Genomic DNA, 57671 nt, shown 5'->3' on the forward strand with positions numbered 1-57671 from the left:
AGAGGACATTCTACCGATTAGCCAATTCTTTATTGAAAAGTATCAAGATAGCAGCCGCTGTCACCTATCCCAAGATGCGATTAGTGCGCTGAGTCAGTATCACTGGCCGGGCAATATTCGTGAGTTGGAAAATGTCATTCAACGCGCTTTGGTCATGCGTCATGGTGATTACATAACAGCCCATGACCTGATGCTGCCTATTGAGCTTGTCGCGTCAGTTCCTACAGCAGAGCCAACTTCAAACTTTGGTCATGTAGAAGCGAAGAAGCAAGCTGAATATCAGTTTATTTTGGAAAAGTTACGTCAGTTTGGTGGAAACCGAACGAAAACCGCAAACGCGCTTGGAGTCTCTACTCGAGCGCTACGCTACAAGCTCGCAGCAATGCGAGAACATGGTATTGATTTACAGTCGGCACTAGGCTCGGCTGCCTAATAGGAGAAAAAATAGATGGCAAGTCAACCTACTCATGCGGTCTCGGCAGAGCAACTTATGTTGTCAAAAATGCAGGCGATGCAGGCACAAGTGCAGCCGCCAGAGTTTATCGTGAGTGCAAATCCTTTAGATCAACAATCACTAAACGCACCTTTATCGTTCTCACAAGCGATGACAAATGTGTTGGATACAGTGAATCAACATCAATCAGTGGCTAGTCAAAAAATGACGGCCGTAGAAACAGGAAAAAGTGATGACCTAGTTGGTGCAATGGTCGCGAGCCAAAAAGCCAGCTTGTCCTTTAATGCTTTGATGCAAGTGCGCAACAAAGTCGTGACCTCATTTGAAGATATTATGAAGATGCCGGTGTAATTCATGTCAGAACTAACCCCCCAAGTCGCCGGAAACACAGCTATGGCTACCGGCACAGCACAGACATTTTCTACTGCCAACGGCATGGACGATGTGACAACGAAGCTGAAGCAAATCTGGTCTAGCAGTCAGAGAAACTTAGTGCTATCTGCGGTGTTAGCTGCGATTGTTGCAGCGATTATTGTGGTTGCACTATGGAGTTCCTCGCAGAGCTTTCGTCCGCTATATAGCCAACAAGAGCGTTTTGATATCGGCGAAATTGTGTCGGTATTAGAAAGCGAAGGCGTAAGCTACCGCATGCAAGAGCAAAATGGACAAGTTCTTGTACCAGAAGGTGAGGTTGCGAAGGTGCGCATGTTGCTTGCATCAAAAGGTGTTAAAGCTAAGCTGCCGACAGGTTTGGATTCGCTCAAGGAAGATAGCTCTCTTGGTACGAGCCAATTTATGGAAACGGCGCGTTATCGTCATGGTTTAGAAGGTGAGTTAGTACGTACTATCATGTCTTTGAACTCAGTAGCGAACGCGCGTGTTCATTTAGCAATACCTCGTCAAACTCTATTCGTCCGCCAAAACAGTGAGAATCCTTCAGCATCTGTCATGCTTGAGCTCAAACCTGGTGAAGACTTAAAGCCTGAACAAGTTGAAGCGATCATTAACCTAGTGGTTGGCAGTGTCACGGCAATGAAGCCAGAATTTGTTTCTGTCATTGACCAGTACGGCCGTCTTCTTAGTGCGGATGTCGCTTCTGCGGAAGCCGGCAAAGTAAACGCGAAATATCTTGAATACCAGAAGAGTGTTGAAAAACAGATCATCCAACGCGCAGCAGACATGCTTACGCCGATTGTGGGGCCGAGTAACTTCCGCGTACAAGTCGCTGCCGATCTGGACTTTAGCCAAGTTGAAGAAACACAAGAAATTTTGGATAACGCGCCGGTTGTGCGTAATGAGCACACCATTCATAACAACTCGGTTGATCAAATTGCGTTGGGTGTTCCTGGTTCTCTAAGTAACCAACCGCCAGTGACAGGATCTGGTGAAGTGGAAACGAACGACAGCCAAAACACGAATGCGCGATCTGAAGTGAATCGTCAATATGCTGTAGGTAGTAGTGTTCGTCGTACTCAATACCAACAAGGCCAAATAGAAAAGCTCAGTGTCTCGGTTCTGTTGAACTCCAAAGCTTCGCCAGATGGTGTCGCGTGGAGTGAAGCCGATAAAGAGCAAATCTCAAACATGATCATGGATGCTGTTGGTATCTCTGCCACACGAGGTGACAGCTTAAGTTTAATGAGTTTCAACTTCACCCCAATTGAAATTGATGCTCCTCCTGCACTGCCGTGGTGGCAAGACCCTACAGTACAGCAGCCAATACGCTACGTTATTGGTGGCTTGTTAGGCTTGGCGATGATCTTCTTCGTACTGCGTCCATTAATCATGCACCTAACTGGCGTTGATAAACCTGTGCCTGAGCTAAATTTTGCTGAGCCTCAGGAAGAGCCTGACTACGAAAACTTGCAAACGCGTGAAGAACGCGAGCATGAAGAAGTACTTGATCGCCGCCTATCTGAAAAAGGCATCTCAGCCTCTTCAGGTTTAGATGTAAACAGCGACATGCTACCACCAGCAGGTTCGCCATTAGAAATTCAATTGAAACACCTACAGCTTATTGCTAATGAAGAGCCAGAGCGCGTAGCCGAAATACTGAAACAATGGGTAAACATCAATGAACACAGTTCTATCAAAGCAGACGCTTAGTTATGTTGAACAAACCGCGCTCGTGCTATTAGGCATGGGCGAGGATGCCGCAGCGAAGGTTTTGCAACACTTTAGCCGTGATGAAACCCAGCGTGTGACTCGTGCAATGGCGAAGTTAAATGGCATTAAGAGCGATTCTGCTCGTGGTGTTATTCAAACTTTCTTTGAAGATTTTCGTGAGCACAGCGGTATTCGAGGAGCCTCTAAGGAATACCTATCTAATACATTGCGTAAAGCATTGGGTAACGATTTGGCAAAAGGGTTATTAAATACCTTATATGGCGATGAAATTCGCAACAATATGCAGCGCTTACAGTGGGTGGAAGCAGAAACTCTCGCTCGTTTCATTGTGAACGAGCACCCACAAATGCAAGCAATTTTTCTAGCGTATTTGCCAGCAGACAGCTCTTCAGCGGTATTGAAGCACTTGCCACAAGATTACCATGACGAAATCTTGTTCCGTATTGCTCAATTGCAAGATATCGATCATCAAGTTGCTGTTGATTTGCATGAACTCGTTGAGCGTTGCATCGAAAAAGTATCCGCAAGTCAAAGCACGCCGTTATCAGGTGTTAAGCAAGCTGCAGATATCATTAACCGCTTTGAAGGTGACCGTGGTTCATTGATGGAAATGCTGAAGTTGCATGATGAAGATGTTGTTAATGCAATCGAAGAAAACATGTTCGACTTTATGGTTCTTGGCCGACAACGCGAAGAAACCATGGACATGTTGGTGCAGCAAATCCCGCTAGAGTTGTGGGCAGTCGCGCTAAAAGGTTCCGATATTACCTTACAGCAAGCTATTAAGCGTTCAATGCCGCAACGTATGGTGAAAGCGCTAGAAGATGACATGGACGCACGCGGCGCTGTTGCGTTAAGTCGAGTTCAAAAAGCACGTCAAGACATCATGCAAATGGTACGTGAGCTGGATGAATCTGGTGAAGTTCAGCTGCTTCTCTATGAAGAGCCAACGGTGGAGTAAGGTCATGCTAGAGACAAAATCAAGTACTATGCGATTGCCTCCGAGCGGGTATCGTTTACACCGTTTTCCGCCTTTAGCGCAACCTAAGACTATCGAAGACGAATTCGGGCTAGATAACCAAGGCTGGCAAGAACCTCAAATTGATATCCAACAGCAACTTGAAGAAGGTTTTCAACAAGGTTTGCAACAAGGGCATGAGGAAGGCTTACGCCAAGGTATCGAACAGGGCAAGCAACAAGGTCTGTTGGAAGGCCAAAAAGAAGGTTTCCAAAAAGGCTTTGTTTCCGGTGAGCAGTCTGGAAAGCAAGGCTTTTTGGAGGCGGCGAAGCCTGTCAATGAACTTTTTCACGCCCTTTCTCGTTGGCAGGATGAAAAAGAGCAGCAACAACGCCATATGATTTGTGAACTGGTACAAAAGGTAGCTCAGCAAGTGATTCGTGCCGAGCTCACTTTAATGCCTCAGCAGATCCTAGCTTTGGTGGACGAGACATTGTCTGCCATGCCTGGTAAAGCGGAAACAGTAACTGTGCATTTAAATCCGCAAGACTTAGAGCGCATTACTCACATCAATGCTGATTTGCCGCAATCTTGGAAACTGGTCCCTAATACGGAGCTTCCTATTGGTGGTTGCCAGCTAGTAACTGATGACGCAGAAGCGGATGCGAGCTGCGACTCTCGCTTGGAAGCCTGTATGGACAATGTAAAGCAACACCTTTTGGATGAAGTCAGTATTCCACAGGTAGAGTCTGAGCATGAGTAATACCCTAAGCCATGAACTATTAAGTGAGCGTTTGAGCGAAGCCTTGGCTTCGCTCGATTCAATCCCTGTTGCTCGCGTAACAGGGCGATTGATAAAAGTAAACGGCTTAATGTTACAAGCCGTTGGGTGTCGGTTTAAGCTTGAGCAGCGTTGTCTCGTAGAAACCGCGGAAGGCGATATGATCGAAGCGCAAGTTGTGGGCTTTGAACACACTATTGCTTACCTCATGCCTATCCGCCGTTTAGGCGGTCTGTTTGCAGGTGCAAAAGTCATCCCTCTTGATGGTGACAGTACCGTGCAGCTAAGCTCTCAGTGGTTAGGACGCGTACTGAATGGTTTAGGTGAGCCGTTAGATGATGGGGCGCCGCTTAAGGGGGGAGATCGAGTTTCACTTGAACCAAAACCGATTAACCCACTGAAGCGACGCCCAGTTGATACGCCACTCAACGTAGGCGTGCGAGCGATTAATGGACTATTGACGGTAGGCAAAGGCCAACGTATTGGTTTGATGGCTGGCAGTGGCGTCGGTAAAAGTGTGTTAATGGGGATGATCACCAAAAACACGGAGGCCGATGTAATTGTGGTCGGGCTTATCGGTGAGCGAGGCAGAGAAGTACGTGAGTTCATCGAGAGAAACTTAACCCCAGAAGCGCGCAAGAAAGCGATCATTATCGCGGCTCCTGCTGATGAATCCCCGCTAATGAGGTTAAGAGCGACACTACTTTGTCATCGCGTTTCAGAGTATTTCCGAGACCAAGGCAAAGACGTTCTACTTCTGATGGACTCTCTAACCCGATACGCCATGGCACAGCGCGAAATCGCTCTTTCGCTCGGTGAGCCTCCAGCTTCTCGTGGTTATCCGCCTTCTGTCTTCAGCGTGTTACCTCAACTCCTAGAGCGAGCGGGTAACAGTGAAAATCAACATGGTAGCTTAACGGCAATTTACACCGTATTGGCAGAAGGGGACGACCAACAAGATCCAGTCGTGGATTCCGCGCGCGCCATCTTAGATGGGCATGTCGTTTTATCGCGTCAACTGGCTGAGCAAGGGCATTATCCTGCTATAGATATCAACGCGTCTATTAGCCGTTGTATGAATACTTGTACGCAGGACGCACACAGCACGATTGCGAATAACTTCCGTCAAATGTACTCCAACTACCTTCAGGTTAAAGAGTTACTGCCATTAGGGGGTTATCAACCAGGACAAGATCCTGAGTTAGATCAATCTGTTGCTATGTATCCAAACTTGCGTGCATATCTACAACAAGCTGCCAACGAGTCTGTAGATTACTCAACCAGTTTGACCGAGCTCGCGCAGCTTTTTCAAAGTGCTTAATCAAATGGGAGTGACAAGGCTGAAATGAAATCCAAGTTAAAAGCCGTAGGCAAGTTACAGCAAATGGAAGAAAAACAGCGTGATCGTGTGGGTCAACAACTTGATGCCATGCGTCAGCGTCACTCCCATCTTTCAATGCAATTGGAACAGTTATCGGCGTTGAAAGGCCACGCTGGACAATCAACCCGAACCGGCCCGACGCTGACGAGCGCGGCTTTGATGAACTTTAATCGTGTTGACCAAATGCTACAAAGAATGCTTCGTCACCACGAGCAAGAGCAAGCCGTTATGCAAGCGGAATGTGCATCTGTACAGAAAACACTAGAACACAAGCACGCACGCGTTCAAGGGTTAGAAAAAGTGCTTGAGCGTTGGCGTACTAAGCAGAACTATGAAAAAGCGAAAAAAGAGCAAAAGATGATTGAAGACATCATTAACTCTCGCGTTAAGCGCAAGATATTATGATGTCTTGTTGACGCAACTAGGAGCGCGAATCATTTCTGCGGTGTCTTAGCCAACCAAACCAGCCTCCAAGCATGATCAACCCTGATCCGAGAGCACCGCCGCCGCCGCTGCCGTTATCGTCAAAGCCCGACGTGTTAGTATCTTCTGGTTCAAAGCCGGAATCGCCTTCACTATGATAATCTTCTGTACTTGCTAAGAGGGCGTTATAACGAGTTTTCACTCCCGAACTGGTTTGGGCTTCAATCCACGTTGTATAATTTAGAACCTCAGTAAACACACTCGGAATCGCAGCAGATTCACAAACAGAAGAACCATAGCTCACAATACCGATTTGCTGATACATGCCATTATTGTCTTGATAAGTGAGGGGACCGCCTGAGTCACCGCGGCAGATACCAGTGTAGCTTCGCTCAGGAAACCCATTCGCACACAAACTTTCCTGAGCATTAAACCCTGTTACCAGTGAAGCGCATTGGCTGTCGGTAAGAGGTTTTACTTCTGCCCAGCGTAAATAGTTTGGCCCGTTTTCATCACTAGTCGAGGTCTGACCTAAACCGAATATCTGATAAACCGTCTTGCTGCTGTAGTCTCCAAAGTCTTGCGGTAAAGTGATGGATTGAACGTTATCGGTAATAGGGCGAGTCAATTCAAGGACAGCGATGTCATTAATCCATAAATCGCTAGGCACATAATCAGGATGAATCGTGATAGAGCGAACATCTTTGAATTCTTCAACAAACACGTCATTCATCGTAGGGTTTTTGACTAGCACTCGTAGATCGTTGATTGTCCACCCGTCAGTAAAAACGCTTGGTTCTACGCAGTGAGCCGCAGTTAAAATGAAGCGGTCGTTTACAATGGTTCCCCCACAAATATTGGCAAACTGATTAGCGCCAGTTTTATGTAGAATAAGACGTGCAAAAAAAGGAAGTTGGTTTTGGGTAGCCTGCTGCCCCCCAATAATTGCCGTGGATATCTCTTGTTCTGAAAGGCGGTTATCATTTTCTGCTTCTGCGGTCGCACTCAAAGATACTGCAAAACAGAGTGCGCTTAGCCATATTTGATACTGCTTCATAAACCATCCTTGGATGAAAAGTACTCTTCTAACTTTATACTAGTTTTTCAGTGAATGTGCTTAACAAAAGTTTCTAATAGTTGAATGATTGTTGTAGCCAAGATCGCAACAGATGAAACGATTCAAGCTTTAGCTTGTGTGGCGGGCATACAAAGTAAAGCTGTTGATGAGGATTAATGACGGGTTCTCCCAGCTCGATTAGCTGACCATATTTGATGTCATCCTTCACAAACAAGCGATGAGTGACCAATAACCCCAAACGACGAGTTGTGGCCTGGACGGCTTGTATCGACATGTTAAAAGTGATTGGTTTTTTATTTTTAGGTCGCTGGATACCCGTCGCGTCCAGCCACACGTTCCAGTCATTTTTTCTTCGTTCGTTAGTAACTTCAATGATGGGATACTGCTTTAAGAGTTGAGTGATGTTTGAGTCCTTTGTCTTCGTTATCAATTCAGGACTGCACACCAAAACCAGTTCATCTTCACTGAGCTTTTCGCAGTAGTAATCCTGCCATTCTTCGGGATTTCCATGCACCAAAGCCGCGTCGATACCTTCTTGTTCTAAATTGAATCTGCCAGACAGGTTTGATAAACGAACGTCTAATTGAGGAGCAAACCCTTGTAAATCTGACATTCGAGGAATCCACCAGTGAAGAGCCAATGAATTCACCATATTGAGCGTAACACGCTGCAAGTTCTGATCTTGGATGAGTGCTTCCGTTGCATCGACAATTTGCTCTAAAGCGGGTGCCACCTTCCTGTAATACTTTTTACCGTCCGCGTTGAGTTGAACTTGTCTGCCTATGCGATCAAATAGAGGCTTGTTGACTTGACTCTCCAGCGATTTAATTGCCTGACTTACGGCTGAGTGGCTCACACTTAATATCTGTGCTGCTTCTGTCATGCTGCCAGACTCAGCTACTGCAACAAATGCGTAGATGGACTTTAAGGGGACTAGTTTCCGCATAATTTAAAAACCGTAGCTGGTGATAGATAAGTTAAACTGTAAGTTTTTCTTACATCAATGGTTAATATTACTCGCTATTTACGATAAGTGATGTCTTTTAAAATGCTCCATATATTAAGGAGTATTGAATGAATGCTGTAAATAAATCTATCCTTTTCATGTTGATGTCTACGTTAAGCTTATCTGTTACTGGACTGTTAGCAAAGCAGTTGTCAGGCGAACTTTCCGTCACACTATTTAGCTTCTTACGTTTTTTGGTGCCTGCGCTTATCTTGCTTATCTTACTTCGTGTGAAAAACCTTACCTTTCCTAAAGCGGGCACGCTAAAGCCTATTTTATTGCGTGCTCTTTGTATCGGTTTGTCACAACTTTGCTTTATCGCGTCATTACAAACGTTAACGCTCGTTGAGGGGGTCGTTTTGTTTGCTACTGGCCCATTATTTATTCCCTTGGTTGAAAAGCTGTTCATGAGGGGGCGCATTCGTGTTTCAACATTGGTGGCTTTAGCAATGGCGTTCACTGGTGTGGTTATGTTGGCGGGCGGTGGAAGTGAGATTACATGGCGAGCGGATTTATTGCTCGGCTTGGCTGGTGGACTCTTCAATTCTGGTTCTCAGCTTACGTTATATAAAGTGAGTAAAACAAATATGTCGCCGCTAGAAATCAACTTTTGGGCGTTTGGTTTTGCTGCCGTATTTCTGTTGCCGCTAACTTTGTTTAATGACTTCGACGCGTTACTTAATATGAGTGTTATGGCGCCTGAGATTTCTTCAAATACGCTGTGGATCGGTATGATGTCTCTGATGATCATTAACACCCAAGTTTTTCGCTCCAAAGCATATAAACTGGCAAGCAGTGGCTCTCAACTTGCGCCACTCATTTTTACTAACTTATTGTTCACTGCGGTTTGGCAGAGCCTGTTTTTTGAAGACCGAATGAGTCAGAGTCAAATTGTTGGGATGAGTTTAATAGTGCTCGCAATCATACTGAACACATGTTGGGTTCGCTTTAAGGCGCATCGCAGTGGCGGTTTACAAGCGAGAACTTCTTAGTCTGTCGGAAAATGAAGGGGGCAGGTAGATAAATTGGTCGTGTGGTTTGATTTTTCCTGAGTATGGGCTAGCGTCAAGAAAGGCTCAGGGAGAGAAATCATGCTTACGCTAAATTATTACGTCGAAATTTCGGCGACACCGCAACGAGTGTGGGAAGTGCTAACCGATGTTGAGTTGTATAAACGTTGGGCACAAGCCTTTTCACCGCAGTCTCAATTTGAAGGAGCTTGGGAAGAAGGAGGTGGCATCACTTTTTTTGATCCAGATATGGGCGGGACAAGGGCGATCATAGATACGGTGCTACCGCTTCAAAAACTTGAATTTCATCATGTTGCCATTTTTAATCCGGATAATCGTCAACAACTCGATGCTGACCTAGCATCTAGGTGGATCGGATCGCGAGAGATCTACCAGATCGATACCAACAACGATCGTTTACTACTCAATGTTACCATTCATACTCACAACGACTTTGTTTCCATGTTTAATCACGGATGGGAAAAAGCTTTACCCTTGATAAAAGCCATTAGTGAAGAGCAAGCTTAAGGTTCTTGCTTATCTTGGGCTGACGATGCGTTGCCTGAAGGTATACAATAGCACGCAAGATAGCGCACCTAAGAGAGTGGATGATGGAATTTAAAGTTGATACCCATACACATACGTACGCAAGTGGTCACGCGTACAGTACCTTGATTGAAAATGCAAAGTTGGCAAAAGAGAACGGGCTGGATATGTTCTGCACGACCGATCACGCAGAATCAATGCCGGGTGCGCCTCATTACTGGTTCTTCTCGAACCAGAAAATTCTGCCTCGCTTTCTTGAAGGCGTTGCGATTATTCGCGGCGTTGAATCTAACATTATGAATACCGAAGGCGACATTGATATTCCACTGAGTGTGGACCGCAACTTAGATTGGGTGATCGCGAGTTTTCATGAACCCGTTTTTCGTCCTGCAAACAAGCAAACTCACACGGAAGCACTTGTTAATGTCATTCAGAGTGGTCGTATTGATGCGCTCGGTCATCTTGGTAATCCAAATTTCGACTTTGATTTTCAGACCGTTTTAGCGTGCGCGAAAGAGCACAATGTCGCGATTGAAATTAATAACACCACGCTGAAAGGCAACAGCCGAGTAGGCAGCGTAGACCGTTGCCACGAGATTGCACAAATCGGGAAAGATCTCGGTGTTTTCTTCACCACGGGCAGTGACGCGCATTTCTGTCACGATGTTGGTAATCTGGATTTGGTTGGAGAGTTAATGGACAAAGTGGGTATTGATAGCAAGAAAGTGATTACTCACACCGCTCAGCAGTTTTTGTCTTTCTTAGCTTTGAGAGGCCGTAAACCAATTGCAGAATATGACAGCATTCTCAACGCATAAACTTGATTACATTTAAGGTATGCACCCGACGCCAGATTGCTTTACACTGCGACCGGAAATACTCAACTAAGCTAGTTTTTCGCCTCTTATGGCGTAGGTTATTTGGGTGAATAAAGCCGACACAGAATTCGGCACTATAAATGGAGAAGTGAAAAATGTTACGTCCTTTAGTCCTAGGGTGTGCGATTGCGTTTGGCTCAACATACGCAATGGCAGAAGCGGTTGATTTAAAACAAAACATGAAACAGATGAAGATGGAATTCAAACAGGCGGCAGAAGCATCTGACGTCGAAACCATGAAATCTGCGATTGATAGCTTGCAAGCGATTGTTGAACAATCTAAGCGTGGTAATTACCCACCAGAGAAGTTTGATATTTACTTAGAAGGCTTTAACAAGCTGACGGTAACGCTAGATAAGATTGAAGCGGATCTTGATGCGGGCAAGCTACAAGAAGCAAAAGACCAACTGCGTGAAATCGATAGCCTTCGTGAAGAGTACCACGACAAGCGCAATCCAAGCATTTGGAGCAAGTTGTTCGGTTAATTATCTACTGAGCGGAGCATTTGCTCGTGGCAGTGGATGACGCGTTATCTCTAAGTAATGAATGAACACATTATCAGCCTGCCATTTCGGCGGGCTTTTTTGCGCCTGTCAATCGATGCATTCAAGAAAACCTGTGAGGTAGCAAGCACTTATTGATACTGTTTTTTGAGCTATCACTCAAAATTGGTTACGCTGTGTGAAATTTGTTAAGTCACCGTTATGCGTAGATTAATTCCTTTTTACCGCTCGATGTTATTTGCTAGTGCTCTCAGTTGGGTGCTAGTGACGCTGATGCCTGTTATCAATGCTCATGGTAACAGCATGGGCGTGTGGGCGACGCTATGTACGCTTAACGGATTTGAGTTGGTCCAAATAGAAGAGGGCGACAATTCGGTCAGCCACAAAGGCAAGCCTTGTCCGTTTAGCCACTTCTCGACTTTTCATCACGATACACTTCCAACGACACCGATACTTTCAAGACAGAGCTTGGTGACTTCTGACAGCTACGCTTATTTGGCTCTAAGTGTGCGATTTGAAACACCAGTTCCTCGAGCGCCACCCGCTTCCCTTTTCTCATAACGAAAACAATAACAAGTAAAGTCACATAACACTGCCACTTCGAGCAGTAGTACTCCCGAATCTAAGTCAATTAGCGCCGCATACGAATGCGTATGTGCAGGATGCGTTTGACTGAATTTGGGTGTTCAACAATGAAAAAAGGAAAATACACATGTTGAGAAACTCGGCAAAGCCTCAACTCAAGGAAGCCTCACGCGCAAAATCCATCTACTTTATGACGTGGCGATGGCACTTCTACGCAGGGTTGTTCGTCATTCCATTTATGCTCATGCTTTCCCTCACAGGGTTGGTAATGTTGTTTGATGAAGAAATCGAACTGGCTCGATACGAAGCGACATTACAGGTTTCACCACAAGAGCAAATGGTTCCTGTCTCTGCACAATTGGAAACCGTAAAGCAGGCGTATCCCGATTTTAATGTCACTCAATTTGTACCTGCTAAAACCGCCGATATTGCCAACCGATTCTCGATTCAAAACCAAGAAGGCAGCTCACTGATTGTTGCAGTAAATCCTTATACAGGAGACGTACAAGGTACCATTAATCGTGGTGATAGCATCTATGAACTGATGAACAGCATTCACGGTACGTTGCTCATCGGAGACTTAGGCGACCGTTTAATTGAAATCGCCGCAAGTTTGGGGATTTTGCTGTTGATGTCTGGTTTGTACCTTTGGTTACCGAGAGACAACGCCAGCCGCGCCGGCTTTTTGAAAATCCGCTTTAACAATGGCCCTCGAATTTTGATGCGTGACCTGCATGCGAATTTAGGTGGTGTGCTGTCGATTGTTCTGTTGTTCTTTTTGATTTCAGGTTTATCTTGGGCAGGGATCTGGGGCGCGAAAATGGTGCAAGCTTGGAATACCTTCCCAACCTATTACACATGGGGTGAGAAACCAGAGTCGACACTGACACACAAAGACCTGAATCATGGTGCATCAGAAGAGATGCCATGGAACTTAGAGCTTGCTGCTGTGCCTGAATCGAAAGACAAACCCGCTCATGATCATGCCAATATGAAGGAAGATATGGCATACGCAGGCAACCATGATGCGCTCTCTATTGATGATATTGTCCTCAAAGCTGAAATGATGGGCTTCACTGGCTATAAGCTGTTTTTGCCACGCTCTGAGACGGGCGTTTACACCGTTGCAGCTAACTCTATGGGCGGCGATATTTCCGACCCAAGACAAGATCGCACCAGCCACTTTGACCAGTATTCCGGTCGCTTGTTGGTGGATGTAACGTGGCAAGATTACAGTTTGTTTGCCAAGTTCATGGCGGCAGGTGTGTCATTGCACCAAGGCGATGTCAGTGTGCTTAACAAAGTGCTCAACGTGGTGTTCTGTCTAGCGTTCATTTTAATCTCAATCACAGGTGTGGTGATGTGGTGGATTCGTAGACCAAGTCGCAGTGCCGCATTGGGCGCACCACCTAAGTTTCAGCAAGACGGTATTTGGAAGCTTGGCTTAGTAACGTTAGTGATATTGTGTCTCGCGTTCCCGATGGGTGGTTTGGCAATTGTTACGGTTCTCGCACTGGATTGGCTGTTGTTCAACCGCGTCGAGAAGCTGAAAACGGCGTTGAATTAGTAACAGACAAAGAATGGAATAGTAAAAGAGCCAGCGACGTGCTGGCTCTTTTTATTTCTGGTAAATCTCAAGCGGCAAGCCATCTGGGTCTTGGAAGAAGGTAAAGGCTTTGCCTGTGAATTCGTCAATACGAATTGGTTCAACTTCAACGTCATTCGATTCTAGGTAGGCTTTTACTTGCTCAACATCATCAACCAAAAACGCGAGATGTCGTAGCCCTTGTGCTTCAGGAAAGCTCGGTCTATTGGGTGCCCCCGGAAAGCTAAACAGTTCCACTTGGCTGCCGTCAGGTAAAGCGAGGTCAAGCTTGTAGGAGTCTCTGGTTTCACGATAGTTTTCAGCAATGACTTTTAATCCCAACACTTCAGTGTAAAAGCGTTTTGACCTTGGGTAATCGCTGCAAATGATCGCGACGTGATGAATGGCATTAAACATGGTTAGCCTCTTCAAACATGGCTCGTATCCTCAAGCATGGTTAGTATCGTCGGAGACTAAATGCTCCTTAACGAAGTCGATAAACACGCGCAGACGAGCGGGCATGTATTTGGTTTGCGCATACTGCATCGCGATAGCGCCATGGTAGTTACTCTTGATCATCCAATCCGGTAGTACCTCCACCACTTCACCTTGCTCTAACGCGTCTTTGATCACGAAGTCATGGAAGATCCCAATTCCCAAGCCAGACTTAACCCCGTTCAAGCGCATTTGAGAATGGTTGACGGCGTACCGTCCACTCACGGCAATGGAATGAAAGGCTTCTTCTTTAAAGAACGACCAGATGTTGTCTTTGTCGTTCTCGGCAAGGTAAATACAATCGTGCTGCTCAAGCTCGGTTGGGTGCTCAGGCATACCATGTTTGGCTAGGTAGTCTGGAGAGGCACATAAAACGAGATTGGTCTTGCTGATCTCTTTGAGTACCAGATTCTCATCGGGTTTGTCGGTGAGCTTAAAGGCGACATCAATACCTTGGCGGAAAAGATCGATCTCACCATCTGCTGCACGCAGCTTAAGCTGAATATTTGGATAACGTTCTAGGAATGGCAACACAAACGGTTGAAGCACCGAATTAAGAAATGCTTCAGGGGCTGCCACTGTGAGTGCGCCTGTTGGCTCGGCATGATCTTCCGCAGATAGCTCAACGGCTTGCTGCGCGGCATTTACCATTGCTATGCTTTGGTCGTAAACCTTTTGCCCTGCTTGAGTGATGATCAACTTACGAGTTGTGCGCTCAAACAGTTTCACCGAGAGGGCTTGTTCCAATCGTGTGATCAACTTACTTAAAGCCGATGGCGTCACGCCGAGTTGTTTGGCTGCAGCGGTAAAACTGCCTTCGTTTACCACCAAGATAAACGACGCAAGATCAGGAAGTAGGGCAATGAGTTTTGGATTAACCATAATTGTTCAGTTCTGCGCAGCGGAATAACGACATTGTCTGGTACGGTTTGACGAGGTTCAAGTGTCACCGTCTCGCTTTAACGATGTTTTGCCAAAAATGCATTGAGTGCAGGCAAGCCAGATTCACCAGTATGGTATTGTTGCCAACAGTGATAAATGGCTGTTTCGTGGTCTGCAATCAACTCGATAGCTTCTCGCTCAGCGATTGAATACTGCTGTGAAGCTTTCACTGCTTCATGCCACTCTCGATACTTGACCTCATAAGGTTCTACCCATTTCAGAAGAGTCGCCACCAACTCTTGCCATGGTAAACCAATCCATTTGGTTGCATCTGCCAAGCCTTTATCCAACATCTCTTGGTGTCGACTTTCGATATCCATACCATTTGTCAGCAGTACAGGTTTGAGCTTTTCTGCGGTGAGCTCTTCCACTTCAATCAAGGTTTGCCACAGCGTTTGTTGTTCACTTTGGGTGTAATGGCTCAAGTAGTGGTTGAAAAAAGCGATGCCGTAGATTTCGCCATAGTAGGCAGACAGAACGTTATGAATCATGCTGAGAATCGTGATTTAAACAGGGAATACCGCATTGTAGGAGGGGAAAGCGCGAAGTGTAAATACCTGATTAAGAGTAAAAAAGTGCTGCTGACAGAATTCGAACAGAACTTGTGAGAATTTTATGAGAATTCGATGAAGTTGCTGATAGATTTGCTCGTCATTCTTAGAGGCAAGAACGCAAAACGTTCGAAACGTAATGCTTAACCTACTCAAGTCACGAACAAAGAAGTAAAGCCGTACACATGGGCTTGGGTAGTTCAACCCTCATTAAAGGATGGAATCACAATGAAAAAACGTACCCAACTCGGACTCGTCATGACTTCAGTCGCTATGGCACTAGGCTCTGCATCAGTGAATGCGGCGGAATTGGAAATCACCGTGACAAACGCAACCAAAGGCATCTACTTTACGCCACTTATTGTGGCTGCACATGGCTCTGACCTTCAAATGTTCAGAACGGGTCAAGCAGCAACGCCAGAACTAGAAGCAATGGCAGAAGGCGGTGATATCTCTGGGCTTGCTAGTGTGATTGGTAATGCTGGTGGTGCGGTGGTTGAGAACCCTGCTGGTGGTATTTTGAATCCGGGTGTTGCAACCACCTTCACCTTGGACAGTGGCGACCACGGATATCTTTCTCTGAGCGCGATGTTGCTGCCAACCAATGACGGTTTTGTCGGTCTAGATAGCTGGAAGATTCCAACGGAAGCGGGTACATACCGAGCAACGCTAAGAAGTTACGATGCCGGTACAGAAGCGAACGATGAACTTGCGTCTAGCATGCCAAATCCACCTTTCATTACCTTTGGTACTGGCGGCACAGGCGTTGAAGCAACAGTAACTAACGATAAAGTTCACGTGCATCCGGGTAACCTTGGTGATAGCGATCCAACTGGCGGCATCAGTGACCTAGACAGCAGCAGCCATCGTTGGTTAAACCCAGTTGCAACCATCACAATCGTTGTGAAGTAAGGGGGATGTATGAAATACAGAATCTTACTAGTAGCAGCTTCAGTCGGCTTGCTCGCCGGTTGTCCAAGCGATGATGATAATGACGTAGTGAAATCGTACCGCTACACCGTCAACGTGGCGAACTTGACTGCGAATCAACCTATGTCTCCGCTCGCGGTACTCACTCACAATGGTGACTACCAACTGTTTGAAATTGGCCAAGCGGCATCTGTTGAACTTGAGCATCTTGCCGAAGGCGGTAGTAACGCTGAGCTGATTGAGTTGATGAACAGCAATGACAGTGTTTACCAAGGTATTTCGGGTAATGGATTGGTGTTGCCGGGTGCATCGGACGAAGTCACCATCACGGTTGACCCTAGTCGTTACGGTTACTTGTCTGTGGCGTCTATGTTTGTGAATACCAATGATGCCTTTGTTGGCGAAACGGGGTTATCGCTCAAATCGCTCGCAGTAGGTGAAAGCTACGAAATGAGCATGAACGTTTGGGATTCCGGCACAGAACTGAACGATGAACTTGCTGCAACCATTCCGGGCCCAGCAGGTGGTGGTGAGGGCTTCAATGCTGCTCGTAATGACAGCAATGACGTTGTTGCATTCCATGCGGGAGTTGTTAGCCAAGATGACGGATTAGCAAACTCAGCACTTTCTGCGAACCATCGTTTCCTTAATCCAGGTGCGAAAGTCACCATCACTCGAGTCGAGTAACACAGGCTCCGATGACGTCTCCTTCCCAAAGCGCTTGTAGCCGAGCGCTTTATCCCTCATGGCGTCATCGGAACCTTTTTTGAAAGAATTTCTAATTTGTTCCGGTCATGTGCAAAGTGAGGATACTCGAAGGCAAGGAAAGGACCATGGAACAACAGGCAATCAATTTAGTCGCGAACATCTTGTTGGTGGAAGATGACGATGATTTGGCAGAACTGGTTCAGATGCATCTCAAGTTTCAAGGACACCAAGTGTCGCGAGCCACAAATGTCGCCGATGCTAAAGCGCAATACCAGCAACAACCCTTTGATTTATTGATCCTTGACCGAGGTTTACCAGATGGTGATGGCCTAGACATCTGCCATTATTTGCGTCAGCAACAAGATTGGAGCCCAGTGCTCATGCTGACCGCCAGAGACGGTGAAATGGACAAGGTTGACGGTTTAGAAGCGGGCGTTGATGACTACATCACTAAGCCATTTAGCGTATTAGAATTCCAAGCACGAGTGCGAAACGTGTTACGCAGAGTCAGCCAAACCGCAGAAGTCAAAGTAGCAGATGAAGTCCTAGACGATGCGATGGATTTTGGTCCGCTGAGAATCATTCCGGAGTTGCACCAAGTATCCCTAAACGACAAGGATGTCACGCTCACCGCGACGGAGTTTACTTTGCTGCAGTTTCTCGCGACTCGTCCGGGCAGAGTCTACAGTAAAGATGAATTGCTCGATCACGTTTGGAACACCAGTCATTCTGGTTATCACCATACGGTGTGTAGCACCATAAACCGTTTACGCAGCAAGTTGTCGTTGTCTGACTCTGATCATCACTTCATTCAAACCGTGTGGGGTGTTGGATATAAGTTTCAGCCAAGACACTAATGCAAGAAAGTAAGTCAAAACATCAAGCCAAGACAGTAAGTCGGCAGTTGTTTTCACAGTCATTTTTCAATCATCACGGGTGTTTCAGAAACATCGCTGTTTAAGGAGGCGATAGGATGAGCTTCAAATCTCGCTTAGTGGTATTTACTAGCTTGTGGTTTTGCCTCGCGGCGGTGGTGATTGCACTGACTTACAATTGGCAAAAAGAAACCATCGAGTTACGCACTAAGCAAAGCCTGCATAAAGAGCTAGCTAGCCATATGCGTGACGATAATCCGCTGATGATCGGGACGGATTACAACCCTAAAGCGCTTAAGTCGATCTTTCACACGCTCATGCTGATCGGCCCTGATTTTGAAATCTACTTCCTCGATAGCCAAGGCAATATCACCACCCATGCAGCACCGGAAGGGGCGGAGATCATGGGTAAGGTGGATCTCAATCCCATTCAGCAATTCTTAAATGACCAACCCTTTCCTATTTTGGGTGAAGACCCACGGAATCGTGGTGAGCACAAAGTCTTTTCTGTTGCGGCGATAGAGGAATTAGGCTCTACGGTCGGTTATCTCTACGTGGTGATTGGCAGTACCCGACATGACGCCATTGCCAATGCTCAAGTCGATACTCCTTATATCGCGCTGGCAGGATTGGTCTTAGTATCCATTTTAGGTTTTGCTCTTGGGGCTTATGTGCTGGTCAAACGTAGTCTGTTGAACCCGATTGAGCGTGTGACCAAACAACTTCAACAGCAAGCTGAACATGATTTCCGCCTGCAACCTGATTTCACTCACCAAGTGCCAGAACTCGTGCCGATTGCGCACTCTTATCAGATGATGGCGAAGCACATTCAGCAGCAGTTTTTACAGTTGGAGTATCAATCGTCTCATCGTCGTCAAAGCTTGTTGCAGCTTAGTCATGATTTAAAAACGCCGTTATCGAGCGTGCTGGGCTATTTGGAAACGTGGCGTTTGCAACATCCGGAATCCGATCCTTTGATCGACGTCGCTTTCCGAAATTGTGAGAAGCTCTCAACTCAATTGCATTCTTTGTTAGACGCCGCGCGCAAAGAAGCTCCAATGCCAAACTACGAGTACCGCCCCGTAGATCTTGGCGCGTTGATGGCAGAATGTGCCGAAACGATGCAGAGCCAGTTTTCTCGTAAAGAAGTGGTGTTGAAAGTGGATATCGATAGCGAAATCCAAACCGTGGGTGATAAAGGTCTTTTAGAGCGGTTGGTGCTTAACTTGCTTGAAAATGCATTGCGTCACAGCCCAATCGGCTCGGAAGTGCATTGCCAAGCGCATTTGAGTGAAGATAAGTCGCGTATCCACTTTACCTTCGTCAATCACATCGAGGAAGAAGCGGAGGGCGGTTCTTTGGGGATCGGGACGAAGATTGTCCAATCGATCTTAATGCTTCACCACAGCTACCTTGAGACCAATGCAACATCCTCTCAATATCAACAGAAGTTCACACTTCTCGCAATCTAAAGAGAAGTGTGAGACATAAGTTAATGTTTATTCAATAACACCACATACGACGCGAGCGCCGCCACCACCTAGCTTACTTGGGTGATCGGAGTGATTGTCACCACCTGCATGGATCATTAACGCTCGACCTTTTAAATCTGATAATTTTAGGCGAGGCGCGACAACGGGCTGATTGGCATTGCCGTCCATGTCCACATAGAGTGGAGGCAAGTCGCCTAAATGATTGTCATCGGTCCAAGGATAGCCATGCTTCCCTGTGTTGTTAGGATCATAATGGCCACCTGCTGCGCCGCCTAATACGGTTTTGTCATCCTTTTCTATGCTATCGCAAGATGGATTAGTGTGAACATGGAAACCGTGCATACCTGCTGACAAACCTGATAATTGAGGCGTAAAAACAACGCCATAATCACTTTGTGAAATCTCAATGGTACCCGCACTCTCATTGGTGTTGAGAGCAGTCATTTCTACCGTTTTCGCTAGCACGTTAGGGGCGGCGACAAGAGCGGATGCAACTGAAATGCATAGCAATCCTTTTAACATGGGACCTCCTTCTTTTAGGGTGTACGCTCAAGCACATATTAGTGAAAACCTGTTGTACTTATGTCTGTTGAGCGGTGAGTTTATGTCATAGAGTGATGTGTATCACTTTATGGTCTTAAACTGATATCTCGATCCGAAATCAGCTTTCTTTTATTTAGTCTTAACATGTTGAGATCGTTAAGATATAAAAAGAATAGACGCCAATCTTAAAATAGCCTGAATATTTTTAAATTAACGCAAAGTTAAATTTTTAATGACTTTATAACAAAGCTCATAATTGTTTTATAAAGAATTTGGTGGAATTGTCCGCAATAAAGAATAATCAAATTAACGAATATATTAATGTGAACATTGTTGTTTATAGATTTGTGGTCAAACTGTTGCTTATATCATCAAATAAGATAAAAAATTGGAACTAAAGTCACTTAATGGCAGAGGAAAAAATTAAACTCTGATTGTAATGGGTAATAATGTTTTAGTAACAGATAGTTACGCACTTAAAATTAATAATATGGCTAATTTCCGACAAGGATTGAAAAAGATGAAAGACAAGGAATCTATTCAGACTAATAGCAGCCGCCGTAATTTTCTGAAAGGCGCAACAGGAGCTGTTGTTGCTGGTGTGAGTGCTTCCGCTTTCTCAGGCGTAGCTCAAGCACGAGAACAGAAAATTGATTGGAGCAGCCGCGGGCTAGGTAGAAAACAGGATAAGCGCTTCTGGCGTAAAGTGCGAAGACAGTTCGTTTTGGACAAACGAACCACTTACATGAACATTGGTACAACAGGTTCAATGCCAAAACATGTTCTTGAAGATTACGAGCATAACAACAAGCTAGTGGCTAAATATCCTTGGGATATGAAAGGCAAATTTGGCTCTTGGCCTTATGTTTCAGAGATGGTTAAAGACGTCGCACCAGGTTTTGGTGCTAACCCAGAAGAGATCATTCTCAGCCGCAACACTACTGATGGCTTATGCTCGATCATTAATGGCTTACACTTTGAACCAGGTGATGTGATTCTAACGACACACCATGAACATATTGCTGCAACATCACCTATGAACGTAGCGAAACATCGTTTTGGTGTGGATGTGGTAGAAATTCAACTACCAGTATTTACTGGTACCGAAAACGTTTCTGAGCAAGATTACATTCAAGCGTTCCGAGACGCGCTTGATGCGAATCAAAACGTTCGCCTAATTGTTTTCTCTCATATCACATACAAAACAGGAACCGCGCTACCAGCAAAAGCCATTTGTGCTTTAGCAAAAGAGTATGGTGTACCTACTCTTGTTGATGGCGCGCATACGGTCGGTATGTTTGACCTTGATTTCCACGATATGGATTGTGATTTCTATGCAGGATCTGGTCATAAGTGGCAGTGTGGTCCGGGTGCGACAGGTATTCTGTATGTTCGTGATAACGGTAACCGTTTGAATGAGTATTGGAGTGACCGAGAGAACCCGTTATGGTTGATCAACTCCTCACTTTCTCATGCTGATTACCTAGGTAAACAGCTGCAAATGCAATACATTGGTAACGATAACTATCCTGCGAAACAAGCACTAGTTGATAGTTGCAAAATGTGGGATGAGATTGGTCGAGACCGTATCGAAGAGCGAGTTGTAAGCCTTGGTAGTTTATGTAAAACCTTGCTTCAAGAGTACTTACCACAAGCCAAAATGTATTCACCAAACGTGGAAGGCTTAACCAGTGGCTTAACGACGGTTAACCCGTTCTCCGATGTAACTAATGAAGAGATACTGACGGAATTCCGAGATCGTTTACGTGAAGAGTATGGTTACATCATCCGTACGACTAGCTTTAAGCTGCATAAGGATGATGACTTTGATACTTACGCGCTGCGTATCTCTACGCATTTGTTCCATGACGAACAAGATGTGGAAGGGCTCGTAGTGGCGATGACGAATTTGTATTACTCGTCGTTCTAACATCGTTGTTTATCACTCAAGCGCCCATTATTGGGCGCTTTGTGAAAGGTAAGGATATTATTATGTCAGTCATAACATTCAAAAGAACTTTAGCGACGGTGGCGCTCATGGTTACCTCTGTTGCGTCGTCTGCCGCTTGGTCAGACGATTTACAACAAATCCGTGAACGCGGTGTACTGCGTCACATTGGTGTCCCGTACGCTAACTTTGTCTCCTATATTGAACAAGGTGAAGTGGAAACTTTGACTGGCTTGGATGTAGAGATAATAAAAGGTTTTGCCAAGTCGTTAGGTGTTCAGTACCAGTATGTTCCAGCACAGTGGAGCGACGTGGTTGGTAAGTTGACAGGGCAAAATGTGCAATATCACAACAAGCAGGCTGTTGTCGGAGAAAGTGTTCCAATTGAAGGCGATTTGATCGCAAATGGCGTTACTATTCTTGATTGGCGCTCTGAGGTTGTCGATTTTTCACAAGATTATTTTCCTTCAGGTGTATGGTTGGTTTCCAGATCCGACTCTAGTCTGAGCCCGATTAAACCAAGTGGGTCGGTCGATGAAGATGTTAAAAACGTCAAGCAGCTGATCGATGGTCGCGAAGTGTTAGCTTTAGAACATTCTTGCTTGGATCCTAACCTTTATGACTTATATGACACAGGTGCAAAAGTTATATTGCCTGATGGGGCGCGTCTCCTTAATGAGATGGTTCCAGCGATAATGAAAAATGATGCGGAAAGCACATTATTAGATGTTGCGGATACGCTAATTGCCCTCGAAAAATGGCCGGGCGAAATAAAAGTCATTGGCCCTATATCTGAAAATCAAAAAATGGCTGTTGCATTCCGTAAAAATTCCCCTGAATTACGCAAAGCATTTGATCGTTATTTAGACTCGATAAAAAAAGACGGTTCATACGAAAAACTAGTAAAAAAATACTATCCATCTATTTACTACTTTTATAACGATTACTTTATAGAAGATAAAAAGAAAGTCCGATGAATAAGGCCGTTAAAAAATTTTCCAGTAAAAGATTTATTACAATAAGCGCAATATTAGTTTCAATTTACCTAGCTATGCTTATTACTGTGACTAGCGTAGGTCAAAATAAATTAAAAGAATCTCAATACAGAGAACTAGATTTAAAAGTTAAAAGTTATGCAAGCACACTCGATAATTTATTTACCATAGCGAGTGAAGATGTTGATAACCTAGCTACAGATAAAACAATACAAACATTCTTTGGTAATTTAGCTTCTGGAATGTCAATGGAGTATGGGTTAGGTGCCAGTTTAATTAATTTAAAGCGTCGCTTCGATGAGAAGATAGACAGTAAGCTAATTAATAGCAGCCAAATCTATAAAAAGCTCACGCTGGTCGGCAGTGATGGAGTCACCATTGTCACCACTGGATCTGAAAACCTTGCCGAGCACAAAATGGACATACAAACCTTAATGACTCAACACGGGCATCCCGAAGAGGTTTGTGCGACGCGATACAATGATGACGTTCGCATTCAAGTCATTAAGCAAGTTAAGTTCTCCGGAAAGCCTGTTGCCTTTTTAATTGCCGATCTTAATAAGAATATTGTTATTGACCAACTTACTAACCAAGAACACGAAGATAGTTATAGCCGAATGGTGCTAAAAATAAAAGACGTGGAAATGGTTGTATGGGATACCATAAATAAAACACCTTCTCACAATAAGGATGAGAACTATTTCGTTTCTGAGGCTATAGACGGAAAAATTTACTTTGAAGTGCCTGTGGATAAACATCACTTCAAATTGATGGCGTGGTTCGAGCCTTTGAGTGAACGAGATATATTTACATCACGGCTCTTTATTATTGGTTTGAGTATTCTCGCCGTTATGATCGTCATTGCTTTATGTTATGCATTCATCACGAACAATAATAGGATTGAATTGAAAATTAAGCTTGAGGAAGAAAAAAAGCGTAAAGATATTCTTTCTAAACAGAATAAAAAATTAACGAACGAAATTGAACGTCGAAAAGCGTCTGAAAAAGAACTCGCCTTCCAAGCTAAATATGACACATTAACCAATTTACCTAATCGTAGTTATGGTTCCGAGCGATTGGCTTTGGAGTTAATTAGGGCATCGCGTAGTGGGTCTAAAGTTTTGGTGATGTTCATCGACTTAGACCACTTTAAGCAGATTAACGATTCAATGGGACACTTTGTTGGGGATGAAATCCTTAAACTCAGTGCTCAGCGACTGTATCAAGTCGCAAGAAAAACAGACTTATTGGCGAGAATTGGTGGAGATGAGTTTTTACTCGTCATCCCTGATTTGCCTGATAATGATACTGCAAAGCGAGTTGCTTCAAGTGTACTTTCGGCGTTTAACGATCCGTTTGTTTGGAACAACCATGAATTCTTCTTGAGTAGCAGCGTTGGAATGTCTGTGTTCCCGGATGACGGAGACAACGCTGAGCAGCTCCTTGCATGTGCTGATATGGCAATGTATCGGGCGAAACAAGATGGGCGTGATGGCTTTTGTTTTTATAACCATAATATGAACCAAGACTTGCAACGCTACTTAGATCTGGAAAATCGTCTGAGAAGTGCGATCTCCAATCAGTTGTTAGAGCTGTATTATCAGCCAATTATTGAGCTGAGTAGTGGTAAAATCGTAGGGGCAGAAGCGCTAATGCGTTGGAATGATGACAAGTACGGATTCGTAAACCCTGAAGAGTTTATCTCTATTGCAGAGAAAAATGGTTTAATTCATCAAATTGGTGAGTTTGCTACTCAACAAGCGTGTCGACAAGCGGCACAATGGCAGAGTCTGACTCCGTTGTTTGTTTCTGTAAACTTTTCTAGTGTTCAATTTAGGTACTGCGAGCGCTTACTTACGTTTATTAAACACAGCCTTGAGGAGTCTGGTCTTCCGTCAGATAAGTTCGATATTGAAGTGACAGAAAGTCTCCTCTTCAATCACGATTCTGAGCTATTAGACATGCTTAATAACTTACGAGCGTTAGGCACCAAACTTACTATTGATGATTTTGGTACTGGTTATTCTGCGCTGAGTTACTTGCAGAAGTTTCCGTTCGACCGCTTAAAGATTGATCGTAGCTTTATGCAAAATATGTTCGAGAACGACTCAGACCGCGAGCTTGTCAACGTAATCATAGCAATGGCGAAAGCGCTGGATCTTAAGATCGTCGCAGAAGGCATCGAAGAACAGCGTCATGTGGATTACCTGAAAAACCTAAACTGTGAGTTCGGACAAGGTTTCCACTATAGCCGACCATTACCTGCTAAGGACTTTGAAGCACTTTTGGCTAAGCCTACCTGGCTATAATTCCTTTTATAACAACCTCATAGAAAAGCATTAATTGAATTTGTGCCTAGGATTCATTAATGCTTTTCCACCTTAAGGTATAATCCTTCCTCCTTCCTTGAATTACACTACAATTAATTGATAAGTGATAGCCCGTGACGCCCGTCACATAAAGGCTAAGCCTAATTCTAAACGAGTAAATACTCGCCAAAATAACTAGGAAGGAATTTCAAATGTCTTCTGCATTCTACCAACAGATTCAGCAGCAAATCGAAGAAGTAAAGGCGGAAGGCCTTTACAAATCAGAGCGTGTCATCACGTCTCAACAGCAAGCGGCTGTTAAAATCTCTACTGGTGAAGAAGTACTAAACTTCTGTGCGAACAACTACCTTGGTCTTGCTAACCACCCGGCACTTATCGAAGCGGGTAAAGCAGGCATGGACGAGCACGGCTTTGGTATGGCTTCAGTACGTTTTATCTGTGGTACGCAAGACATCCACAAAGAGCTTGAGCAGAAGCTTTCTAAGTTCCTAGGTAAAGAAGATACGATTCTTTACACATCATGTTTCGACGCAAACGCGGGCCTATTTGAAACTATTCTAGGCAAAGAAGACGCAATCATCTCTGACGCTTTAAACCACGCGTCAATCATCGACGGTGTTCGTCTATGTAAAGCAATGCGTTTCCGCTACTCAAACAACAACATGGAAGAGCTAGAGCAACAACTGATCGCTGCGAAAGAAGCAGGTGCTCGCCACATTCTTATCGTAACGGACGGTGTGTTCTCAATGGACGGCGTAGTAGCAAACCTTCCGGCTATCTGTGACCTAGCAGAGAAGTACGGCGCATTGACTATGGTTGATGACTCTCACGCTGTTGGCTTCATGGGCAAAACAGGTGCAGGTACGCACGAGCACCACAACGTGGTTGACCGTATCGACATCATCACTGGTACGCTAGGCAAAGCAATGGGCGGCGCTTCAGGCGGTTACACATCTGGTAAAGCGGAAGTGATTGACTGGCTACGTCAGCGTTCTCGTCCATACCTATTCTCTAACTCTGTTGCACCAGCAATCGTAAGCGCTTCTATCCGCGTTCTAGACCTACTAGAAGAGAGCGGTGACCTACGTGATCGTCTATGGGAAAACGCAGCACACTTCCGTACTCGTATGGAAGACGCGGGTTTCACAATGGGTGGTGCTGACCACGCAATCATCCCAATCATGCTTGGCGACGCAAAAGTAGCAGCAGAATTTGCAGAGCGTGCGCTGGAGAAAGGCATCTACGTAATCGGCTTCTCATTCCCTGTAGTACCAAAAGGTCAAGCACGTATCCGTACTCAAATGTCTGCGGCGCACTCTCGCGAGCAACTAGACCGTGCAATCGACGCGTTCATCCAAGTTGGTAAGGACATGGGTCTTATTTAAGATTCTAGGCCTTAGACAATAGGGCCTTTAATTAAGGTTACATTATGAAAATTAAAGCATTATCAAAGCTAAAGCCTGAAGAAGGCATCTGGATGACTGAGGTTGATAAACCAGAAGTTGGCCATAACGACATTCTGATCAAAATTAAAAAAACCGCTATCTGTGGTACAGACGTACACATCTACAACTGGGACGAATGGTCACAAAAAACCATTCCAGTGCCTATGGTTGTTGGGCACGAATACGTGGGGGAAGTGGTTGCGATTGGTCAGGAAGTTCGTGGCTTTGAAATCGGCGACCGCGTATCTGGCGAAGGTCACATCACGTGTGGTCACTGTCGTAACTGTCGTGGCGGCCGTACTCACCTATGTCGCAACACGATTGGTGTGGGCGTTAACCGTGAAGGTGCATTCGCAGAATACCTAGTGATCCCAGCGTTCAACGCGTTCAAGATCCCTGAAGGTATCTCTGACGATCTAGCGTCTATCTTTGACCCGTTTGGTAACGCAGTACACACAGCACTTTCTTTCGACCTAGTAGGCGAAGACGTGCTTATCACAGGTGCTGGCCCAATCGGTATCATGGCAGCGGCAGTAGCAAAGCACGTTGGTGCTCGTCACGTAGTGATCACGGATGTGAACGAATACCGTCTAGAACTTGCTCGTAAGATGGGTGTAACACGCGCAGTAAACGTGGCTGAAGAGAAGCTAGAAGACGTAATGTCTGAGCTAGGCATGACAGAAGGCTTCGACGTAGGTCTAGAAATGTCTGGTAACCCAGCAGCATTCAACTCAATGCTAACCACAATGAACCACGGTGGTCGTATTGCACTACTCGGTATTCCACCATCAGACATGGGTATCGACTGGAACCAAGTTATCTTCAAGGGCTTGGTGATCAAAGGTATCTACGGTCGCGAAATGTTCGAAACGTGGTACAAGATGGCTTCACTGATCCAATCTGGTCTGGATCTATCGCCAATCATCACGCACCACTACAAGGTTGATGACTTCCAAGAAGGCTTCGACGTAATGCGCAGCGGCATGTCAGGCAAGGTTATTCTTGATTGGGAATAACTTATTCAAGTAAGAAATGCGCTCCTTTTTGGGGCGCATTTTTGTTTCATGAAGATTTTTGTTTCGGGAAGAAATGGTCGCCAATCTTTTCTAAACTTCTCGTATCGTTCTGCTACTTTTTTAGATTTTTTCCACTCAACTTCACCCTACCTTCTAACTCATTGTCGATTCTGTATTTGGAATAAGATAATAACCATTTGTTTTTAGTGGTTATTTTTTAGCATTACATGCTTAAAAATCGTCATTTTTAAGTTTAATGTTTTTATTTTCTGTTCGTCTTTATCCTTATCCTGCTTCTTTTTATTGTTTTACATTTTATATGCATTTGGTTTGTCATAATTGAGCTATAACTAATAAAAAGGTTACCGATATACAGTGGAATGTAAAAATGGAGCTTTATATGAAAAGATTTTATCTGATGATGCCTCTGCTCTTAACCTCATTTAGTTGGCAAGCGAGTGGAGCGTCAGTGAGCGGTACGATTGATGTTTCAATTAACCTTGTACAAGGTTGTGTGATTAATGGAAATAATGCGGTAGATGCAGCTTCTGGCGTTGGCTTTGGCTCACTCGCCTTTGGAGACGTGCCTGCAATCTTCAGTGAACAAGATGGTGTGGTAAATGGTGGTAGTGCGACGGGTATTGAAGTGCTTTGTAGTAACGGTGTGACACCGACGTTTACATTGGGCACCGGATTGTATGATGCAAGTGCGACCGTTGGTACCTATGCGATGTCAAATGGCGCGCAATTTATTGATTATACGTTGTTTACCGACTCAGACCGAAGCACACAAATTATACAAGGCGGGACGGTAGCTCTGTCTGAATTTACTAGTGCAACATCGCAAACTATTGAGCTTTTTGCGAAAGCTTACGGTACGAGCAGCATTGCCGGTACATACTCCGATACCATCAGTGTGACGCTAAGCTGGTAAAACGTGACGCTGGTTGTTAAGAGCTTTTCACTTGTCGCGATGAGTTTGTGTTCTTTAACTGTGCTGGCTGATGCGACACAAACTTTTCAGGTGTCTGCCATCGTAGATACAGGTTGTTTGATTAACGGCGCAGTACAAGAAGAAAGCCCAACCCAAGCCGGGCAAATAGGTACGTTAGATTTTGGTGAGCATTCTTCAGTTTACGCTACGGAAGTACAAGGCAGCATCACTTACAGTTCATCACTCACATTAAGTTGTACTCCGGGTATTACGATGAATGTTTCCGTAAATGGCGGGATGAATGAATCGGATGGTGTACGTAAGCTAAAGCACAGTGAAGAAGCGACAACGGTAGATTACTTTTTGTTTCAGGATCTAAATTATACGCAGGTGCTTGATATTGACACGCAATATTCCGTCGATACCGACCAAGACCCAGATAATATTCAGTTTCCTATCTGGGCAAAGGCGACAATAAATGGGAATGAAATGGCTGGAATTTATATGGATACGCTTACGCTGACATTAGAGTGGTAAGTGAACTTTGGAGGGGTGAAATGGAATTCATACTCAAAAAACTATTATTAATAACCTTCCTTTTTGTTTTTTTCTCAAATGCCAATGCTAACTCATTATTAATTTGGCCGATTTACCCCAAAATATCAGAGGAGAGTAATGCAACGTCACTTTGGATGGTGAATAAAGGCAGTGCTGATTCTTATTTGCAAGTGAGAATTTTTAAGTGGGAACAAAACGAAGGAGAAGATAGCTATTCAAGTCAAAGCCAGTTAATTGCAACCCCTCCGTTTGTCAAAATTGAACCAGGTGAAAAGCAGTTAATCCGCATCATCAACCAAGATGAGACCTCTGCGGGTAAGGAGTATGCATACCGAGTGATCATAGATGAATTACCGCCAACTCAAAACCCTCAAACAGAATTGACGGAAAATGAACTCGCTGTAAAAGTCCGAATGCGTTACTCGATACCTTTGTTTATTTACGGGAAAGGGCTGACTGATACTCAAAAACCAAACCGTGACAGTGAATTATGGGGTGATTTACAGGCACAGTTTATTAAGAAAAATAATCAGCGTTTTGTTCACATTAAAAATTCAGGAAAACACCATGTTCGCTTAGTGAATTTACAGTTGAATCTACCAAATAAAGATCCTGTCGTTATTTCCGATGGACTAGCTGGCTATATTCTTCCTGAACAGTATAAGGTTTGGTCTATTCCCCATAGTAATGTCAGACCCTTGAGTTTGAGCGCGAATATTGGAGGTAAACGTTACCAAATACCATTGAAGCAATAATGAATAGATTTAATACAATGAATGCTTTCTTTTGGTTGGTATTACTTAGCGTAACGTGGAGCAGTATTGGTCTTTGTGCAAATTCAGCAAACCACTTCTCTGAGCTACCGAGTCCTGAAAATTTCTCATTAGAAAAGTTTGAGAATATTAGCCTCAATCTGGAGTTGGTGATCAATCAAAGAGCAACAGGGCTTGTTGCGAAAGTTGAGCGAGTTGGCGATCAGTTCTTTTTGCTCCGGGAGGACCTCATTTCAGTTGGGGTTACCGCCACGTCGTTGCCTGGAACCGAAGAGAGACTTGAGGTTACGTCTATCCCAGGTGTTAACGTGCGTTACTTGCAATCGTCATTGTAACTTGCAATTGACGTACCGCCTAATTGGTTACCGATGCAGAGCTTATCAGCGCAGGATATGGGGCGATTTTCCCCGGCTCAGTTTGGGCGTGGTGGCCTGCTTAACTACAACGTATTTGGTGTGTACGAGAACGAAAGCCGACAAAAGGAGGTTTCTATCAATCATGAAGTCAGAGCCTTTTCTGAGTTTGGCGTTTTTTCTACTACCGGGATATTTAAATCTAACTTTCATCGCGATGTTCAGTCCCAGCAAAGCAGCCAGTACACTCGTTTTGGTACGAGTTACGAGTACGTCAATCAAGAGAAGCGAATTCGTATGGAGGTAGGGGACTATATTGTTCGCCCTTTATCTTGGAGCCAACCAGTAAGACTGGCGGGTATTCAGTTGTCGCATGATTTCTCTATGCGTCCGGATGTCGTGACGACGCCGTTACCTGCATTTTACGGTGAGGTCACAGCGCCCACTACGTTAGATTTGTTTATCAATGGCTTTAAAACTGACTCAATGAATGTTGGGCCCGGTCCTTTCATTATTAACGATATTCCAATGCTCTCTGGTGCTGGGGAAGCAACGGTAATTGCAACGGATGCTCAAGGTAAGCAAACGGTCATGACCAGCCCATTTTTTCTCTCTTCCGATCTACTGAAGACCGGATTTACATCTTACAGTGCGAGTATTGGTGCGATCAGAGAAAATTTCGGTAATGCATCTAACGACTATGGAGACGGTGGCGTGGTTACCGCTCTGCGTCATGGCATGACTGATTGGTTAACATTAGAAGCTCAAGCTGAAGCAAAAGATGACCTTATCGTTGCGGGGCTGGGCTTTGTCACTAATGCTTTCAACTTAGGTACGGTGGATGCCTCGTTTCGTGTGAGTAATTTTCAGGATCAATCTACCTCATATGCGCTAGGTTATAGTTATCAGTCTCGGCTGTTTAGCTTCGCTGCTCGAACTCAAGTAGAACAAGCCGACTTTTATACCTTATCTCATTTACCAAATTACGAAATGCTCGATGAAGGCAAGGTCGCTTCACTCGCGTCGCGCCATCTATCACAAATCAATATGGGAGTCCGTTTGGGAGATTGGGGCTCACTTTCTGGTGGGTACTTTGATATTCAACAATCCGACTCAGATTCACGTACCCTAAATCTTACTTATAGCTACGCTCTGCCTTTTAATATCAATATGTCCCTTTCTTACAACCATAGTATTGGTGGTCAGAGTGTTACGTTGGCGCAATTCTCTCTACCTTTCAGTTCTTTGGGGGGAAGTTCGGGGCTAACGCTGAAAAGAGAGGACGATGGCGATGTGCGAGGGCGAGTGGGTTACAGCCGCCTTGCGCCAATACGAGGTGGGTGGGGCGTCAATTTAGCGCATGATATTAACGAACACCCAGAAAACCGTAAACAGGCCGATTTGACCTACCGTGCGTCATGGGCGCAGTTCAGAGCGGGGTTAAATGGCACCAATGGCGACTATGATTATTTTGCGGAAATGGCAGGTTCGGTCTCTACGTTGGATGGAGAAATATTCCCGGCGAATGAAGTGTATGACAGCTTTGCGGTAGTGAGCACCAGTGGTTTTGAAGGTATTCCGGTTAAATATGAGAATCAAATTGTCGGAGTGACAGACGATGAAGGTTACCTACTTGTTCCTTGGGCTACGGCGTATTACACCGCCAAATATGAAATCGATCCACTTAATTTACCAGCCAATGCTGCGTTTTCTGCGACAGAGCAGTTTGCTTCGATACATTCGGGCTACGGCTACCTGTTAGAGTTCCCAATAGAGCTACAAATTGCACTGAGCATGACGGTGGTAGACGAAAATCATTTGTTCCTTCCGATTGGTACATATGGCCGCTCAGAAACGGGCTTAACAAGCCAAATTGGTTGGGATGGTTTTACCTACTTTGAAGGCGTTGACCCAGGCCGCTACATTCAGTTTTATCCTCAAGGACAGCCGCCATGTAAAGTGTTTATTGAGGGGTTGTATCAGCGTGAGAGTCAAAAAATACAAACATTGCCTGAGCAGGTTTGTATCAAAGCCGAAGAAGAGGGCGCACTATGATTTTGCGCCGCTGGCTTGCTAGCCTACTTCTCTTTTTCTCGTTCTCGACAATGGCTTGTCAGCTCACGGCGGCAACACCTTTAATCTTGTTTGGCAATGTTTCTTCGTTTACTGTTTCAAGCTCTCAGCAGCAAAGCTCAGCTCAGCCTCATGCGGGGATTACGTGTGACTTTTCTACACTTGTGTCTTTGTCAAGTGGCGACTACGTATCAGCAACGTTTAACAGCATAAATAATGGTTTGCTATTAAATGAGGATGATCCGAGTTCGGAGCTCAGCTATCAGATTTTTGGCGATCCAGGTCTTTCACAAGAGTATGTATTCGGCCAAACTTACAATTTTTTTGAAATCGGGTTACTCGATTTACTCGGGTTGTTTGGCACTCAAGCCGAGTTTCCGCTCTATGCTCGGACGGGAGTGGGTAGTAATCTTTCCGCTGGGACTTATAAAGACCAAATCACCGTATCCTGGATTTGGGATTACTGTAAGGGTATCGGGGTTCTAGGGGTATGCATTGGCCGCGCCAATGGCAGCGCTCAAAGCGTGATTACGGTTGAGTTGGAAGTGACCCCTGATTGTATGATCACGGCGCCAGATATTGATTTTGGTTCGTCCCCATTAGTGGCCGGTTTTGAGCCAGTCAGTCAGGTTATATCGTTAACTTGTACCAAGAATAGTTCCTTCTCCATTGGCTTGAATGACGGCCTAAATGCGTCCGGCGGTCAGCGGCGAATGATTTCTAGTGGTCACTATTTGGAGTATGAAATCTATAAGTCATCAACGATGGAGCGCTGGGGAGGAACCAGTTCTGAACGTCGTGAACACAGTGACGTCGATACTGGCGGCTCTATTCCTGATGGTATCACTCCACAGAATTATAATTATCGCGCGCAGATACTAACCAGCCAAACGACCCCTCCTGCAGGTACTTACACCGACTCAATAATCGTTGACGTTCAATTTTGAGCATCATGTCAATTACATCATTAGAGGCTTCTATTCCAAAAATCTTTTGTAATCATAGTTTTCATTCTGTCACTGCTTAATTTTGTGAGATTAGTATGGCTTTATTCTCACGGAATTTAACTTTCAGAAATAAGGAAAATGATGAAGAAGTCACTAACAACATTAGGTTTGGCACTGGTATTTACAGGAACAGCTTATGCAGCAAGCTGGGGCTACGAGGGAAACCATGGGCCAGCTCATTGGGGTGAGTTTGCATCTGAGTGCGCAAAAGGTCAAAACCAGAGCCCAATCAACATTGAATCGGCGACCGAAGCGAAGCTAGAAAAATTGAATTTCGACTACGAAGGTAAGGCAATTTCACTGCTGAACAACGGTCACACTTTACAGACTGGTTTAGAAGGTAAAAACACACTCACCATTGATGGTAAAGAGTTTATGTTGAAACAGTTCCACTTCCATACGCCATCTGAAAACCATGTGGATGGTAAAGAATACCCACTAGAAGTACACTTTGTGCATGCCGACAAAGTAGGTCATCTAGCTGTTGTCGCGGTGTTCTTTAAACTGGGTGACGCGAACCCAGATCTAGCTAAGATGCTAGCTAACATTCCAACTAAAGATCAAGATGTTACCATCAAGGTTCCATTTGATGCGGATGCCCTTATCCCAAGTGATAAAGACTACTACCGCTTTAACGGCTCACTAACGACACCACCATGCTCTGAAGGTGTGCGTTGGTTGGTGATGAAAGAAGCACAAACTATTTCTCCTGAGCAGATAAAATCTTTTTCGGAAGTAATGGGGAAAAACAATCGCCCAATCCAACCGCTGAATGCACGTATGGTGTTAACGCAACAATAACCACTTCATGCGAAGAAAAATAAAAAGCCCGCTTAAACATAGCGGGCTTGATTATTTGGGTATTGGTGAAAACTAGAAGCCGTGATCTTCTTGCTCTTCCGATTTTACCATTTGTATAGGGTCGAGCTTAAGCGTCTGAGTAGGGAACGCGATATCTGCATCGTGTTCTTTAATGATGTTGATTACCTTAAGCAGTATGTCCTGCTTAACCTCATGGTATCTCACCCAATTCACGGTTTTAGTAAAGGTATAGATAAAGAAGTGCAATGATGATGGACCGAATGTATCGAAGTTGACGATAAGTGTTTGGCGTGCATCAATGTCTTTGTGATTTTTCAGCATTTCTTTTACCGCGGTGATAATTTGCGGCATTTTTTCTGCATCGTCGTAACGAAGTCCAATTTTTTCGTAGATACGTCGGTTCAGCATGCGAGATGGGTTTTCTACGACAATGCTGCTAAACACTGAGTTTGGTACATACAGTGGACGCTTATCGAAAGTTCGGATAATGGTCATACGCCAGCCAATGCGTTCTACTGTCCCCTCTATTTGTCGGTCTGGAGAACGGATCCAATCGCCAACTTTAAATGGACGATCGAAGTAGATCATAAGACCTCCAAAAAAGTTAGACAGCAAATCCTTCGCCGCTAAACCGACGATCAAACCACCAACACCACCGAAGGTAAGGAGGCCCGATAGTGACAGACCAAATGCCTGCATTACGGTTAGAATTCCGACGGTAATAAAGAACAGGCGCGCCACCTTAGCTATCGCTTGTACTGTTGTTTCATCTCGGTTCTTTTGTTCGAGAACATGCTCTTCAACATTGGTAATGAGCCGCATAACGGTCCATACGAAGATGCTGATGATTAAAATCAGTTTCAGCGTACTTAACCAGTTTATTTTATCGTTGAGCTCGCTCTCCAATATGATGCCGATAGAGACGGTTGCTGGCCAACACCAAATGAGTGTACTGACTGGCGCTTTTAGCGCATCAAGCAACATATCATCCCAGTGGAAGGGCGTTTTCTCTACGAGCGCAGCGAGGCGAGAGCGGATCAGCCGCCAAGCTATCCAAGCTATAAAGCTAGCGAGCGTAATGAAAAGGACGCTCCCACTCCAATTTTGATGAGACGTTTCAATGTAGCTTTGTAATTCGGTAAACCACTGTGGCATATGTAACTTATTTCTAGTGAACCATGGAAGGAAAGGTAGCAGATATTACTCCTTCACCCCAGTGATTTCCTTTAAATCATTTACTTATGTCTAAACCGTCCGAGATGGACTTTTCCTTCCGATGACAAGAGAGTCACCTCAATGTTCTGTTGAGCGACCGCTTCATGCATGTTCAGAGGTACGCTACCAATGATTGAGGGTTGATATTTGGACGATCAATTATAACTTCTCTGACTTATCGCTAACATTTATCTTAAGTAAGTGTGAGAGTGTATTGGCTCTTGAATTAGCGGAGGCAGATATGGAATTTACAGAGCTGGATCGAAACGCGCTCTACGACATCTGGATGTCACAAAAAGCCAAAATGCACATCACTCAAATGGAAATGGCTAAGCGCCTTGGTTTGAGTCTACACGAGTTTTCTGGCTTGTTACGTGGTAATTCTCCACTGACGCTAGGTTTTGTAAAACAGCTATGCGAGCAGCTACATGTACGTCCTGGTCAGGTGATTCCGTCTTTGACGGAGCGTGATCTATCTGCATCTGGTACCGTTTATTTACAAAATCGTGTGACGGTGGATGGCGATATCAGTAACGTGTTTATCGACGGAAACCAAGTCGTGATCGAGTACGTTCACCAAGTTAGCTAGCTTGCTCGTCAAATTATCGGGTTGAAGAGCAATAAAAAACGAGCCACTGTTGGCTCGTTTTTTCGTTTCTGTTTTGCTCGCTTGCAAAGATTATGGGATTTTCACTAGCGAATCGCGTGAAAGATCCGCGATAGACTTAGCGCCAGTCAGCGTCATTGCTACACGCATTTCTTTATCGTACAGATCCAGTAGATTTTCAACGCCTGCTCCGCCTTGTGCTGCCAATGCGTATACAAATGAACGGCCAAGAAGCGTACAGTCTGCACCAAGTGCGAGCATACGAACGACATCAAGACCAGTACGAATACCAGAGTCTACGAAGATCTTAAGATCACCTTTTACCGCATCCGCAATGCTTGGTAGTGCTTTAGCACTTGAAAGTACGCCATCTAACTGACGGCCACCATGGTTAGATACCACAATGCCATCTGCGCCGAAACGTACCGCATCTTTCGCGTCTTCTTCATCTAGAATGCCTTTGATAACCATTGGGCCATCCCAAAAATCACGAATCCACTCAAGATCTTTCCAGGAGATAGAAGGGTCGAAGTTTGCGCCTAACCAGCCGATGTAATCTTCTAGCTTTGTTGGTTCGCCACGATAAGTTGAGATGTTACCTAAGTCGTGCGGTTTACCAAGTAGACCCACATCCAGCGCCCAGCTTGGGTGGCGCATCGCCTGGAATACACGACGCATGGCTGCGTTAGGACCACTCATACCTGAGTGCATGTCACGGTAACGTGCGCCAGGAACTGGCATATCAACGGTAAACACCAGCGTTGTTACGCCTGCTGCTTTTGCACGCTCAAGTACGTTTTTCATAAAGCCACGGTCTTTAAGCACGTAAAGCTGGAACCACATTGGACGTTCAATTGCAGGTGCGACTTCTTCAATCGGACAAACCGAAACAGTCGACATAGTAAATGGGATGCCTTTTTTCTCGGCTGCTTTTGCTGCTTGTACCTCGCCTCGGCGCGCGTACATACCAGTTAGACCAACAGGAGCTAGCGCGATTGGCATTGCCAGTTTCTCACCGAAGATCTCGGTTTCGAGGCTCAAATCTGTCATATCGCGTAGGACGCGTTGGCGAAGAGCGACATCACCTAAATCGTCAGTATTACGCTTCAGCGTGCGTTCGTCGTAAGAGCCGCCATCAATATAATGGAATAGAAACGGGGGAAGCTTGGCTTTCGCGGCAGCGCGGTAGTCAGTAGAAGCTGAGATAATCATAATGGTGTCCTAGCGGTTATTCTAAGCAAAGTTGTGGAGCAATTTGCTCTTTCGTTGAGCCTTCATCGCAAAGCAGTGAAGACATCAAAATGAGTATAGTTACCTATGGTTCACTTACGTTTGAATCGGTGATGTTGGTAACCCATTTACATAATTGGTTGAAAAATTTTGTTAAATCACTCAATCAGTTATGCAAACTGGAAAGGGTGACACAGCTGTCGGGGGAATTGATGTAGCAAGCTAAATCAACATGTCGGGGTAGTAGTGCAGACAGCTGTGTCAAATTAGGCAGGGCTGTAAACCCTGCATTTCGCGTTACTTCATCAAGACATCTGTCATTTGGAAGCCATAAATCAGCACCAATCCAATAATGCCTGTCATTACAATGTAGTAGAACGTAGGGATAATCGTTTTACGCAATGTTGCGCCTTCTCGACCAAGCAAACCTACCGTGGCTGATGCGGCAACAACGTTGTGAATCGCAATCATGTTACCTGCGGCAGCACCGACGGCCTGGAGTGATACAACAATCACACTCGAAATAGACAACGTTTGTGCCACTTCGAATTGGAACTGGCTGAACATCATATTTGATACCGTGTTTGAGCCAGCGATGAACGCACCCAGTGCACCAACGGTGGCACTCAGCGCTGGGAACGCAGAACCAACAAGGTCAGAGGCGAAGTTTGCGGTTGTGACGGGCATACTTGCTAGGTCAGCACCGTTGATGCCTGAGTTGATAAAGATACGAACCATCGGAATGGTAAATACCAAGACAAAACCCGCCCCAATCAGTGTTTTGCTTGACTCGCCAAACGCTTCACGCAATGGCTTTACGCTGCCGCTTTGTAACATTGCAGCAAGTAGTGCGACAAACACCAGAATGCCACCAGGAAGGTATAACGGCTGAATCGCAGCGCTAACGCCAGTCTCACCAAGAATGTTGCTGAACGACAAACTTACGCTTTGTACAAAGCCTTTCAGCTCAGGGCTTACGCGGCTTGCGACGAGAATAACTGCCAGCATTACATATGGAACCCAAGCTTTTACGATGCTCATTGGCTTGCCCGGATTATCGTTTAGATCGACTTTTAGCGAACCTAACCACTCTGCAGGCCATTTGTCTTCGCTTTCGAAATCCCACTTAGTCTTTGGTACTAAGAAGCCTTTTTTCGCTGCGGTAACAACGATAGACAGACCAACCAAACCACCGATAAGTGAAGGGAACTCTGCGCCCAAGAATACGCCGGTTAACGCGTATGGAACGGTGAAAGAGACACCAGCAAATAACGCAAATGGTAGAATATCCAGGCCTTCACTCCAGCTTCTGTTCTTGCCGAAGAAACGTGTTAACATCATCGCCATTAATACTGGGATCATCGTACCTACGACTGCGTGAATGACAGCAACGTGCGCTGTGATATCTTGCAGGTACATTTCCCACGTTGCACCTTGTGCGGCCAACGACTCACTGATGTTATGGGTGTCTAAACCTTTGTTTACACCTACGATGATAGGCGTGCCTACCGCGCCGAATGAAACAGGCGTAGACTGAATCATCATGCCCATTAGGACAGCGGCTAGCGCAGGGAAGCCGATTGCAACCAGTAGTGGTGCAGCGATTGCTGCCGGGGTACCGAACCCAGATGCGCCTTCAATGAACGAGCCAAAGCACCAAGCAATGATGATGGCTTGTACACGGCGGTCAGCCGAAATATCGGTAAATCCATTACGGATTGTGGTGATCGCTCCAGTGTGTTTTAAAGTGTTGAGCAAGAAGATGGCACCAAACACGATCCATAGAACAGAGACAGTAATGCCCAGTCCTTGGAATACGGAGGCCAGTACGCGATTGGCTGACATATCCCAAAACATAAGTGCGATAGCGACGGTTAGACCGAACGCAACAGGCATGGCTTTTTTAGCAGGCCAGTTGAGACCAACCAATAAGATGGCGGCAACAACAATTGGCGAAAATGCCACTAGGGCAAGTAGGGTTTCACTCATTTGTACATCCTTCGTACGCTGACTTCTCGAACGGTGTCAATCCGCTGTAGAGGTGACTTTTTGTTGTAATGGTTTTGTTAATTTGGCGTGAATTTACTCCTTTATTTTTTGTTGATATAGGGAAATAATGAAAATAATTAATTCCAAAAGTGACATAATGGTATGAGAGCAGACGACTTAATCCTATTTTCTCAAGTAATCGAACTTGGCAGCTTTAGTAAGGTTGCAGAGGCAAATAACCTTACAAATTCGGTAGTTAGCAAAAGAATGGCGAGGTTGGAGGAAGAAATAGGGGCTCAGCTATTATATCGAACAACGCGCAAATTAACCTTGACCGAGGCAGGTAAGGTGTTACTCCACAGTGCTAAAAATGTGAAGCAGGCCACTCAGGAGGCTATGGATGCTGTTGCAGGCTTTGGAGAGAATGTGAGCGGTCATATAAAAATGTCCGTGCCGTGTATCTCTGGAGATTTGATACTTGCTGATGCTGTTGCCGAATTTTGTAACCTTCATCCGGGTCTGACCGTGGACATGTCATTGGATAATCGCTTTGTCGATTTAGTGGCTGATGGTTACGATTTAGTCATTCGAACTGGCTACCTAGCCGACTCCAGTTTGATCGCACGACATATTCTCGATTCCCAATGGGTGGTATGCGCGTCACCTTCTTATATTGCGAAAAATGGGAAACCGATCGAGCCGATTGATCTCACCACGCACAATTGTCTGCAATACGCTTACCAAACCACTGGTGCAACGGATTGGGAGTTTAAAGGAGAAGATGGCAATTACATCGTCAAAGTATCGGGCTGCTTTTCTACTGATAACGCGACCGCATTACGTAAAGCCGCTCTGGGCGGCCATGGTATTGCTTACGTCCCGCGCTGTTTGGTGTATCACGATATTCGTAATGGTCAACTGGTGGATATTTTTCCTGAATTAGTAGGTAAAAAGTTGGGTATCTACGCGGTGTATCCGTTTACTCGTCAACCACCGAACAAAGTGAAGCTGCTTATTGAGCACATTCGTGACCGATACTTAACGATATCTCATTATTTCTAGGTTCTTCATAGATTTAAAACAATGTCGTTGAAATCAAAATAGGGTGCTCTAAGGTAATCACCGCAATAAAACGATTGAAGATAAACAACTTAATAAAAACAACGGAGTAACACGGACGTTATGCATTACCCAAAAACACGTAAAGATTCTGTCGTGGACACTTATTTTGGTCACGACATTACCGACCCTTATCGCTGGTTAGAAGATGATCGCAGTGAAGAAACCGCTCAATGGGTTTCGGGTCAAAATTCGGTCACCTTCGATTTCCTTGGTCAGATACCGTACCGCCAACAAATCCGTGACTTAGTGGCGAAGAGTCAAAACTACGAAAAATATTCCCAGCCATTTGTACGTGGTGACTACACCTACTTCTACAAAAACGACGGTTTGCAAAACCAAAGCGTATTGTATCGACGCAAAGGCGAGGGAGAAGCCGAGGTTTTCCTTGATCCAAATACTTTCTCCGAAGAGGGCACGACCTCTCTTGGCGAAGTCAGCTTCTCTAAAGACTACCGTTTGGTCGCGTATTCCATCTCAGAAGGGGGTAGTGATTGGCGTAAGATCTTTGTCATTGATACGGAAACCAAAGAACAGTTAGAGCCTGAGATTGTTGATGCGAAGTTTACGTCGATTTCTTGGCTGGGCAGCAAAGGCTTCTATTACTCAAGCTACGATAAGCCGCAAGGCAGTGAGTTGTCTGCTCGAACTGAGCATCACAAGCTTTATTATCATGAACTTGGTACACCTCAATCTGAAGATAAAGTGATTTTTGGTGAGTTGGATACGCAAGTTCATCGTTATGTGTCTGGTACGACGACGACAGACGATCGCTTCCTCATTATTTCTGGCGCAGAATCCACATCGGGTAATCGTCTGTTTTATATTGATTTACAGTCTGAGTTACAGACAATTGTGACGCTGCGCGAGACAACGCAAGGAGACACCTACTTAATTGATAGCCAAGACGCAACCTTGCTGCTTTACACCAACCTAGACGCGCCGAATGGCAAAGTTGTCAGCTACAACACTCAGACAGAACAATGGGCTGACGTGATTGCTGAACAAGAACAGCCGTTAGAAATCAGCAAAGGTGGCGGTTATCTGTTTGCGACTTATATGGTAGATGTGCTTTCTAAAGTGCAGCAGTTTAACTACCAAGGTGAGTGGATTCGAGATGTACAATTGCCGGGAGAAGGCACGGCTTATGGTCTGGCGGGTAAAAAAGAAGAAACCACACTTTATTACACATTCACTAACTACGTGACGCCTCCGACGATCTTCTCATTTGATGTTGAGTCTGGTGAATCGACACTGTTTCAAGAATCAAAGGCACCGTTCGATCGTAATGAGTATGAATCAAAACAGGTGTTTTACACCTCAAAAGACGGCACGCAAGTTCCGGTGATCATTTCATACAAGAAGGGCATTGCACTTGATGGTAGAGCACCAACCATGTTGTATGGTTACGGCGGTTTTAACATCAGCCTCACTCCAATGTTTTCTGGCAATGTAGCCAACTGGCTAGAATTGGGTGGTATTTACGCTGTCGCCAACATGCGAGGCGGTGGTGAATACGGTAAAGCCTGGCACAACGCAGGCACTCAGCAGCAAAAGCAAAACGTGTTTGATGACTTTATTGCGGCGGCGGAATACCTGATTGAAAACGACTACACTAGCTCGGATCGCCTAGCGATTCGCGGTGGTTCTAATGGTGGTTTGTTAGTTGGAGCGTGTATGACGCAACGCCCTGAACTATTCAAAGTCGCGCTGCCTGCGGTTGGCGTGCTTGATATGCTGCGTTATCACACGTTTACTTCTGGAGAAGGCTGGAAGTATGACTATGGCACGTCGGAGCAAAGTGAAGCGATGTTCCAATACTTGCTTGGTTACTCTCCTGTTCACAATGTAAAAGAAGGCGTGCAATATCCTGCTACCTTGGTGACAACTGCTGATCACGACGACCGAGTTGTGCCAGCACATTCGTACAAATTTATTGCGGAGCTGCAAGACAAACAGCAAGGCGCTAATCCAGTATTGATACGCATTGATGTTAATGCCGGTCATGGTGCAGGAATGCCGCTGAGTAAGCAAATTGACCTCACCACAGACGTGTATGCATTTACGTTACATAATATGGGTATTGAGTCGATTTAATGCCCTAGTTGTTAGAAACTTCTGAGAATAAAAAAATGCCGCGACAGTGTCGCGGCATTTTTCATGGTTGGGGGAACTCAATTCATACTGTTTGCCAGTATTTGAGCCAGGTTGACTAAGTCTGACTCTTGAACCAACCAGTCTCGGCGGCCAAACCGAAAGGCAGCTACGCCATTCTTAAGACAAGATGAAATCATCACCTTTTCTTAATCCTAGTTTATGAATATGAAACTGTGATGAACCTAAGCTGCATTGTGCTGATTTTCACTGTTTTCAAGATCAAATGAGGCATCTATCAGTTTTTTCGTGTAGTCATTTTTAGGGTTTTGGAAAATATTTTCGGCTGTACCTTGTTCCATGACCTCGCCCTTTTGCATGACTAGAACACGATCAGAAAGGGCTTTGACGACTGATAGATCGTGGCTAATAAACAAGTAGCCAATGTTATGCTTTTTCTGCAAATCTTTCAGGAGATCAATCACAGTCAGTTGAACCGAGCGGTCCAATGCAGAGGTCGGCTCATCAAGCAAAATAAACGAAGGTTCAAGGATCAGTGCTCGCGCGATAGCAATACGCTGACGTTGGCCTCCCGAAAACTCGTGCGGATAACGGTTGATGGACGCGGGATCTAAGCGGACCTCACGGAGCACGTCGCGCGCTTTCTGCATACGTTCTTTTTTACTCAACATTGGTTGGTGGACAGTTAATCCTTCTGTGATGATCTCGCCGATAGTCATACGAGGAGAAAGCGAACCATAAGGGTCTTGGAATACCATCTGAACGTCTTTTTTCAGCTCAAAACGTTCTTTGTTTGTCAGCAAGGCCATATCTTGGCCTTTGTATTCTATTTTGCCAGTTGAGGGCAGTAGACCTATCAAAGCTCGGCCGAGTGTAGACTTACCTGAACCGGACTCCCCAACGATCCCGAGGGTCTCTCCTTGTTTAAGCTCAAGAGAAATGCCTTTTACCGCTTCGAAGTACTCATTCTTGCTCGCAATAAAATGCGACTTTACCAAGAATTTGACTCGTATATCGTCGGCCTTTAAAAGCTGTGTAGCACTTTCGCTAATAGGCTCCTTACTGCCTTTAGGAATCGAGTTGATTAGCATACGTGTGTATTCGTGCTTTGGGTCCTCGAAGAGTGTTTGCGTTTCGCCTTCTTCGACGACTTCTCCTTTACACATCACAATGACACGGTCTGCAAAGTGTTTTACGACGCCTAAGTCATGAGTAATAAATAGGATTGCCATGCCCATCTGAGCCTGAATTTCTTTAATCAGGTGCAACACTTCTGCTTGAACCGTGACATCCAACGCTGTTGTAGGTTCGTCGGCGATCAAAATATCGGGCTCGTTAATCAGTGCCATCGCAATCATGATGCGTTGCAATTGACCACCAGAAAATTCGTGTGGGTACTTGTTGTACGCTTTTTCTGGGTTTGGCATATGAACCAATTCAAACAGCTCTAACACCTTTGCTTTTGCTGTTCGTCTGTCGACCGGGCGGTGACACATGATGGCCTCAGCGACTTGGATACCCACCCGCATGTACGGGTTTAGTGAGGTCATCGGCTCTTGAAAAATCATGCCAATGCGATCACCGCGAATACTTTGCATTTCACGCTCTGTTTTATCCAAGATGGAGCTACCCTCAAACATGATGGATGAGCTTTCATGCAAAATAGCGTTGTCTGGCAGTAGTTTCATCAGTGCATTGGTTGATACTGACTTGCCAGAGCCAGATTCGCCAACGATGGACAGCGTCTCGCCTGCTTTTAAATCGAAGCTAACATTCTTTACTGCATCGACGATCCCATCGTTTGTCGTAAAGCTGACTGATAGGTTGTTCACCGAAAGAATGGTTTTAGAAGACATCACAGATCCTTGTGGTTGATAAAGCAAATGATACTCAAGCAATGGACAGCACAAACCTAGTTGGCCTCAATACTTGAGCTTTAGATTAATTATACAGGTGAGAAGGCGAAGATTTTGCCGAACTCATTGCTTGCAAATGTAAGAACTGCTCATGCGCGCGCGTTACGTGCTCGAGTTCTATCATCCATTGAGCATTACGTTGGGCAGAGCAAAATGCCGCCATGTGAGCTAACAAGTCTTCGCTCTGTTGACCAAGTAGGTGACCTACGCGCTCAATCAGTTCATGGCTCTCTAGCTGCAAAAATTGAAATAGCGCGTAAGTTTGATTCAGTATTGAGAACGCATCATGTTGTAAGCCGAGTTTGTTGAGAATCTCTGATTGCGTCACGCTGGCATCTCTAAGCCCCGTAATGAGACATACAAACTGGCAAGGTTTAGTTTGTGCATTTTCTAGCGCTAGATGAATGTGGTTGGGTAGATTGTTGAGCACGTCGTCATATAAACGATGAGCTTCTGGCCAATGGCCTTGTTCCATCAGTTGCTCCGCTTTTAAGTAGCGCATCCAGCATTGCTCAATATTCATATCCATCTCCACAACATTTGATTTGTTTAGATATTAAATGAAATTGATTATCAATTGCAAGTGCGTGTTAATATCACTTATGTGTTCATAAAATGTCCAATCAATCTAGGGTGGAAGGTAAATCACTTAAAATTAAGCAAATAATCTCTACACTCAAATAACGAAAATAAGAAAAAAGGAAGTGGATATGGCAATACTAAGATTGGAAGCTAAGCAGCTATATTCTGTAGCAGATCTAGAGAATATGCCATGTAAGTCGACCAAGGAGTTACCTCCAATTGATGAAATCGTGGGCCAAGAGCGCGCGCAAAAAGCGGTCGAGTTTGCGATGTCCATCAAAGAGAAAGGGTATAACATCTACGCCATTGGTCAGAATGGGCTAGGTAAACGCACCATGATCTTGCGCTATCTGAATCGTCACCAGCACGATGCAGCAGCCCTGTTTGATTGGTGTTACGTTGCGAACTTTGAGGATACCCGTACACCAAAGGTATTAAAGCTGCCTTGTGGTATCGGAAATAAGCTACGTGTTGATATTGAAGCTTTAATGGGCAAATTATTGAATGCTTTACCCCTAGCATTCGACAATGAAATGTACTTTAGCCGCGCTGAGCGATTAAAAAATCAATTGGCAGCTAAGCAACAAAACGAGCTGGATCGTATTAGTCGAGAGGCAAAAGAAAAAGGCATCAGCCTAACACTGACTACGCAGGGGGATTATCAGTTTGTCGCCATGAACGGTGATGAGCTTCATACGGAAGAGTCTTTTGATGTACTAAGCAAAAAAGAACAAGAGCAATTCAGCGATGCTATTGATGAACTCGAAGTGCGATTGCGCTCGATGGTTCGTGAGCTTACGGAGTGGGAAGAGACATACAGCGATAAAATCAAAAAGCTCAATGATGAAGTGACGCTTGATGTGATTACTCACTTCATCAAAAAACTCAAAGTGGATTACGCGCAATATTCCGAAATCAAAACCTACTTAACTGAGCTGCAAAAAGATATTGTTGAAAACGCAGATATCTTCCTTGACCAAAGTGGCGAGCAAGGCGAAATTGCGACGGCATCCTTGGATAAAAAATTGCCACGTCGTTATAAAGTGAACGTCTTGGTAAGTCGTAAAAGCAGCGAATTTCCTATCGTTGTTGAAGAAAATCCCAACTATCATTCACTCTTCGGGTCGATTGAGACTGCCACTTTCAAGGGAACGGTGTTTACCGACTTCTCGCTGATTCGCGCAGGGAGCTTGCATAAGGCGAATGGCGGCGTTCTATTAATGGATGCTCAGAAAGTACTTGAACAGCCTTACGTTTGGGATGGTTTGAAGCGCGCATTGCGTGCTCGTCAATTGAGTTTTACGTCTCTAGAAAAAGAAGTCACATTGACGGGGGCGGTATCACTCGATCCTGAACCGATTCCGCTTGATATCAAAATCATCTTGTTTGGTGATTACCGAACTTACCAATTACTCCAACATTACGATCCAGAGTTCAGCGAGTTGTTCCGTGTGACGGCAGATTTCGAAGACGAAATGAAACGTACGCCGGAGTCTGAGCTGCATTACGCGCGCTTTATATCTAGCGTGGTGCATGACAACAATATGCTGCATTGCGATCGCAAAGCCATTGCTCGAATCATCGAATACAGCTCACGTTTGTCTGGCGACCAATCCAAGCTATCTCTACATTCGGCTAATATCGCCAACTTGCTTCGAGAGTCGAACTACGTGGCTCGTCAAGCCAACTCTAACATGATCCGTATTGGTCATGTTGAAGAGGCGCTCAATAACCAAGAAATGCGAGTAAGCCGATTACGCGATAATGTAATGGAAACCTTTATTAACGGCACAACGCTGATTCGCACCGAAGGAGAAGCCGTAGGCCAAGTGAACGCACTTTCGGTATTGAGCACTAGTGACTACATGTTTGGTGCACCGAATCGCATCACAGCGACGACGTGTTACGGTGATGGGGATGTTATCGATATCGAGCGCAGCGTGGATTTGGGGGGCAGTATTCACTCTAAGGGCGTGATGATTTTGTCTGCCTACTTATCTTCCGTATTTGGTAAAACGGCACGAGTGCCATTAACGACCACCATTACCTTTGAGCAATCCTATGGTGGTGTTGATGGTGATAGTGCCAGCATGGCTGAGTTATGTGCGGTTGTGTCTGCTTTTTCAAAGCAACCAAACCGACAAGACATTGCGATAACAGGATCGATGAATCAATTTGGCCAAGCTCAGCCTATTGGTGGCGTAAACGAAAAGATCGAAGGCTTTTATGATGTGTGTGTAATTAAAGGTCGTCATGACGGGCAGGGGGTCATTATTCCGCGCTCTAATGTTCACAATCTAATGCTTCGTTCCGACATCGTGAAAGCAGTCGAAAAAGGCGAGTTTAATATTTGGGCGATTGACCATGTTACTGAAGCTATCGAATTGTTTACGGGGAAAGTTGCTGGTGAGCCAACCGATGAAGGCTCTTATCCAATCGATACCATTTTTGGCCTTGCTCAAGCTAAGCTCAATTCGTTGAGAAAATAGGCTGAAACCGTCCTAAATGTGAATGTATCTCATCATAAGTGATCATAATTTATCATAACGACAATATCCCGACGCCACTGTCGGGATATTGTCAATAACAGATTGAAAATGGAGAGTTTTTGTACTAGACAAAAGTGTGATCGACCTCTAATATTCGCCACTTGTTTATTCGTCTGGGATTTATCCCGTCGCAAGGAAGCATAGATATTCAAACTGCCGAAAAGTAACGTTGTTATAAGCACAGCTCGAGTTTGTTTGGATATAGACATCACGCATACAACTGAGGCCCTGTCATGCAGTTATCACTGAAAAATTTGTCAGTACGAACGCAAATTTTGGTTCCGGTATTATTTACCGCGATTGTTTTGTTTATTGCTCTTTGGATTACTAAAAACAATCTTCAAGCAGAGCAAGATGTTATTGCTTCCAACCAAGAATCTTTGGTTTTTCACAAAGACACATTGGCGAGTATTGACGACCAAATTTACCCTCTGCGCATAAGCGCGGTTTACGCTATTTACGATGCTTCTCGTCGTGAGAATTTTCTAACCGAATTGAAAGAAGGCTTAAAGCAAGTTGATGCCGATTTAAGCGCAATTGAAGCCCGAAACCTATTCCGTGACGATGCCGTTAAAGTTCGCCAAGCAATTGAATCCTATGTGCGATATTCAGAGCGCTCAGTTGCTTTCTTCAACCAATACGATCAAGGTTTAAAATCGGATAGAGAGTACCGTGCATTTGTCAAAGAGTATCGCAATGTTGGCCGAGAAATGGTCCAACAAATTAACACGCTATCAAAGCATGTAAACGAGCAAGCTGAACAATCTACTATCAGAAGTCATCAGCAAAATGAACGTGTGCAAAATAACGCTATGTTGACAGTTTTAGCGGTATTTGCTTTCTCATTGATAGGCGCTTGGTTCCTATCTGGCATGATTGTTACACCAATCCAAAAGCTGCAAGAAGTGATGCGTCAGTTAGCAATGGGTAATCTATCAGTACGTGCAGATGTCGATGGGGACAATGAGATCTCTAAGCTCAGCAAAGATGTAAACCAAACCGCAGAGCAGTTATACAACACTGTGGACCAGTTAACCCGTATTAGTGAGGAAGTTGCATCTGCATCGACCGAATTGGCTGCGGTAATGACGCAAGCGGAAGCGAACGCTCAACAAGAGTTGGCGGAGATCGAGCAAGTTGCATCTGCGGTTAACGAGCTTGCAAGCACTGCGAATAATGTGAGTGATAACGCGACCTCTGCTGACGCAACTGCGCGTGAAGCTGATGGACTTGCTCAATCAGGTTTGGCTATCTTCCAAGAAAGTGCGGAAGCAAGTGCGCAAATGTCTCAAGCATTGAACGATGCAGCGCAAGTTGTTTTGCGTCTAAAAGAGCAATCTGTACAGATCAACGATGTTATTGAAGTGATTCGCGGCGTATCTGAGCAGACCAACTTGCTAGCATTGAATGCTGCGATTGAAGCGGCGCGAGCTGGTGAGTCTGGTCGTGGTTTTGCGGTAGTAGCTGATGAAGTACGCATGCTAGCAGCGCGTACTCAAGACTCGACACAAGAGATCCAAACGATCATTGAAGAGCTTCAAGCGCAGTCTGGGCTTGCGAATGACAGTATGCAAGTCAGCCTTGATATGCTTAGCCGCAACAACGAGCTGACGCAACAAGCGAATGAAGCGTTGGTTGGAATTACCGAGTCAGTCGCCAACATCAACGATTCAAACACGCAAGTAGCAACCGCAGCCGAAGAACAGTCTCAAGTTACTCAAGATATCAATCGCAACGTGGTTAACATGTCGGAGCTTGTAAACCAAAACGTAGCGGGCATCAGCCAGAGTGCAAGTGCGAGTACTGAGCTTTCATTACTTGCAGAGAAGCAGAAAGAGCAATTAAGTTTCTTTAAGCTTTAATTCATCATCTACTTATCAAATCTCTAAATCCCTGAGTGAATGCTCAGGGATTTTTTTGTTTGTAATAATCGAATTTATTATCAATAAGTCTATCTAAAACAGTCAGTTAACAAGATTTTTTGCGGGCAATATCACGTTTTGTGATATTGTTTTTACATTTTTTTCGTCAATTTTTTTTTGACGCGAACATTTTTTTTAACTCAACCGATAACTTGATGGTTGAGAGGTATTCATATCGTCATTTTAAGTGGTGTTTTCTTCTATAAGCGCTGTTTATTCAACACGTTGCGTGAAAAGTAACAGCTGTTACTATGCCGCCAGTTTTCTCGTTGGTACAGAAAAGTCCTGTTTTTCTGGTGAGAAAACACATATAAAACAATGATATGGAAAATAACAATGAAATTAAAAACTTTAGCTGTAGCAGTGGCGCTAATGGCATCAGGATCTCAAGTTGTCGCTTCAGAACTATACAACCAAGATGGCACTTCTCTTGAGATGGGCGGCCGCGCTGAAGCGCGTCTTTCTATGATGGATGGTAAGGCAGAAGACCGTACTCGCATCCGTCTTAACTTCCTAGGCAAACAGGAAATCAATGAAAACCTATACGGTGTTGGTTTTTGGGAAGGTGAGTTCAAAACAAAAGAAGAAGGTGCCGTAGATAACAATAGTGATCTTGAAACTCGTTACGCTTATGCGGGTCTGGGTGGCAAATACGGTGAAGTAACTTACGGTAAAAACGACGGCGCACTAGTGGTTCTTACTGACTTTACTGACATTATGGCTTACCACGGTAACACAGCAGCACTTAAACTGCCTGTTTCTGACCGTACAGATAACATGCTGTCTTACAAAGGCCAATTCGAGCAACTAGCTGTACGCGCAAGCTACCGTTTTGCTGATCGCACAACAGATGCACAAGGCTTTACAGACAACGAGGAAGATGGCTTCTCTCTATCTGGTGTTTACGCGTTTGCTAACACTGGTTTTGAACTAGGTGCTGGTTACGCAGATCAAAACGACAGCGATGAGTTCATGCTGGTAGCTGCATACTCTGTAGGTGACTTCTACTTCGCTGGTAACTACACTGGCGCGGATATGGATGTTGCAGGTAAGACTTTTGATTACAAAGGCTACGAACTAGCCGCTGCTTACACTATGGGTCAAACTGTATTCACTTCTACGTTCAACAAAGGTGAACTAGAAGACGCAGATACTGTAGAAAACCTAGCTATTGATGTAACTTACTACTTCAAGCCTAACTTCCGTGGCTACGCATCATACAACTTCGATCTAATGGATAACGAAGGCGCGGCTGAAAAAGATGAGCTAGCGCTAGGTCTACGTTACGACTTCTAAGTCATGACTCTTATCTAAGATACTGCCTTATTCTTAGTAAATAAAACCCCTTACTGAAAAGTAAGGGGTTTCTTGTTTTCTAGCACTTCAAAGCTTCTTGATAAGCGATAGGGGTTATCAAATCTATCTTTTTAGTGTGAGCTTAGTACCATCAAATTTGAGGTGACTGAGGAGGTTTTTAGCGTTGTTTTTACCAACCTCATCAAACTCCATTCCGTAGCGAGCATAGTGCGTTGATTTTTGTAAATTACAAATACGACCTCGCAACGGCGCTAGCATACGACTTTCTCCGGGCATCGTTAGATCCAATGAAACGTGGTCACCAACCTGAAGTGGTCGGCTCATTGGTGATGTTACAAAACGACAGCCACTACGAGATAAATCTCTTATTTCGCATTCAGTTCGATAGGCTTCTAAACAAACACGCGCTCTCAAATTTACTTCGTAACGCACTTCTTTGCGAAGCTGAAAGACCTGCATAGTGTTGGGTAGGTCTAGCACCAAAATTGGGTACGGATCGCCTAGTCGATGCTGTAATTGGGCCCGAAATGGGATAACGGCCCCTTCACCTCGATGAGAGTAGGCTTTTACATTGATCCAAAAGCCTTCCTGAAAATAGAACTTCAAGTCTTCATCAGAGATGTTCGGAACCTCTATCAATGCAGTATTATTTGAGTGACAGCCAACAAATGTGCTGGTTGTAATAAACTTTGTACCAACGGGGGTGGTGACGTTTAAGCTCACTTCACTGCCGTGTTCGACCATTGCCATTGCATCGGTGCTATTTAATGTACTTGCCTGACGTTCTGGTGCCTTCTTGCTTTGCAGAGGTAGCTTGCCGTCTCTGGCAATTGGGCTCATATTTCTCATTATAATTGTCGTACCTGATGTAAGAAGGTAATCGCGTGAGGCGAAGCAGCACTCTCGCATGGTATCGATTTTATTCAGTGATATAGTTTGATTCAATCAATCTGTAACAAAAATTAGAGAGCAAGATATGCATAAAGTAACTCATGAAGCCACGAATAGTACATTCTGGGTTGATTTAGAGCAGGGCTATAAAGCCAAGGTGATTTACCAGCTTGAGGGTAATGTCATGCACATTACATCAACGGTTGTTCCTGAAGCACTGCGAGGTAAGGGGTACGGAAAAGTGATGATGGAAGCGGTGTTGCCAGAAATTGAGTCACTCGGTTATCAAATAAAACCAGTTTGCCCATATGTTATTCACTATATGGAGAAGAACCAAACGTGGTCACATCTGCTCGCATGATGAGTAACAACCACCAACGCTACCAAAATATTGGCCAGGAACTCAATCTCGGTAATTACCGCTCTGTAGAAGTCATACAATCGCTATGGGGAGGCTATGGGGAGTTAGTCCGAGTTACTTATTCTACTCGTTCGGTGATCATTAAGCATGTAAAACTCCCTAAGCCTTCAGAGCATCCTAGAGGCTGGAATACGGACCGTTCTCATCAAAGAAAGTTGCATTCTTATCAGGTGGAAGTGAATTGGTATGAGTATTTTTCCGGAGGGGTGGATACTCGCTGCCGAGTACCACAAGGTCTAAAAACGTTCCAATCGGAGAATGAATGGCTCATTGTGATGGAAGATCTCGCCGAGGTGGGCTTTCCAAAAGTCATCACAGATGCACAGCTAGAGCATCTACAAGCCTGCCTCACTTGGTTGGCGAACTTTCATGCGAGATACATCGATGTTCGTTCGGATAAGTTGTGGCATATCGGTACATACTGGCACTTAGCAACCAGACCCGACGAGCTTGAAGCATTGCAAGACACTGAGCTACAAAATGCGGCTCAATTGATTGATCAAACGCTTTCGCAAGCTAAGTTTAAAACACTAGTACACGGTGATGCCAAATTGGCGAACTTCTGTTTTGATGAAGAAGAATCAAACGTTGCTGCGGTTGACTTTCAATACGTTGGATGTGGGTGTGCCATGAAAGATGTGGCACTGTTTATGAGTAGTGCCGTTAAGCCAGAACGTTGTGCAGAGATGGAAGTTTGGGTTTTGGATACGTATTTTGCTCAGTTGCAACACGCGCTAATAGGCTATCAACCGAATCTTGACCCTAATGAAGTCGAGCGTGAATGGCGTCCTTTGTTTGCTGTGGCTTGGGCAGACTTTCAGCGCTTTGTGAAAGGTTGGAGTTCCGACCACTGGAAGATCAATCCCTACACAGAAGCATTGACTCGCAGAGCGTTGGCTTACTTACGAAAGTGAGTCGAAGTTTAAAAAGAAAAGCCTCCAATTAGTAGGAGGCTTTGTTTTATCTTTGGCCTGGTCTGATGCGCGCCATGTAATAGGTATTGATGAATTCACCATCACGGAAGGAACCGTCAATCGCTTCACCTTCAATTTGAAATCCATGCTTTTTATAAAGCCCAATGGCGGCGTCGTTATCGGCATTGACCTCTATCTGAATTCTTCTCACATTTAACCAGTTATCTGCTAGTTCAGTGACTGTTTCTATCAATTTGCTACCAATACCGAGTCCATGGAAACTATCATGTACTCCGATGCCAAACGATGCCGTGTGCATCGTTCTTGGACGTAGAGAGTGGTGAAAGCCAATATTTCCGACGACTTTACCATCAATTTCAGCGACATAGCTATAAACACCATCAGGTATGTTTGACAACCTTTCCACCCACATCGCGAGCGAAGGCTTTGGGAGTTGCAGGGTTTCACGTTGTGCTTTTGGTTGTGAATAGATTTCTACGAGTGCCGCTGCGTCTTCGACGGTCGTTGGACGTACGATAATTTCCATGCCTCTCTCCTTCGCTTTTTAGTTTTAATTTTTAATCTAACCACAGTTTTCTTATTTGGATAGTGTTTTTTTATGTTTAATGGATAAATGCCTTTTAAATTAGCTTGTTATGATGTTTTTTTTTGAATTTTTAGTAGTGATTTGTCATCGAATTGAACGAGTAGATTGCAAAGGTGTTGAATTATTGTACTGAGAATGGCGCGTACTGCAGAGTATCGTGGTGAATTTCATGTCGCAGTAAATAAACGCATTTAGTCAAACTGTGACGACGGCACTGTGCGTCAGTTGACTTGAATCAATAGAGGATGGAGTTACCTCCTATGAGGTATAGGGAAACGACACGTTTAGGGCTATTTATGCTTAACTTGATAAGGGAGTTTTGTTGAGGAAATAGCATGAAATCCTCTCAGTCTAAAATATCGCAAAGTCGGCGCCGATTTTTGCGTGATACAGCTCGAACTGCGGCTGGTGTTGGCGCAGCTGCGTGTGTATTGGGCTTACAATCGCTACAAAGCCAAGCTCGAGAAACCAAAGGTGTGCCTATTCGTCCGCCTGGTGCATTGCCGGAAGGCGATTTCGAATCAGCTTGTATTCGATGTGGCTTGTGTGTTCAGGCATGTCCTTACGATACCCTGAAACTTGCGACATTACTTTCACCCGTCGCGACTGGCTCACCTTACTTTACTGCACGCGATATTCCCTGCGAAATGTGCGAAGACATTCCTTGTGTTGTCGCTTGTCCGAGTGGGGCGTTGGATCCGAAACTAACCGATATTGATGATGCTCGAATGGGTACAGCGGTTCTTATTGACCATGAAACTTGCCTTAACTGGCAAGGGTTACGATGCGACGTTTGTTATCGCGTTTGTCCGCTGATTGATGAAGCCATCACGTTAGAGATGGTTCACAACGATCGAACTGGCTATCACGCCAAACTTATCCCTACAGTGAATTCGGAAGTGTGTACCGGATGCGGTAAGTGTGAACAAGCGTGCGTGTTGGATGTCGCTGCTATTAAAGTCGTCCCGACGGATTTGGCGAAAGGCAAAGTGGGCAGCCACTACAATTTTGGTTGGAAAGAGATCGACAAACCACTCGAAAATATCCTCCCTAGTGAGACGCCTGTACCGGAAGGTGCGCTTGAATCGCTAAAAGGAGGTAAGTAATGGCAAAGAACTTAACTCAAAATACTGGCAAAGAAGCGCTTGAAAAGCTTGGTTGGTGGCGCGCGCATCGGTTTTTGATTTTACGTCGGCTATGCCAGTTCACCATCATTGCGCTGTTTATGGCTGGGCCGACGCTGGGAATTCTAACTGGTAATCTGTCATCAAGTATGTTGCTCGATACCGTGCCGTTAAGTGACCCGTTAATTGTGCTTCAAGCTTTGGCAACAGGGCATGTTCCGGAGTTTAATGCGTTGTTAGGCGTAGTGATCGTCGTTGCGTTTTACGCGATTTTGGCGCCGCGTGCATTTTGTGCTTGGGTGTGCCCGTTGAACATCGTTACAGACTTGGCGGCGTGGTTGCGTCGAAAGTTCAACATTAAAGCGAGCTATCGTTGGTCTCCCGTGATTCGTTATTGGCTGATCCCTGTTTTGATGTTGGGCAGTGCGCTGTCTGGCGCAATTCTTTGGACATGGTTAGATCCAGTGGCGGCACTGCATCGCGGGTTGGTGTTTGGTATGGGCGCAGGTTGGGTGTTGATCGCCCTGGTGTTCGTGTTGGATTTACTCTTGGTTGAGCATGGGTGGTGTGGGCACTTATGTCCACTGGGGGCTACCTATGGCGTGATAGGCCGAAAAAGCCTGTTGCGCGTTACTGCGGTTCGCCGCGAAGATTGCACCAAATGCATGGATTGCTTTTACGTTTGCCCAGAACCAGAAGTGCTTCGGCAGCCTTTGAAAGAGGGAGATCGTCGAGTTATGGATCAAAACTGCATTAGCTGTGGTCGTTGTTTGGATGTATGTCCAGAACATGTGTTTGAATTTAAAAATCGCCTATCAGTAAAAGTCATTGATTAAGCCACTGAGCACATTTACTCATGCTTTATTTCTCTTGATACTTGAACATCGCGCTTAGCCAAGGAGTTAAGTGCGATGTTTATCTTCATAACAATATCCCTCAGCCATATCTGCTTGCTCTGGGCTGAAAATAATAATGATATTGCGAATTTGTTACATTTAAAGCTATGATGATGCCTTCATATTTAAAGGAAACATCATGACTACCTCATCGCACGGCTGGAGAACGCCGCAAAATTTCCTCCTGTTAATTTCCATTATCGTGCCCATTGCTTTTTCTACCTGGATGGCGTTGTTGAACAACTTTGTTATCGAGAAAGCAAACTTTGATGGTGCCGACATAGGCTTATTGCAAAGTGTGCGTGAAATTCCGGGTTTTTTGGCCTTTACCGCCGTGTTTGTATTGCTGTTTATCCGAGAGCAACGCTTTATGCTCGTCTCTTTGGCGATGCTTACGCTTGGTACTGCATTAACAGGTTATTTTCCCACTTTGTACGGTCTACTTTTTACAACCTTGTTAATGTCCACCGGCTTCCATTACTTTGAAACACTCAAGCAGTCTTTGTCTTTACAATGGCTATCTAAAGAAGAAGCGCCAGAAATGCTGGGTAAGTTTATTTCTGTTGGAGCTTTGGCTTCTCTGTTTACCTACGGCGCCATTTGGGTTTCGCTCGAACAGCTCAAACTTGATTTTAAAACGGTCTATTTAATGGCTGGTGGTTTAGGTTTTGTGCTCATTTTGGTGATGGCATTTGCCTTCCCACAATTTAAGACAAAAGTTCCTCAGAACAAGAAGCTCATCCTGCGTAAACGTTACTGGTTATACTATGCGCTTACGTTTATGAGTGGAGCACGCCGTCAAATTTTTACGGTGTTCGCTGGTTTCTTGATGGTAGAAAAGTTTGGTTACTCCGCCGCAGATATTACGTTGCTGTTCCTGATTAACTATGTCTTTAACTTCTTGTTTGCGAAGCGAATAGGCCGTTTTATCGGCGTTGTAGGTGAGCGCAAAGCGTTGATGTTTGAATACGTCGGTTTGATCTTCGTGTTCGTCGGGTACGGTTTGGTGCAAACGGCAGAGTGGGCGGCAGCATTGTATGTTGTCGATCATTTATTTTTCGCGTTAGCGCTTGCGATTAAAACCTACTTCCAGAAAATTGCCGATCCTGCCGATATGGCGTCGACCGCAGGCGTTGCGTTTACGATTAACCATATTGCTGCAGTTGTAATACCTGTTACGTTTGGTGTCATTTGGCTTGTTTCACCTGCGAGCGTATTTTACATCGGCGCTGGTATGGCAGCAGTGAGCTTGCTGTTGTCACTCAATATTCCAGCGAAGCCGGAAGAAGGCAACGAAACTCGCTTGTTGAAGTGGAGTTAAGTTGGCACTCACTATCTAATCATTAAAGCGAATACCTGTAATTAGACTCGCTAAAAAGGGTGCTTATGCGCCCTTTTCTTTTTATTGCAAATAGATAATCCCTCCAATGGTTGTCAATGCATGCCACGTCCGTTAGGGTTTAGAACTAAGTATTTCGAAATAACTTGGGCATAACTGACGCGAAACAATAAGAGGGGAGCTATACAGTGCAGATACATGGCAGAGAGTTGGATTTAGATCTAGGAAGCCGTCACATCGTTATTCAGCGCCGCTATGAGGCGTTAGGTGCTGCAAACGACCTACTCATTGCTATTTGGTTTTTAATTGGTAGCTTTTTCTTTTTGAATGATTCGTTGATTGAAAGTGGTACTTGGCTTTTCATTGTAGGCAGTGCGCAGTTGATCATTAAGCCCCTGATAAAACTGATGAGTTTAGTTCATGTTGGTCGTTTGAATAAGCAACTTTCTGGCACATCAGCGAGCCGCTGAAATTACCGCTTCTTTTGAATACTTGCAAGCAAGAAGCCAACAGGCGAGTTATCGAGGGGAAAGACGGAAGATAACGTGGTTACAACACTAACCACGTTATGTTCAGTTTGAAGCTTCAGAATTTAAAACGGATACCAGAACAGTTGTGTGTCCATCACACGCTTGCTGATCGCAGCAATCACTATCACCGCAATTACCGCCATGCAGATCATATCGGCTTTGGTCAGTGGTTTTAAGCTGTACCAAGTGCGAGAGGAGTGGCGGCCAAAACCACGTAGCGTCATCGCGTTTGAGATTTGATCGGCTCTGTCCAAACTAGAGAAAATCAGAGGGCCAAGAATC

At 44.9% G+C, this 57671-nt stretch carries 53 protein-coding genes and 1 pseudogene (2 of these 54 only partly in view); 40 read left to right on the forward strand and 14 right to left on the reverse strand.

The genetic code is table 11. The features are described from left to right. The 7 genes in view from L3V37_RS01560 to fliJ are tightly spaced (at most 24 nt apart) and all read left to right on the forward strand, a layout consistent with a single transcriptional unit that may run on beyond the window. On the forward strand, window positions 1-433 hold the end of the coding sequence (locus L3V37_RS01560) for a sigma-54-dependent Fis family transcriptional regulator (RefSeq protein WP_047102378.1). Its footprint begins 899 nt before the window's first position; 433 of the gene's 1332 nt are visible here — the last part of the coding sequence; its start codon lies off the left edge, out of view; it ends in the stop codon at window positions 431-433. A gap of 15 nt (window positions 434-448) precedes the next feature. Then, the gene (fliE, locus tag L3V37_RS01565; RefSeq protein WP_005375045.1) at window positions 449-805 is read left to right on the forward strand and encodes a flagellar hook-basal body complex protein FliE; all 357 of its coding nucleotides are present in this window, start codon (window positions 449-451) and stop codon (window positions 803-805) included. 3 nt (window positions 806-808) lie between these two features. Beyond that, window positions 809-2560, forward strand: coding sequence for a flagellar basal-body MS-ring/collar protein FliF (fliF, locus tag L3V37_RS01570; RefSeq protein ID WP_005384024.1), 1752 nt, complete (start codon window positions 809-811; stop codon window positions 2558-2560). Beyond that, the gene (locus L3V37_RS01575) at window positions 2529-3542 is read left to right on the forward strand and encodes a flagellar motor switch protein FliG (RefSeq protein WP_005375048.1); all 1014 of its coding nucleotides are present in this window, start codon (window positions 2529-2531) and stop codon (window positions 3540-3542) included. Before fliF ends, L3V37_RS01575 begins: the two co-directional genes overlap by 32 nt. Window positions 3543-3546: 4 nt before the next feature. Then, complete coding sequence (gene fliH / locus L3V37_RS01580; protein WP_005375050.1) at window positions 3547-4302, forward strand: flagellar assembly protein FliH; 756 nt, start codon at window positions 3547-3549, stop codon at window positions 4300-4302. Beyond that, window positions 4295-5641 (forward strand): flagellar protein export ATPase FliI, encoded by a 1347-nt coding sequence (gene fliI / locus L3V37_RS01585; RefSeq protein WP_130545753.1) that lies wholly within the window; start codon window positions 4295-4297, stop codon window positions 5639-5641. Before fliH ends, fliI begins: the two co-directional genes overlap by 8 nt. 24 nt (window positions 5642-5665) lie before the next feature. Continuing rightward, window positions 5666-6106: a flagellar export protein FliJ gene (gene fliJ / locus L3V37_RS01590; RefSeq protein ID WP_005384016.1), complete on the forward strand. Its 441-nt coding sequence runs from the start codon at window positions 5666-5668 to the stop codon at window positions 6104-6106. Window positions 6107-6122: 16 nt separating this feature from the next. Here fliJ and L3V37_RS01595 read toward each other — a convergent pair whose 3' ends face one another. Both L3V37_RS01595 and L3V37_RS01600 read right to left on the reverse strand, forming a co-directional pair. Beyond that, on the reverse strand, window positions 6123-7181 hold the full coding sequence (locus L3V37_RS01595) for a trypsin-like serine protease (RefSeq protein WP_237305706.1): 1059 nt from the start codon (window positions 7179-7181) through the stop codon (window positions 6123-6125). Between the two features lie 73 nt (window positions 7182-7254). Further along, window positions 7255-8148 (reverse strand): LysR substrate-binding domain-containing protein, encoded by an 894-nt coding sequence (locus L3V37_RS01600; protein WP_237305707.1) that lies wholly within the window; start codon window positions 8146-8148, stop codon window positions 7255-7257. 128 nt (window positions 8149-8276) lie between these two features. Between L3V37_RS01600 and L3V37_RS01605 the strand changes: the two genes are divergently transcribed. The 6 genes from L3V37_RS01605 to L3V37_RS01630 all read left to right on the forward strand — a co-directional run bounded on the left by L3V37_RS01605 (window position 8277) and on the right by L3V37_RS01630 (window position 13297). Next, window positions 8277-9200: a DMT family transporter gene (locus tag L3V37_RS01605; protein ID WP_237305708.1), complete on the forward strand. Its 924-nt coding sequence runs from the start codon at window positions 8277-8279 to the stop codon at window positions 9198-9200. A 99-nt stretch (window positions 9201-9299) separates the two neighbouring features. After that, window positions 9300-9746, forward strand: coding sequence for an SRPBCC domain-containing protein (locus tag L3V37_RS01610; RefSeq protein ID WP_005375065.1), 447 nt, complete (start codon window positions 9300-9302; stop codon window positions 9744-9746). Window positions 9747-9829: 83 nt separating this feature from the next. Then, window positions 9830-10582 carry a phosphatase gene (locus tag L3V37_RS01615; RefSeq protein WP_005375066.1) on the forward strand — a complete coding sequence of 251 codons (753 nt, stop codon included), beginning with the start codon at window positions 9830-9832 and terminating at the stop codon, window positions 10580-10582. 155 nt (window positions 10583-10737) lie between these two features. After that, window positions 10738-11127: a cytochrome b562 gene (locus tag L3V37_RS01620; protein WP_237305709.1), complete on the forward strand. Its 390-nt coding sequence runs from the start codon at window positions 10738-10740 to the stop codon at window positions 11125-11127. Between the two features lie 219 nt (window positions 11128-11346). Further along, the gene (locus tag L3V37_RS01625; RefSeq protein ID WP_237305710.1) at window positions 11347-11706 is read left to right on the forward strand and encodes a hypothetical protein; all 360 of its coding nucleotides are present in this window, start codon (window positions 11347-11349) and stop codon (window positions 11704-11706) included. Window positions 11707-11857: 151 nt separating this feature from the next. Then, the gene (locus L3V37_RS01630; RefSeq protein ID WP_237305711.1) at window positions 11858-13297 is read left to right on the forward strand and encodes a PepSY domain-containing protein; all 1440 of its coding nucleotides are present in this window, start codon (window positions 11858-11860) and stop codon (window positions 13295-13297) included. A gap of 51 nt (window positions 13298-13348) precedes the next feature. On the opposite strand, the gene L3V37_RS01635 is transcribed toward L3V37_RS01630, so the two are convergent. From L3V37_RS01635 to L3V37_RS01645, 3 genes are all read right to left on the reverse strand, one after another. Next, on the reverse strand, window positions 13349-13732 hold the full coding sequence (locus L3V37_RS01635) for a VOC family protein (RefSeq protein WP_237305712.1): 384 nt from the start codon (window positions 13730-13732) through the stop codon (window positions 13349-13351). 30 nt (window positions 13733-13762) lie between these two features. Further along, complete coding sequence (locus L3V37_RS01640; protein WP_005384005.1) at window positions 13763-14692, reverse strand: LysR family transcriptional regulator; 930 nt, start codon at window positions 14690-14692, stop codon at window positions 13763-13765. Window positions 14693-14769: 77 nt separating this feature from the next. Next, window positions 14770-15243, reverse strand: a complete 474-nt coding sequence (locus L3V37_RS01645) for a hypothetical protein (RefSeq protein ID WP_237305713.1) — start codon at window positions 15241-15243, stop codon at window positions 14770-14772. A 288-nt stretch (window positions 15244-15531) separates the two neighbouring features. On the opposite strand from L3V37_RS01645, the gene L3V37_RS01650 reads away from it, so the two are divergent. The 4 genes from L3V37_RS01650 to L3V37_RS01665 all read left to right on the forward strand — a co-directional run bounded on the left by L3V37_RS01650 (window position 15532) and on the right by L3V37_RS01665 (window position 19288). Then, a complete protein-coding gene (locus L3V37_RS01650; protein ID WP_005384002.1) occupies window positions 15532-16215 on the forward strand; it encodes a spondin domain-containing protein in 684 nt (227 codons plus the stop codon). Window positions 16216-16224: 9 nt separating this feature from the next. After that, window positions 16225-16920: a spondin domain-containing protein gene (locus tag L3V37_RS01655; protein WP_005383999.1), complete on the forward strand. Its 696-nt coding sequence runs from the start codon at window positions 16225-16227 to the stop codon at window positions 16918-16920. Between the two features lie 146 nt (window positions 16921-17066). Further along, complete coding sequence (locus L3V37_RS01660) at window positions 17067-17798, forward strand: response regulator transcription factor (protein WP_181881326.1); 732 nt, start codon at window positions 17067-17069, stop codon at window positions 17796-17798. A 116-nt stretch (window positions 17799-17914) separates the two neighbouring features. After that, window positions 17915-19288, forward strand: a complete 1374-nt coding sequence (locus L3V37_RS01665; RefSeq protein ID WP_237305714.1) for a sensor histidine kinase KdpD — start codon at window positions 17915-17917, stop codon at window positions 19286-19288. Between the two features lie 27 nt (window positions 19289-19315). On the opposite strand, the gene L3V37_RS01670 is transcribed toward L3V37_RS01665, so the two are convergent. Then, window positions 19316-19753: a superoxide dismutase family protein gene (locus L3V37_RS01670; RefSeq protein ID WP_237305773.1), complete on the reverse strand. Its 438-nt coding sequence runs from the start codon at window positions 19751-19753 to the stop codon at window positions 19316-19318. Window positions 19754-20372: 619 nt separating this feature from the next. On the opposite strand from L3V37_RS01670, the gene L3V37_RS01675 reads away from it, so the two are divergent. The 11 genes and pseudogenes from L3V37_RS01675 to L3V37_RS01725 all read left to right on the forward strand — a co-directional run bounded on the left by L3V37_RS01675 (window position 20373) and on the right by L3V37_RS01725 (window position 34085). Beyond that, on the forward strand, window positions 20373-21782 hold the full coding sequence (locus L3V37_RS01675; protein ID WP_237305715.1) for an aminotransferase class V-fold PLP-dependent enzyme: 1410 nt from the start codon (window positions 20373-20375) through the stop codon (window positions 21780-21782). A 62-nt stretch (window positions 21783-21844) separates the two neighbouring features. Beyond that, on the forward strand, window positions 21845-22777 hold the full coding sequence (locus tag L3V37_RS01680; protein WP_005375093.1) for a transporter substrate-binding domain-containing protein: 933 nt from the start codon (window positions 21845-21847) through the stop codon (window positions 22775-22777). After that, a complete protein-coding gene (locus tag L3V37_RS01685; RefSeq protein ID WP_237305716.1) occupies window positions 22774-25104 on the forward strand; it encodes a bifunctional diguanylate cyclase/phosphodiesterase in 2331 nt (776 codons plus the stop codon). Before L3V37_RS01680 ends, L3V37_RS01685 begins: the two co-directional genes overlap by 4 nt. Before the next feature lie 212 nt (window positions 25105-25316). Then, the gene (locus L3V37_RS01690) at window positions 25317-26510 is read left to right on the forward strand and encodes a glycine C-acetyltransferase (protein ID WP_005375095.1); all 1194 of its coding nucleotides are present in this window, start codon (window positions 25317-25319) and stop codon (window positions 26508-26510) included. Between the two features lie 44 nt (window positions 26511-26554). Continuing rightward, complete coding sequence (gene tdh, locus L3V37_RS01695; protein ID WP_132936289.1) at window positions 26555-27586, forward strand: L-threonine 3-dehydrogenase; 1032 nt, start codon at window positions 26555-26557, stop codon at window positions 27584-27586. Window positions 27587-27974: 388 nt separating this feature from the next. After that, window positions 27975-28520 (forward strand): spore coat U domain-containing protein, encoded by a 546-nt coding sequence (locus L3V37_RS01700; RefSeq protein ID WP_005375099.1) that lies wholly within the window; start codon window positions 27975-27977, stop codon window positions 28518-28520. Between the two features lie 39 nt (window positions 28521-28559). Further along, on the forward strand, window positions 28560-29057 hold the full coding sequence (locus tag L3V37_RS01705; RefSeq protein ID WP_267135779.1) for a spore coat U domain-containing protein: 498 nt from the start codon (window positions 28560-28562) through the stop codon (window positions 29055-29057). Window positions 29058-29077: 20 nt separating this feature from the next. Then, entirely contained in the window at window positions 29078-29833 is a 756-nt protein-coding gene (locus L3V37_RS01710; protein WP_237305718.1) for a molecular chaperone, read from the forward strand. Between the two features lie 17 nt (window positions 29834-29850). Next, a pseudogene (locus tag L3V37_RS01715) lies at window positions 29851-32259 on the forward strand (fimbria/pilus outer membrane usher protein). Further along, window positions 32256-33224: a spore coat protein U domain-containing protein gene (locus tag L3V37_RS01720; protein WP_237305719.1), complete on the forward strand. Its 969-nt coding sequence runs from the start codon at window positions 32256-32258 to the stop codon at window positions 33222-33224. The pseudogene L3V37_RS01715 and the gene L3V37_RS01720 overlap by 4 nt, the downstream one beginning before the upstream one ends. A gap of 141 nt (window positions 33225-33365) precedes the next feature. Further along, window positions 33366-34085 (forward strand): carbonic anhydrase, encoded by a 720-nt coding sequence (locus L3V37_RS01725; protein WP_065275478.1) that lies wholly within the window; start codon window positions 33366-33368, stop codon window positions 34083-34085. Between the two features lie 72 nt (window positions 34086-34157). Here the strand turns inward: L3V37_RS01725 and L3V37_RS01730 are convergent, their stop codons facing one another. Further along, window positions 34158-35261: a mechanosensitive ion channel family protein gene (locus L3V37_RS01730; protein WP_065275477.1), complete on the reverse strand. Its 1104-nt coding sequence runs from the start codon at window positions 35259-35261 to the stop codon at window positions 34158-34160. Between the two features lie 301 nt (window positions 35262-35562). Between L3V37_RS01730 and L3V37_RS01735 the strand changes: the two genes are divergently transcribed. Then, the gene (locus tag L3V37_RS01735; protein ID WP_005375109.1) at window positions 35563-35910 is read left to right on the forward strand and encodes a helix-turn-helix transcriptional regulator; all 348 of its coding nucleotides are present in this window, start codon (window positions 35563-35565) and stop codon (window positions 35908-35910) included. A 90-nt stretch (window positions 35911-36000) separates the two neighbouring features. Here L3V37_RS01735 and lldD read toward each other — a convergent pair whose 3' ends face one another. Both lldD and L3V37_RS01745 read right to left on the reverse strand, forming a co-directional pair. Beyond that, on the reverse strand, window positions 36001-37140 hold the full coding sequence (lldD, locus tag L3V37_RS01740; RefSeq protein WP_005383962.1) for an FMN-dependent L-lactate dehydrogenase LldD: 1140 nt from the start codon (window positions 37138-37140) through the stop codon (window positions 36001-36003). Between the two features lie 315 nt (window positions 37141-37455). After that, window positions 37456-39147 (reverse strand): L-lactate permease, encoded by a 1692-nt coding sequence (locus L3V37_RS01745; protein WP_005375111.1) that lies wholly within the window; start codon window positions 39145-39147, stop codon window positions 37456-37458. Between the two features lie 162 nt (window positions 39148-39309). Between L3V37_RS01745 and L3V37_RS01750 the strand changes: the two genes are divergently transcribed. Continuing rightward, the gene (locus L3V37_RS01750) at window positions 39310-40209 is read left to right on the forward strand and encodes a LysR family transcriptional regulator (protein WP_005375112.1); all 900 of its coding nucleotides are present in this window, start codon (window positions 39310-39312) and stop codon (window positions 40207-40209) included. A 120-nt stretch (window positions 40210-40329) separates the two neighbouring features. Further along, window positions 40330-42363, forward strand: coding sequence for a prolyl oligopeptidase family protein (locus L3V37_RS01755; RefSeq protein WP_237305720.1), 2034 nt, complete (start codon window positions 40330-40332; stop codon window positions 42361-42363). Window positions 42364-42605: 242 nt separating this feature from the next. Here the strand turns inward: L3V37_RS01755 and L3V37_RS01760 are convergent, their stop codons facing one another. Beyond that, a complete protein-coding gene (locus tag L3V37_RS01760; RefSeq protein ID WP_237305721.1) occupies window positions 42606-44237 on the reverse strand; it encodes an ABC transporter ATP-binding protein in 1632 nt (543 codons plus the stop codon). A gap of 85 nt (window positions 44238-44322) precedes the next feature. Next, the gene (locus L3V37_RS01765; RefSeq protein WP_005375116.1) at window positions 44323-44820 is read right to left on the reverse strand and encodes a hypothetical protein; all 498 of its coding nucleotides are present in this window, start codon (window positions 44818-44820) and stop codon (window positions 44323-44325) included. 187 nt (window positions 44821-45007) lie between these two features. Between L3V37_RS01765 and L3V37_RS01770 the strand changes: the two genes are divergently transcribed. The 3 genes from L3V37_RS01770 to L3V37_RS01780 all read left to right on the forward strand — a co-directional run bounded on the left by L3V37_RS01770 (window position 45008) and on the right by L3V37_RS01780 (window position 50646). Next, the gene (locus tag L3V37_RS01770; RefSeq protein WP_005375118.1) at window positions 45008-47368 is read left to right on the forward strand and encodes a Lon protease family protein; all 2361 of its coding nucleotides are present in this window, start codon (window positions 45008-45010) and stop codon (window positions 47366-47368) included. A gap of 293 nt (window positions 47369-47661) precedes the next feature. Further along, window positions 47662-49290, forward strand: a complete 1629-nt coding sequence (locus L3V37_RS01775) for a methyl-accepting chemotaxis protein (RefSeq protein WP_206949142.1) — start codon at window positions 47662-47664, stop codon at window positions 49288-49290. Window positions 49291-49686: 396 nt separating this feature from the next. Then, window positions 49687-50646: a porin gene (locus L3V37_RS01780; RefSeq protein ID WP_237305722.1), complete on the forward strand. Its 960-nt coding sequence runs from the start codon at window positions 49687-49689 to the stop codon at window positions 50644-50646. Between the two features lie 123 nt (window positions 50647-50769). Here L3V37_RS01780 and L3V37_RS01785 read toward each other — a convergent pair whose 3' ends face one another. Continuing rightward, window positions 50770-51507: a flagellar brake protein gene (locus L3V37_RS01785; protein WP_005375123.1), complete on the reverse strand. Its 738-nt coding sequence runs from the start codon at window positions 51505-51507 to the stop codon at window positions 50770-50772. A gap of 136 nt (window positions 51508-51643) precedes the next feature. Between L3V37_RS01785 and L3V37_RS01790 the strand changes: the two genes are divergently transcribed. Then, a complete protein-coding gene (locus L3V37_RS01790) occupies window positions 51644-51919 on the forward strand; it encodes a GNAT family N-acetyltransferase (RefSeq protein ID WP_104980147.1) in 276 nt (91 codons plus the stop codon). Continuing rightward, entirely contained in the window at window positions 51916-52893 is a 978-nt protein-coding gene (locus L3V37_RS01795) for an ecdysteroid 22-kinase family protein (protein WP_237305774.1), read from the forward strand. The genes L3V37_RS01790 and L3V37_RS01795 overlap by 4 nt, the downstream gene beginning before the upstream one ends. A 46-nt stretch (window positions 52894-52939) precedes the next feature. Here L3V37_RS01795 and L3V37_RS01800 read toward each other — a convergent pair whose 3' ends face one another. Beyond that, entirely contained in the window at window positions 52940-53440 is a 501-nt protein-coding gene (locus L3V37_RS01800; protein WP_017820512.1) for a GNAT family N-acetyltransferase, read from the reverse strand. A 395-nt stretch (window positions 53441-53835) separates the two neighbouring features. Between L3V37_RS01800 and napG the strand changes: the two genes are divergently transcribed. The 4 genes from napG (at window position 53836) to L3V37_RS01820 (ending at window position 57329) form a co-directional block, all read left to right on the forward strand. Further along, on the forward strand, window positions 53836-54606 hold the full coding sequence (gene napG, locus L3V37_RS01805) for a ferredoxin-type protein NapG (RefSeq protein ID WP_005383947.1): 771 nt from the start codon (window positions 53836-53838) through the stop codon (window positions 54604-54606). Then, on the forward strand, window positions 54606-55460 hold the full coding sequence (napH, locus tag L3V37_RS01810) for a quinol dehydrogenase ferredoxin subunit NapH (protein ID WP_237305723.1): 855 nt from the start codon (window positions 54606-54608) through the stop codon (window positions 55458-55460). The genes napG and napH overlap by 1 nt, the downstream gene beginning before the upstream one ends. Before the next feature lie 199 nt (window positions 55461-55659). Next, window positions 55660-56841 carry an MFS transporter gene (locus L3V37_RS01815; protein WP_005375129.1) on the forward strand — a complete coding sequence of 394 codons (1182 nt, stop codon included), beginning with the start codon at window positions 55660-55662 and terminating at the stop codon, window positions 56839-56841. Window positions 56842-57047: 206 nt separating this feature from the next. After that, on the forward strand, window positions 57048-57329 hold the full coding sequence (locus L3V37_RS01820; protein ID WP_025768568.1) for a YrhK family protein: 282 nt from the start codon (window positions 57048-57050) through the stop codon (window positions 57327-57329). 122 nt (window positions 57330-57451) lie between these two features. Here the strand turns inward: L3V37_RS01820 and L3V37_RS01825 are convergent, their stop codons facing one another. Next, window positions 57452-57671, reverse strand: partial view of an energy-coupling factor transporter transmembrane protein EcfT gene (locus L3V37_RS01825; RefSeq protein WP_065275472.1) — the 3' end only. The gene runs 620 nt beyond the window's last position; 220 of the gene's 840 nt are visible here — the last part of the coding sequence; its start codon lies off the right edge, out of view; its stop codon occupies window positions 57452-57454.

The sequence above is a fragment of the Vibrio sp. D54 genome, assembly GCF_021728075.1.
GTDB lineage: Bacteria > Pseudomonadota > Gammaproteobacteria > Enterobacterales > Vibrionaceae > Vibrio > Vibrio alginolyticus.

What these genes read in the sequence shown, in the direction of transcription:
- fliE (WP_005375045.1), top strand. Translation starts at nt 449, where the DNA reads ATGGCAAGTCAACCTACTCATGCGGTCTCGGCAGAGCAACTTATGTTG.
- fliF (WP_005384024.1), top strand. Translation starts at nt 809, where the DNA reads ATGTCAGAACTAACCCCCCAAGTCGCCGGAAACACAGCTATGGCTACC.
- L3V37_RS01575 (WP_005375048.1), top strand. Translation starts at nt 2,529, where the DNA reads ATGAACACAGTTCTATCAAAGCAGACGCTTAGTTATGTTGAACAAACC.
- fliH (WP_005375050.1), top strand. Translation starts at nt 3,547, where the DNA reads ATGCTAGAGACAAAATCAAGTACTATGCGATTGCCTCCGAGCGGGTAT.
- fliI (WP_130545753.1), top strand. Translation starts at nt 4,295, where the DNA reads ATGAGTAATACCCTAAGCCATGAACTATTAAGTGAGCGTTTGAGCGAA.
- fliJ (WP_005384016.1), top strand. Translation starts at nt 5,666, where the DNA reads ATGAAATCCAAGTTAAAAGCCGTAGGCAAGTTACAGCAAATGGAAGAA.
- L3V37_RS01595 (WP_237305706.1), bottom strand. Translation starts at nt 7,181, where the DNA reads ATGAAGCAGTATCAAATATGGCTAAGCGCACTCTGTTTTGCAGTATCT.
- L3V37_RS01600 (WP_237305707.1), bottom strand. Translation starts at nt 8,148, where the DNA reads ATGCGGAAACTAGTCCCCTTAAAGTCCATCTACGCATTTGTTGCAGTA.
- L3V37_RS01605 (WP_237305708.1), top strand. Translation starts at nt 8,277, where the DNA reads ATGAATGCTGTAAATAAATCTATCCTTTTCATGTTGATGTCTACGTTA.
- L3V37_RS01610 (WP_005375065.1), top strand. Translation starts at nt 9,300, where the DNA reads ATGCTTACGCTAAATTATTACGTCGAAATTTCGGCGACACCGCAACGA.
- L3V37_RS01615 (WP_005375066.1), top strand. Translation starts at nt 9,830, where the DNA reads ATGGAATTTAAAGTTGATACCCATACACATACGTACGCAAGTGGTCAC.
- L3V37_RS01620 (WP_237305709.1), top strand. Translation starts at nt 10,738, where the DNA reads ATGTTACGTCCTTTAGTCCTAGGGTGTGCGATTGCGTTTGGCTCAACA.
- L3V37_RS01625 (WP_237305710.1), top strand. Translation starts at nt 11,347, where the DNA reads ATGCGTAGATTAATTCCTTTTTACCGCTCGATGTTATTTGCTAGTGCT.
- L3V37_RS01630 (WP_237305711.1), top strand. Translation starts at nt 11,858, where the DNA reads ATGTTGAGAAACTCGGCAAAGCCTCAACTCAAGGAAGCCTCACGCGCA.
- L3V37_RS01635 (WP_237305712.1), bottom strand. Translation starts at nt 13,732, where the DNA reads ATGTTTAATGCCATTCATCACGTCGCGATCATTTGCAGCGATTACCCA.
- L3V37_RS01640 (WP_005384005.1), bottom strand. Translation starts at nt 14,692, where the DNA reads ATGGTTAATCCAAAACTCATTGCCCTACTTCCTGATCTTGCGTCGTTT.
- L3V37_RS01645 (WP_237305713.1), bottom strand. Translation starts at nt 15,243, where the DNA reads ATGATTCATAACGTTCTGTCTGCCTACTATGGCGAAATCTACGGCATC.
- L3V37_RS01650 (WP_005384002.1), top strand. Translation starts at nt 15,532, where the DNA reads ATGAAAAAACGTACCCAACTCGGACTCGTCATGACTTCAGTCGCTATG.
- L3V37_RS01655 (WP_005383999.1), top strand. Translation starts at nt 16,225, where the DNA reads ATGAAATACAGAATCTTACTAGTAGCAGCTTCAGTCGGCTTGCTCGCC.
- L3V37_RS01660 (WP_181881326.1), top strand. Translation starts at nt 17,067, where the DNA reads ATGGAACAACAGGCAATCAATTTAGTCGCGAACATCTTGTTGGTGGAA.
- L3V37_RS01665 (WP_237305714.1), top strand. Translation starts at nt 17,915, where the DNA reads ATGAGCTTCAAATCTCGCTTAGTGGTATTTACTAGCTTGTGGTTTTGC.
- L3V37_RS01670 (WP_237305773.1), bottom strand. Translation starts at nt 19,753, where the DNA reads ATGACTGCTCTCAACACCAATGAGAGTGCGGGTACCATTGAGATTTCA.
- L3V37_RS01675 (WP_237305715.1), top strand. Translation starts at nt 20,373, where the DNA reads ATGAAAGACAAGGAATCTATTCAGACTAATAGCAGCCGCCGTAATTTT.
- L3V37_RS01680 (WP_005375093.1), top strand. Translation starts at nt 21,845, where the DNA reads ATGTCAGTCATAACATTCAAAAGAACTTTAGCGACGGTGGCGCTCATG.
- L3V37_RS01685 (WP_237305716.1), top strand. Translation starts at nt 22,774, where the DNA reads ATGAATAAGGCCGTTAAAAAATTTTCCAGTAAAAGATTTATTACAATA.
- L3V37_RS01690 (WP_005375095.1), top strand. Translation starts at nt 25,317, where the DNA reads ATGTCTTCTGCATTCTACCAACAGATTCAGCAGCAAATCGAAGAAGTA.
- tdh (WP_132936289.1), top strand. Translation starts at nt 26,555, where the DNA reads ATGAAAATTAAAGCATTATCAAAGCTAAAGCCTGAAGAAGGCATCTGG.
- L3V37_RS01700 (WP_005375099.1), top strand. Translation starts at nt 27,975, where the DNA reads ATGGAGCTTTATATGAAAAGATTTTATCTGATGATGCCTCTGCTCTTA.
- L3V37_RS01705 (WP_267135779.1), top strand. Translation starts at nt 28,560, where the DNA reads ATGAGTTTGTGTTCTTTAACTGTGCTGGCTGATGCGACACAAACTTTT.
- L3V37_RS01710 (WP_237305718.1), top strand. Translation starts at nt 29,078, where the DNA reads ATGGAATTCATACTCAAAAAACTATTATTAATAACCTTCCTTTTTGTT.
- L3V37_RS01720 (WP_237305719.1), top strand. Translation starts at nt 32,256, where the DNA reads ATGATTTTGCGCCGCTGGCTTGCTAGCCTACTTCTCTTTTTCTCGTTC.
- L3V37_RS01725 (WP_065275478.1), top strand. Translation starts at nt 33,366, where the DNA reads ATGAAGAAGTCACTAACAACATTAGGTTTGGCACTGGTATTTACAGGA.
- L3V37_RS01730 (WP_065275477.1), bottom strand. Translation starts at nt 35,261, where the DNA reads ATGCCACAGTGGTTTACCGAATTACAAAGCTACATTGAAACGTCTCAT.
- L3V37_RS01735 (WP_005375109.1), top strand. Translation starts at nt 35,563, where the DNA reads ATGGAATTTACAGAGCTGGATCGAAACGCGCTCTACGACATCTGGATG.
- lldD (WP_005383962.1), bottom strand. Translation starts at nt 37,140, where the DNA reads ATGATTATCTCAGCTTCTACTGACTACCGCGCTGCCGCGAAAGCCAAG.
- L3V37_RS01745 (WP_005375111.1), bottom strand. Translation starts at nt 39,147, where the DNA reads ATGAGTGAAACCCTACTTGCCCTAGTGGCATTTTCGCCAATTGTTGTT.
- L3V37_RS01750 (WP_005375112.1), top strand. Translation starts at nt 39,310, where the DNA reads ATGAGAGCAGACGACTTAATCCTATTTTCTCAAGTAATCGAACTTGGC.
- L3V37_RS01755 (WP_237305720.1), top strand. Translation starts at nt 40,330, where the DNA reads ATGCATTACCCAAAAACACGTAAAGATTCTGTCGTGGACACTTATTTT.
- L3V37_RS01760 (WP_237305721.1), bottom strand. Translation starts at nt 44,237, where the DNA reads ATGTCTTCTAAAACCATTCTTTCGGTGAACAACCTATCAGTCAGCTTT.
- L3V37_RS01765 (WP_005375116.1), bottom strand. Translation starts at nt 44,820, where the DNA reads ATGAATATTGAGCAATGCTGGATGCGCTACTTAAAAGCGGAGCAACTG.
- L3V37_RS01770 (WP_005375118.1), top strand. Translation starts at nt 45,008, where the DNA reads ATGGCAATACTAAGATTGGAAGCTAAGCAGCTATATTCTGTAGCAGAT.
- L3V37_RS01775 (WP_206949142.1), top strand. Translation starts at nt 47,662, where the DNA reads ATGCAGTTATCACTGAAAAATTTGTCAGTACGAACGCAAATTTTGGTT.
- L3V37_RS01780 (WP_237305722.1), top strand. Translation starts at nt 49,687, where the DNA reads ATGAAATTAAAAACTTTAGCTGTAGCAGTGGCGCTAATGGCATCAGGA.
- L3V37_RS01785 (WP_005375123.1), bottom strand. Translation starts at nt 51,507, where the DNA reads ATGAGCCCAATTGCCAGAGACGGCAAGCTACCTCTGCAAAGCAAGAAG.
- L3V37_RS01790 (WP_104980147.1), top strand. Translation starts at nt 51,644, where the DNA reads ATGCATAAAGTAACTCATGAAGCCACGAATAGTACATTCTGGGTTGAT.
- L3V37_RS01795 (WP_237305774.1), top strand. Translation starts at nt 51,916, where the DNA reads ATGATGAGTAACAACCACCAACGCTACCAAAATATTGGCCAGGAACTC.
- L3V37_RS01800 (WP_017820512.1), bottom strand. Translation starts at nt 53,440, where the DNA reads ATGGAAATTATCGTACGTCCAACGACCGTCGAAGACGCAGCGGCACTC.
- napG (WP_005383947.1), top strand. Translation starts at nt 53,836, where the DNA reads ATGAAATCCTCTCAGTCTAAAATATCGCAAAGTCGGCGCCGATTTTTG.
- napH (WP_237305723.1), top strand. Translation starts at nt 54,606, where the DNA reads ATGGCAAAGAACTTAACTCAAAATACTGGCAAAGAAGCGCTTGAAAAG.
- L3V37_RS01815 (WP_005375129.1), top strand. Translation starts at nt 55,660, where the DNA reads ATGACTACCTCATCGCACGGCTGGAGAACGCCGCAAAATTTCCTCCTG.